The 55,440-nt window shown below is 41.4% G+C and carries 67 protein-coding genes and 2 pseudogenes (2 of these 69 only partly in view); 56 read left to right on the plus strand and 13 right to left on the minus strand.

All coding sequences use genetic code 11. The features are described from left to right. The 3 genes in view from kefB to slyD are tightly spaced (at most 56 nt apart) and all read left to right on the plus strand, a layout consistent with a single transcriptional unit that may run on beyond the window. Positions 1-1,638 carry the 3' portion of a glutathione-regulated potassium-efflux system protein KefB gene (gene kefB / locus ACU5DF_RS19980; protein WP_446713953.1) on the plus strand. The gene continues 153 nt to the left of window position 1, outside the view, so the window shows 1,638 of its 1,791 coding nt (coding positions 154-1,791); its start codon lies beyond the left edge, outside the window; the stop codon is at positions 1,636-1,638. 30 nt (positions 1,639-1,668) lie between these two features. Further along, positions 1,669-1,869, plus strand: a complete 201-nt coding sequence (locus ACU5DF_RS19985; RefSeq protein ID WP_174213438.1) for a YheV family putative zinc ribbon protein — start codon at positions 1,669-1,671, stop codon at positions 1,867-1,869. Between the two features lie 56 nt (positions 1,870-1,925). Beyond that, entirely contained in the window at positions 1,926-2,516 is a 591-nt protein-coding gene (slyD, locus tag ACU5DF_RS19990; protein WP_446713954.1) for a peptidylprolyl isomerase, read from the plus strand. Positions 2,517-2,816: 300 nt separating this feature from the next. Here the strand turns inward: slyD and ACU5DF_RS19995 are convergent, their stop codons facing one another. Then, a complete protein-coding gene (locus ACU5DF_RS19995) occupies positions 2,817-3,041 on the minus strand; it encodes a SlyX family protein (protein ID WP_446713955.1) in 225 nt (74 codons plus the stop codon). Next, positions 3,038-4,054, minus strand: coding sequence for a WD40 repeat domain-containing protein (locus tag ACU5DF_RS20000; RefSeq protein WP_446713956.1), 1,017 nt, complete (start codon positions 4,052-4,054; stop codon positions 3,038-3,040). Before ACU5DF_RS20000 ends, ACU5DF_RS19995 begins: the two co-directional genes overlap by 4 nt. A gap of 127 nt (positions 4,055-4,181) precedes the next feature. Between ACU5DF_RS20000 and fkpA the strand changes: the two genes are divergently transcribed. From fkpA to rplQ, 38 genes and pseudogenes are all read left to right on the plus strand, one after another. Beyond that, positions 4,182-4,976: an FKBP-type peptidyl-prolyl cis-trans isomerase gene (gene fkpA, locus ACU5DF_RS20005; RefSeq protein WP_446713957.1), complete on the plus strand. Its 795-nt coding sequence runs from the start codon at positions 4,182-4,184 to the stop codon at positions 4,974-4,976. A 167-nt stretch (positions 4,977-5,143) separates the two neighbouring features. Beyond that, on the plus strand, positions 5,144-5,848 hold the full coding sequence (locus ACU5DF_RS20010) for a helix-turn-helix transcriptional regulator (RefSeq protein ID WP_045103059.1): 705 nt from the start codon (positions 5,144-5,146) through the stop codon (positions 5,846-5,848). Next, the gene (tusD, locus tag ACU5DF_RS20015; RefSeq protein ID WP_045103058.1) at positions 5,845-6,237 is read left to right on the plus strand and encodes a sulfurtransferase complex subunit TusD; all 393 of its coding nucleotides are present in this window, start codon (positions 5,845-5,847) and stop codon (positions 6,235-6,237) included. Before ACU5DF_RS20010 ends, tusD begins: the two co-directional genes overlap by 4 nt. 31 nt (positions 6,238-6,268) lie before the next feature. Beyond that, positions 6,269-6,625 (plus strand): sulfurtransferase complex subunit TusC, encoded by a 357-nt coding sequence (gene tusC / locus ACU5DF_RS20020; protein WP_446713958.1) that lies wholly within the window; start codon positions 6,269-6,271, stop codon positions 6,623-6,625. Positions 6,626-6,628: 3 nt separating this feature from the next. Beyond that, the gene (locus ACU5DF_RS20025) at positions 6,629-6,805 is read left to right on the plus strand and encodes a hypothetical protein (RefSeq protein ID WP_446713959.1); all 177 of its coding nucleotides are present in this window, start codon (positions 6,629-6,631) and stop codon (positions 6,803-6,805) included. A 31-nt stretch (positions 6,806-6,836) separates the two neighbouring features. Continuing rightward, positions 6,837-6,917, plus strand: coding sequence for a hypothetical protein (locus ACU5DF_RS20030; protein ID WP_446714284.1), 81 nt, complete (start codon positions 6,837-6,839; stop codon positions 6,915-6,917). A gap of 165 nt (positions 6,918-7,082) precedes the next feature. Then, on the plus strand, positions 7,083-7,457 hold the full coding sequence (gene rpsL / locus ACU5DF_RS20035) for a 30S ribosomal protein S12 (protein WP_005417208.1): 375 nt from the start codon (positions 7,083-7,085) through the stop codon (positions 7,455-7,457). Positions 7,458-7,570: 113 nt separating this feature from the next. After that, positions 7,571-8,041 carry a 30S ribosomal protein S7 gene (gene rpsG / locus ACU5DF_RS20040; protein ID WP_045103056.1) on the plus strand — a complete coding sequence of 157 codons (471 nt, stop codon included), beginning with the start codon at positions 7,571-7,573 and terminating at the stop codon, positions 8,039-8,041. Positions 8,042-8,175: 134 nt separating this feature from the next. After that, the gene (gene fusA / locus ACU5DF_RS20045; protein ID WP_446713960.1) at positions 8,176-10,272 is read left to right on the plus strand and encodes an elongation factor G; all 2,097 of its coding nucleotides are present in this window, start codon (positions 8,176-8,178) and stop codon (positions 10,270-10,272) included. A gap of 108 nt (positions 10,273-10,380) precedes the next feature. Continuing rightward, complete coding sequence (gene tuf, locus ACU5DF_RS20050) at positions 10,381-11,565, plus strand: elongation factor Tu (protein ID WP_446713961.1); 1,185 nt, start codon at positions 10,381-10,383, stop codon at positions 11,563-11,565. A 626-nt stretch (positions 11,566-12,191) separates the two neighbouring features. Continuing rightward, positions 12,192-12,503 (plus strand): 30S ribosomal protein S10, encoded by a 312-nt coding sequence (gene rpsJ, locus ACU5DF_RS20055; RefSeq protein ID WP_005417222.1) that lies wholly within the window; start codon positions 12,192-12,194, stop codon positions 12,501-12,503. A gap of 12 nt (positions 12,504-12,515) precedes the next feature. After that, positions 12,516-13,145 carry a 50S ribosomal protein L3 gene (gene rplC, locus ACU5DF_RS20060; RefSeq protein ID WP_045103053.1) on the plus strand — a complete coding sequence of 210 codons (630 nt, stop codon included), beginning with the start codon at positions 12,516-12,518 and terminating at the stop codon, positions 13,143-13,145. Positions 13,146-13,162: 17 nt separating this feature from the next. Continuing rightward, on the plus strand, positions 13,163-13,765 hold the full coding sequence (rplD, locus tag ACU5DF_RS20065) for a 50S ribosomal protein L4 (protein WP_060993967.1): 603 nt from the start codon (positions 13,163-13,165) through the stop codon (positions 13,763-13,765). Then, positions 13,762-14,064 carry a 50S ribosomal protein L23 gene (gene rplW / locus ACU5DF_RS20070; protein ID WP_045103052.1) on the plus strand — a complete coding sequence of 101 codons (303 nt, stop codon included), beginning with the start codon at positions 13,762-13,764 and terminating at the stop codon, positions 14,062-14,064. The genes rplD and rplW overlap by 4 nt, the downstream gene beginning before the upstream one ends. 15 nt (positions 14,065-14,079) lie before the next feature. After that, positions 14,080-14,904, plus strand: coding sequence for a 50S ribosomal protein L2 (gene rplB, locus ACU5DF_RS20075; protein WP_045103051.1), 825 nt, complete (start codon positions 14,080-14,082; stop codon positions 14,902-14,904). A 19-nt stretch (positions 14,905-14,923) separates the two neighbouring features. Continuing rightward, on the plus strand, positions 14,924-15,202 hold the full coding sequence (rpsS, locus tag ACU5DF_RS20080; RefSeq protein ID WP_012549154.1) for a 30S ribosomal protein S19: 279 nt from the start codon (positions 14,924-14,926) through the stop codon (positions 15,200-15,202). Positions 15,203-15,212: 10 nt separating this feature from the next. Then, positions 15,213-15,545, plus strand: coding sequence for a 50S ribosomal protein L22 (gene rplV, locus ACU5DF_RS20085; RefSeq protein WP_045103050.1), 333 nt, complete (start codon positions 15,213-15,215; stop codon positions 15,543-15,545). A gap of 19 nt (positions 15,546-15,564) precedes the next feature. Next, positions 15,565-16,263 carry a 30S ribosomal protein S3 gene (rpsC, locus tag ACU5DF_RS20090; protein ID WP_045103049.1) on the plus strand — a complete coding sequence of 233 codons (699 nt, stop codon included), beginning with the start codon at positions 15,565-15,567 and terminating at the stop codon, positions 16,261-16,263. Between the two features lie 11 nt (positions 16,264-16,274). Next, positions 16,275-16,685, plus strand: a complete 411-nt coding sequence (rplP, locus tag ACU5DF_RS20095) for a 50S ribosomal protein L16 (protein WP_045103048.1) — start codon at positions 16,275-16,277, stop codon at positions 16,683-16,685. Next, complete coding sequence (gene rpmC / locus ACU5DF_RS20100) at positions 16,685-16,876, plus strand: 50S ribosomal protein L29 (protein WP_005417238.1); 192 nt, start codon at positions 16,685-16,687, stop codon at positions 16,874-16,876. Before rplP ends, rpmC begins: the two co-directional genes overlap by 1 nt. Next, positions 16,876-17,130: a 30S ribosomal protein S17 gene (rpsQ, locus tag ACU5DF_RS20105; RefSeq protein ID WP_045103047.1), complete on the plus strand. Its 255-nt coding sequence runs from the start codon at positions 16,876-16,878 to the stop codon at positions 17,128-17,130. The genes rpmC and rpsQ overlap by 1 nt, the downstream gene beginning before the upstream one ends. A gap of 170 nt (positions 17,131-17,300) precedes the next feature. After that, entirely contained in the window at positions 17,301-17,672 is a 372-nt protein-coding gene (rplN, locus tag ACU5DF_RS20110) for a 50S ribosomal protein L14 (RefSeq protein ID WP_045103046.1), read from the plus strand. Between the two features lie 11 nt (positions 17,673-17,683). Continuing rightward, complete coding sequence (gene rplX, locus ACU5DF_RS20115) at positions 17,684-18,001, plus strand: 50S ribosomal protein L24 (RefSeq protein WP_045103045.1); 318 nt, start codon at positions 17,684-17,686, stop codon at positions 17,999-18,001. A 27-nt stretch (positions 18,002-18,028) separates the two neighbouring features. Next, positions 18,029-18,568: a 50S ribosomal protein L5 gene (gene rplE, locus ACU5DF_RS20120; protein WP_045103044.1), complete on the plus strand. Its 540-nt coding sequence runs from the start codon at positions 18,029-18,031 to the stop codon at positions 18,566-18,568. A 17-nt stretch (positions 18,569-18,585) separates the two neighbouring features. Further along, positions 18,586-18,891, plus strand: coding sequence for a 30S ribosomal protein S14 (gene rpsN, locus ACU5DF_RS20125; RefSeq protein ID WP_045103043.1), 306 nt, complete (start codon positions 18,586-18,588; stop codon positions 18,889-18,891). A 29-nt stretch (positions 18,892-18,920) separates the two neighbouring features. Further along, positions 18,921-19,313 (plus strand): 30S ribosomal protein S8, encoded by a 393-nt coding sequence (gene rpsH / locus ACU5DF_RS20130; protein WP_045103042.1) that lies wholly within the window; start codon positions 18,921-18,923, stop codon positions 19,311-19,313. A gap of 12 nt (positions 19,314-19,325) precedes the next feature. Continuing rightward, positions 19,326-19,859 (plus strand): 50S ribosomal protein L6, encoded by a 534-nt coding sequence (rplF, locus tag ACU5DF_RS20135; RefSeq protein ID WP_446713962.1) that lies wholly within the window; start codon positions 19,326-19,328, stop codon positions 19,857-19,859. A 9-nt stretch (positions 19,860-19,868) separates the two neighbouring features. After that, a complete protein-coding gene (rplR, locus tag ACU5DF_RS20140) occupies positions 19,869-20,222 on the plus strand; it encodes a 50S ribosomal protein L18 (RefSeq protein WP_045103040.1) in 354 nt (117 codons plus the stop codon). 14 nt (positions 20,223-20,236) lie between these two features. After that, a complete protein-coding gene (rpsE, locus tag ACU5DF_RS20145) occupies positions 20,237-20,737 on the plus strand; it encodes a 30S ribosomal protein S5 (protein WP_045103039.1) in 501 nt (166 codons plus the stop codon). A 5-nt stretch (positions 20,738-20,742) separates the two neighbouring features. Further along, a pseudogene (gene rpmD / locus ACU5DF_RS20150) lies at positions 20,743-20,924 on the plus strand (50S ribosomal protein L30). Positions 20,925-20,930: 6 nt separating this feature from the next. Then, positions 20,931-21,365: a 50S ribosomal protein L15 gene (gene rplO / locus ACU5DF_RS20155; RefSeq protein ID WP_045103037.1), complete on the plus strand. Its 435-nt coding sequence runs from the start codon at positions 20,931-20,933 to the stop codon at positions 21,363-21,365. A 20-nt stretch (positions 21,366-21,385) separates the two neighbouring features. Further along, the gene (secY, locus tag ACU5DF_RS20160) at positions 21,386-22,717 is read left to right on the plus strand and encodes a preprotein translocase subunit SecY (RefSeq protein ID WP_045103036.1); all 1,332 of its coding nucleotides are present in this window, start codon (positions 21,386-21,388) and stop codon (positions 22,715-22,717) included. 27 nt (positions 22,718-22,744) lie between these two features. Continuing rightward, positions 22,745-22,858 (plus strand): 50S ribosomal protein L36, encoded by a 114-nt coding sequence (rpmJ, locus tag ACU5DF_RS20165; RefSeq protein ID WP_044583162.1) that lies wholly within the window; start codon positions 22,745-22,747, stop codon positions 22,856-22,858. 149 nt (positions 22,859-23,007) lie between these two features. After that, on the plus strand, positions 23,008-23,364 hold the full coding sequence (gene rpsM / locus ACU5DF_RS20170; protein WP_012549170.1) for a 30S ribosomal protein S13: 357 nt from the start codon (positions 23,008-23,010) through the stop codon (positions 23,362-23,364). Positions 23,365-23,385: 21 nt separating this feature from the next. Then, positions 23,386-23,775, plus strand: a complete 390-nt coding sequence (rpsK, locus tag ACU5DF_RS20175; protein ID WP_005303517.1) for a 30S ribosomal protein S11 — start codon at positions 23,386-23,388, stop codon at positions 23,773-23,775. A gap of 31 nt (positions 23,776-23,806) precedes the next feature. Further along, positions 23,807-24,427, plus strand: coding sequence for a 30S ribosomal protein S4 (gene rpsD, locus ACU5DF_RS20180; RefSeq protein ID WP_045103035.1), 621 nt, complete (start codon positions 23,807-23,809; stop codon positions 24,425-24,427). Between the two features lie 23 nt (positions 24,428-24,450). Continuing rightward, positions 24,451-25,440: a DNA-directed RNA polymerase subunit alpha gene (locus tag ACU5DF_RS20185; RefSeq protein WP_045103034.1), complete on the plus strand. Its 990-nt coding sequence runs from the start codon at positions 24,451-24,453 to the stop codon at positions 25,438-25,440. Between the two features lie 36 nt (positions 25,441-25,476). Then, the gene (gene rplQ / locus ACU5DF_RS20190) at positions 25,477-25,857 is read left to right on the plus strand and encodes a 50S ribosomal protein L17 (protein ID WP_012549173.1); all 381 of its coding nucleotides are present in this window, start codon (positions 25,477-25,479) and stop codon (positions 25,855-25,857) included. 70 nt (positions 25,858-25,927) lie between these two features. Here the strand turns inward: rplQ and fbp are convergent, their stop codons facing one another. Next, positions 25,928-26,938, minus strand: a complete 1,011-nt coding sequence (gene fbp, locus ACU5DF_RS20195; protein ID WP_446713963.1) for a class 1 fructose-bisphosphatase — start codon at positions 26,936-26,938, stop codon at positions 25,928-25,930. A 183-nt stretch (positions 26,939-27,121) separates the two neighbouring features. Here fbp and mpl point away from each other — a divergent pair, with 183 nt between their 5' ends. From mpl to ACU5DF_RS20230, 7 genes and pseudogenes are all read left to right on the plus strand, one after another. Beyond that, the gene (gene mpl, locus ACU5DF_RS20200; RefSeq protein ID WP_446713964.1) at positions 27,122-28,474 is read left to right on the plus strand and encodes a UDP-N-acetylmuramate:L-alanyl-gamma-D-glutamyl-meso-diaminopimelate ligase; all 1,353 of its coding nucleotides are present in this window, start codon (positions 27,122-27,124) and stop codon (positions 28,472-28,474) included. After that, positions 28,475-29,095 carry a flavin prenyltransferase UbiX gene (locus ACU5DF_RS20205; protein WP_446713965.1) on the plus strand — a complete coding sequence of 207 codons (621 nt, stop codon included), beginning with the start codon at positions 28,475-28,477 and terminating at the stop codon, positions 29,093-29,095. It abuts the gene before it with no gap. 254 nt (positions 29,096-29,349) lie between these two features. After that, positions 29,350-30,374: pseudogene (gene thiB / locus ACU5DF_RS20210) on the plus strand (thiamine ABC transporter substrate binding subunit). A 43-nt stretch (positions 30,375-30,417) separates the two neighbouring features. Then, a complete protein-coding gene (gene thiP / locus ACU5DF_RS20215) occupies positions 30,418-32,031 on the plus strand; it encodes a thiamine/thiamine pyrophosphate ABC transporter permease ThiP (protein WP_446713966.1) in 1,614 nt (537 codons plus the stop codon). Next, positions 32,031-32,735 carry a thiamine ABC transporter ATP-binding protein gene (thiQ, locus tag ACU5DF_RS20220; protein WP_446713967.1) on the plus strand — a complete coding sequence of 235 codons (705 nt, stop codon included), beginning with the start codon at positions 32,031-32,033 and terminating at the stop codon, positions 32,733-32,735. The genes thiP and thiQ overlap by 1 nt, the downstream gene beginning before the upstream one ends. 192 nt (positions 32,736-32,927) lie before the next feature. Further along, positions 32,928-35,837: an RNA polymerase-associated protein RapA gene (gene rapA / locus ACU5DF_RS20225; RefSeq protein WP_446713968.1), complete on the plus strand. Its 2,910-nt coding sequence runs from the start codon at positions 32,928-32,930 to the stop codon at positions 35,835-35,837. Between the two features lie 2 nt (positions 35,838-35,839). Then, the gene (locus ACU5DF_RS20230; RefSeq protein ID WP_446713969.1) at positions 35,840-36,574 is read left to right on the plus strand and encodes a pseudouridine synthase; all 735 of its coding nucleotides are present in this window, start codon (positions 35,840-35,842) and stop codon (positions 36,572-36,574) included. 81 nt (positions 36,575-36,655) lie between these two features. Here the strand turns inward: ACU5DF_RS20230 and ACU5DF_RS20235 are convergent, their stop codons facing one another. From ACU5DF_RS20235 to argR, 4 genes are all read right to left on the minus strand, one after another. Continuing rightward, positions 36,656-37,093 carry a universal stress protein gene (locus ACU5DF_RS20235; protein WP_122032880.1) on the minus strand — a complete coding sequence of 146 codons (438 nt, stop codon included), beginning with the start codon at positions 37,091-37,093 and terminating at the stop codon, positions 36,656-36,658. A gap of 54 nt (positions 37,094-37,147) precedes the next feature. Next, the gene (locus ACU5DF_RS20240) at positions 37,148-39,727 is read right to left on the minus strand and encodes a TRAP transporter permease (RefSeq protein WP_446713970.1); all 2,580 of its coding nucleotides are present in this window, start codon (positions 39,725-39,727) and stop codon (positions 37,148-37,150) included. A gap of 231 nt (positions 39,728-39,958) precedes the next feature. Next, on the minus strand, positions 39,959-40,933 hold the full coding sequence (locus ACU5DF_RS20245) for a TAXI family TRAP transporter solute-binding subunit (protein ID WP_446713971.1): 975 nt from the start codon (positions 40,931-40,933) through the stop codon (positions 39,959-39,961). Between the two features lie 357 nt (positions 40,934-41,290). Continuing rightward, a complete protein-coding gene (gene argR / locus ACU5DF_RS20250; protein ID WP_446713972.1) occupies positions 41,291-41,761 on the minus strand; it encodes a transcriptional regulator ArgR in 471 nt (156 codons plus the stop codon). 324 nt (positions 41,762-42,085) lie between these two features. Between argR and mdh the strand changes: the two genes are divergently transcribed. Continuing rightward, positions 42,086-43,021, plus strand: coding sequence for a malate dehydrogenase (gene mdh, locus ACU5DF_RS20255; RefSeq protein WP_045103021.1), 936 nt, complete (start codon positions 42,086-42,088; stop codon positions 43,019-43,021). 244 nt (positions 43,022-43,265) lie between these two features. Here the strand turns inward: mdh and ispB are convergent, their stop codons facing one another. Then, positions 43,266-44,237 (minus strand): octaprenyl diphosphate synthase, encoded by a 972-nt coding sequence (ispB, locus tag ACU5DF_RS20260; RefSeq protein ID WP_122032884.1) that lies wholly within the window; start codon positions 44,235-44,237, stop codon positions 43,266-43,268. A 276-nt stretch (positions 44,238-44,513) separates the two neighbouring features. Between ispB and rplU the strand changes: the two genes are divergently transcribed. The 6 genes from rplU (at position 44,514) to folA (ending at position 48,376) form a co-directional block, all read left to right on the plus strand. Then, positions 44,514-44,825 (plus strand): 50S ribosomal protein L21, encoded by a 312-nt coding sequence (gene rplU, locus ACU5DF_RS20265; protein ID WP_045103019.1) that lies wholly within the window; start codon positions 44,514-44,516, stop codon positions 44,823-44,825. A gap of 17 nt (positions 44,826-44,842) precedes the next feature. Beyond that, positions 44,843-45,100 (plus strand): 50S ribosomal protein L27, encoded by a 258-nt coding sequence (rpmA, locus tag ACU5DF_RS20270; protein WP_012549189.1) that lies wholly within the window; start codon positions 44,843-44,845, stop codon positions 45,098-45,100. 208 nt (positions 45,101-45,308) lie between these two features. Then, positions 45,309-46,481 carry an Obg family GTPase CgtA gene (gene cgtA / locus ACU5DF_RS20275; protein ID WP_446713973.1) on the plus strand — a complete coding sequence of 391 codons (1,173 nt, stop codon included), beginning with the start codon at positions 45,309-45,311 and terminating at the stop codon, positions 46,479-46,481. Positions 46,482-46,612: 131 nt separating this feature from the next. Then, the gene (locus tag ACU5DF_RS20280) at positions 46,613-47,380 is read left to right on the plus strand and encodes a threonine/serine exporter family protein (protein WP_446713974.1); all 768 of its coding nucleotides are present in this window, start codon (positions 46,613-46,615) and stop codon (positions 47,378-47,380) included. Beyond that, the gene (locus tag ACU5DF_RS20285) at positions 47,380-47,871 is read left to right on the plus strand and encodes a threonine/serine exporter family protein (RefSeq protein ID WP_446713975.1); all 492 of its coding nucleotides are present in this window, start codon (positions 47,380-47,382) and stop codon (positions 47,869-47,871) included. The genes ACU5DF_RS20280 and ACU5DF_RS20285 overlap by 1 nt, the downstream gene beginning before the upstream one ends. 25 nt (positions 47,872-47,896) lie before the next feature. Continuing rightward, entirely contained in the window at positions 47,897-48,376 is a 480-nt protein-coding gene (gene folA, locus ACU5DF_RS20290) for a type 3 dihydrofolate reductase (protein ID WP_446713976.1), read from the plus strand. Positions 48,377-48,475: 99 nt separating this feature from the next. Here the strand turns inward: folA and apaH are convergent, their stop codons facing one another. The 5 genes from apaH to lptD form a co-directional block, all read right to left on the minus strand. After that, complete coding sequence (gene apaH, locus ACU5DF_RS20295) at positions 48,476-49,297, minus strand: bis(5'-nucleosyl)-tetraphosphatase (symmetrical) ApaH (RefSeq protein ID WP_446713977.1); 822 nt, start codon at positions 49,295-49,297, stop codon at positions 48,476-48,478. 92 nt (positions 49,298-49,389) lie between these two features. Further along, on the minus strand, positions 49,390-50,223 hold the full coding sequence (gene rsmA / locus ACU5DF_RS20300) for a 16S rRNA (adenine(1518)-N(6)/adenine(1519)-N(6))-dimethyltransferase RsmA (protein ID WP_045103013.1): 834 nt from the start codon (positions 50,221-50,223) through the stop codon (positions 49,390-49,392). Beyond that, complete coding sequence (gene pdxA / locus ACU5DF_RS20305) at positions 50,220-51,209, minus strand: 4-hydroxythreonine-4-phosphate dehydrogenase PdxA (protein ID WP_045103012.1); 990 nt, start codon at positions 51,207-51,209, stop codon at positions 50,220-50,222. The genes rsmA and pdxA overlap by 4 nt, the downstream gene beginning before the upstream one ends. Continuing rightward, complete coding sequence (surA, locus tag ACU5DF_RS20310; RefSeq protein WP_045103011.1) at positions 51,202-52,515, minus strand: peptidylprolyl isomerase SurA; 1,314 nt, start codon at positions 52,513-52,515, stop codon at positions 51,202-51,204. Before surA ends, pdxA begins: the two co-directional genes overlap by 8 nt. A gap of 65 nt (positions 52,516-52,580) precedes the next feature. Then, positions 52,581-54,944, minus strand: a complete 2,364-nt coding sequence (gene lptD, locus ACU5DF_RS20315; RefSeq protein WP_446713978.1) for an LPS assembly protein LptD — start codon at positions 54,942-54,944, stop codon at positions 52,581-52,583. A 207-nt stretch (positions 54,945-55,151) separates the two neighbouring features. Between lptD and djlA the strand changes: the two genes are divergently transcribed. Next, positions 55,152-55,440, plus strand: the 5' end (the start) of a protein-coding gene (gene djlA, locus ACU5DF_RS20320; protein WP_045103009.1) for a co-chaperone DjlA. It continues 557 nt past the right edge of the window; the window shows 289 of its 846 coding nt (coding positions 1-289); the start codon lies at positions 55,152-55,154; its stop codon lies off the right edge, out of view.

Raw genomic sequence — 55,440 nt, forward strand, 5'->3', positions numbered from 1 at the left:
GTGGATGCGATTTTACACTTTTCAGAGTTTGGTGTGGTGCTACTGCTGTTTCTGATTGGATTAGAATTGAACCCCAATAAGTTATGGAAGATGCGAAAACCGATCATAGGATTAGGTGGCAGCCAAGTAGTGGTGACTTCTTGTGTGATTACCGCAGCCATGATGCTTTATGGTTTAACGTGGCAAGTGAGTGTTGTTATAGGTATGGGCTTAGCCTTGTCATCTACCGCGATTGCATTGCGAGTAATTGAAGAGCGTAAGTTATCAGAGTCGGAGAGTGGTCAATCTGGTTTTGCTGTACTGTTATTTCAAGATATAGCTGTTATTCCTATGCTCGCGATATTACCTATTTTAGCCGGTGGTGCAAGTGGTCATTGGCTTGATGGTTTATGGGTATTAGCCGGAGTAATTAGCATCTTTACTCTTGCTCATTTTTTATTAAGGCCGTTGTTTAATTATGTAGTAAAGAGTGGTGCTAGAGAGTTATTTACAGTTGCGGCACTTCTTTTAGTTATCGGTGTTTCTGCCGCAATGAAAGAGTTGGGGCTATCAATGGCTCTAGGGGCTTTTCTTGCGGGAGTGCTATTGGCTGAGAGTGAATTTCGTCACGAGTTAGAAGTGGCGATTGAACCATTCAAAGGCTTACTACTTGGTTTATTCTTTATTGCGGTAGGGATGTCGGTTAATTTAGGCTTATTACTACAATATCCATTAGAAATATTGTTTGCTGTGATCTTATTAGTAACATCTAAAGGATTATTGCTCTATGGCTTAGCTCGGTTATTTGGTACTCAAGCGAAAGCACGCAGTCAAATGGCGATGATTTTAAGTCAAGGTGGTGAATTTGCATTTGTGTTATTTACCGCGGCACAAATGGAAGGGTTATTAAGTAAAGAATTAACGGCATTTTTATTAGTTGTGGTGAGTATATCAATGATGACAACACCGCTTTTATTGATTATTCAAGATAAGTGGTTTGCCAGAACGTTAAACCATGAAGAAGAAATGATACCATCAGATTTTACTCACGCGACACAGCCTAAGGTAATTATTGCGGGTTTTGGTCGGTTTGGTCAAATTGTTGGGCGTCTTCTTTTTGCAAGTAAGATTAAATTGACGATTTTAGAAGAGAACCCGAGTCAAATACGCTTGTTAAGAAAGTTTGGTTACAAAGTATATTACGGAGATGCAACGCAAGTTGAGTTATTAAGAGCAGCTGGTGCAGAGAAAGCTGAAGCTATAGTGATATGTAAGACAGACCCGCAAAAAGTGATGGATATTGTCGCTTTGTGTAAACAAAATTTCCCACATTTGAAAATCTTAGCAAGGGCGAGAAGTCGAGTAGAGGCGTATGAGTTATTAAATGAAGGGGTAGATCATTTTTCTCGAGAAACTTTTTATGGTGCCCTTGATTTAGGTCGACAAACCCTCACATCTTTGGGTATGCACCCTTATCAAGCTAAGCGTGCAGAATCGCATTTTAAAAAGTTAGATGTTGCTATGCTCAAAGAATTGCTACCATTGCATTCAGACGACAAAACTCTGGCTTCTAAGGCGAAGGCGGCTCGAATAGAATTAGAAGAGATTTTTGGTTTGGAAATGGAAAATGAACGTTCCAATCAGAACCATTGGGATTGACGTCAGACAGAGTTAATTAGCACAAGGATAATAACCGTGAAAAAACGATTTATTGCAGGTGCGGTTTGCCCATCGTGTAGCACGACGGATACGCTACGTTGGTGGGAAGAAAGTAATATTGAACATGTCGAATGTGTGGAGTGTGGTCATACAGACCGTAAAACACCAAAATCGATAGAAAAAACCAAACATGCGCAAGATGATGTTATTGGCGTTTTTAAGCCTGAATAGTATTATGTCGCAACACTGAATACCATCCACTAGTGCCAAGTGCATCCGGAGTTAAAATGAAAATTGAAAAGAACGTTGTTGTAAGTCTTGCATACCAAGTGAAAACTGAAGAAGGCGTAGTTGTTGATCAATCAACAGTAGAAGCTCCTCTTGATTACCTACACGGCCACAACAATTTAATTGTTGGTCTAGAAAAAGCACTTGAAGGTAAAGTTGAAGGCGATAAATTCAGCATCACTGTTACTCCTGAAGAAGCATACGGTGAGCACATGGATGAGATGGTTCAACGTGTTCCAGCAAACGTTTTCCAAGGTGTTGAGCAAATCGAAGTTGGCATGCGTTTCCTTGCAGATACAGATCAGGGTCCAATTCCTGTAGAAGTAACGGAAGTTGACGGTGACGAAGTTGTTGTTGATGGTAACCACATGCTTGCTGGCCAAACGTTAGGTTTTGACGTTGAAGTTGTAGCATTACGTGAAGCAACTGAAGAAGAAGCAGCGCACGGTCATATTCACCAAGAAGGTGGCTGTGGTCACGATCATGGACACGACCATGATCACGAAGGCGGTTGTTGTGGTGGTGAAGGCCATTCTCACGAGCACAAAGAAGATCACGAATGTTGTGGTAGCGGTAACTGTTCTAAGTAATCTTTTAAGAGCAGGAACGAGAGGCGAGGACGCTTCGCTCGAGGAGCGAGGAAGAGCTTGAGTTCTATGATAAATTTGAAACCGCAGGTGTGGAAGCATCTGCGGTTTTTTTTGCTAGAAACTATACGCTGCGCTAACTAGATACTATAAAAGCGAGTATGGTAGGTGTTTTGAGTTCTAGGTTTTAGGGCGCTGCGCTTGCAGGTTTCAGGTGTGCTCGCTTTTGATTTTCCTGAAACCTTCGTTTTTTGCTTTTATAGGAGCGAAGCGATCTAGTTAGCGTAGCGTATAGCCTAGCTTCTAGTAATGCGGTGGTGGTGTCTCTTCTGACGCATCAGCCATACTCGATGTATCCATAGTCTTCATCTTACCGACCATAAACTTCATTTGAACTTGCATATTAGTGATCAGTAATTGTTGCTGAGATAACGCATCATTTAGCTCTTCAACTGTTTGTTCTTGAAATGCCATTTGGCACTCTAAATCACTGATCTTATCTTCTAATTTTTTAATATCTGCTGTCATTCTTTTATCAACCAAGCTTGAGCTATTCCGGCTGAAGTAGCAGAAATGACTCGTTGTTTTTTATCAATGGCGACATCATACACTACCGCTGTTGGTGGACGAGCATCTTTTAATGGTTCGGCGCGCCATTGTTCTTGTTTCTTACCTGAGAGGGTATCCCACAGCATGATGGTACCAGCGGGTGAGCCTGTCATTAATAATTTACCATCATCGCTAAAGCGGGCACTAGAAAATACTTGTTGGCGAGCGAAGGTACTTAGCTTTGTCATCTTCTTCCCTGTTTTCAAATCCCAAATAAAGGCATCATTGCCTCCATCCGCAGTGAGTGCGTATTTACCATCCCGTTGAAGTGCGATTCGGTTAACGCGCTTTTCATGCTCGAATGTACGTAGAATTTGACCTGTTCGAGTATCCCAGAGGTAAGCGAAGTGATCATTACCACCAGAAAGTGCAAATTTACCATTGGCAGATAAGGCGACTGAATTCACTTTTTCTCGATGAGCAAGAAACTCTAATCTGCGCCCTGTTGCTAAATTAATGTAAATAGCTTTACCGTTAGATAAACCAAGCAACACTTGTTGCCCATTACTTGAAATATCGACATCACGAATAATGCCATCAGAGATAGACCATAACCCTTCTGATATTCCCATACCTAAATCCCAAATAGCAAAATTGGTTTGAGTTGCGGTAATGGCAAAACGAGAATTATCGGCGATCGTAATGTGTGAAACGGTAGAGTTATTTTGGTCTTGAGCTCCAAAATAGGTCAGTTCTTTATTCTCGACCAAATCCCAAAAATGCAGTCCGCTTTTAATTTCGCTGTCAGTATTGGCTGCATTAGATCCTTCTTTGACAAAGAAGAGCCCAAAGCGGGCATCACGACTTAAGGCAAAACTAGTTGTGCCTTGTGTGGCCATTTCCCAACGTTGAACGTCAGAATTGTTAAAGAAACAGCCGGATAATGTCAACGTAATGACAAAAATTGCAATGTATTGAGAGATTAGGCGCATCAAATTGAACTACTCGTTTGTAATGTGTCTATAAGTACTAGTATATTGTGATGAATGTAATTTGCATCATTATCTAAAAAATTGAATAAGAAATTGAGGCAAAGCCTCAAATAATCGGAGTTTTGAAATGAAATCTATTTTTAAAGTGTCGCTACTTGCTGCGACTGTTGCGTTCGTTGTTGGTTGTCAAAAAGAAGAAGCACCTAAAACAGAAGCAACTACGTTACCTGCAACAGTTGAAGCATCGGTAGAAGGCGCAACCGCATCAACGTTTGCATCTGAAGATGAAAAAGCAGGCTATGCAATTGGTGCATCACTAGCTAAATACTTAAACTCTAATTTAGAGAAACAAACAGAACTTGGTTTAGACCTTAAGAAAGCAGATGTACTTGCAGGTGTTACTGACGTATTCAACGGTAAAGAACGTTTAACTGACGAAGAAATCCAAGGTGCTCTACAAGCGCTAGATCAACGCGTTGCTGAAATCGCACAACAAAAAGCAGCCGCTGAATCTGAAGCAAACATTAAAGCCGGTGCTGATTACCGTGCAGAGTTTGAAAAACAAGACGGCGTAATGAAGACTGAATCAGGCCTTCTATACCAAGTTGAAACGCCTGCAGAAGGTCCTAAACCAAAAGCAACGGATACCGTAGTTGTTCATTACTCTGGTACATTAATCGATGGTACTAAGTTCGATAGCTCTTACGATCGTAACCAACCTGCGACATTCCCACTGAATGCAGTAATTCCTGGTTGGACTGAAGGTGTTCAGCTTATGAATGTTGGCTCTAAATATAAGTTCGTTATTCCTGCTGAGTTAGGTTACGGCGCTCAAGGTAATCAAGCGATCCCTGCAAACTCAACATTGGTATTTGATGTTGAATTGCTAGAAATTAAAGATGCAGCAAAACCTGCAAAATAATTCTCTTGAAGATTAAATAATCTAAACTTTGTTTTAGATCACTGAATTAGCCCCGGCACTTGCTGGGGTTTTTTATTTTCATGCAAATATTCTGATAAACTTGATGTAATTATTTTAAGCGTAGGTCTTAACGCATGTGTTAAGCAGCAAATATTAAGTTGGTAATTATGAATATAGCAAAGACCACAGAAGAAGGTTTATCTGCGGTAGTGCCATTTACTGAATTTGATCATCATATTCTGCGTTCTTACGAAGCCGTCGTTGATGGTATTGCTAGTTTAATCGGTAGCTATTGTGAGATTGTTCTGCATTCATTAGAAGACATTAATAAGTCGGCTATCCGAATTGCCAATGGTGAGAATACAGGCCGTAAAGTTGGTTCACCTATTACTGACTTAGCATTACAAATGTTGAAAGATATCCAGCGTTCAAAGCGTAATTTCTCACGCTCATACTTCACTCGCGCGAAAGGTGGGGTATTGATGAAGTCGATTACGGTGGCGATCCGTAATGGTGATGAACGAATTATTGGCTTACTTTGTATTAACATCAATTTAGATGCGCCTTTCTCTCAAGTTCTGCATTCTTTCATGCCAAGTGAAGAAGCGAATGAAGCAGCGTCAAGTGTCAACTTTGCTAGTGATGTGGATGAACTTGTTGATCAGACGGTTAAGCGTACTATTGACGAGGTCAATGCAGATAAAGAAGTTGGCAATAACGCTAAGAATAAGCAGATCGTAATGGATTTATACGATAAAGGTATTTTTGATATTAAAGATGCGATTAACCGTGTTGCTGATCAGCTTAATATTTCAAAGCATACGGTTTATCTCTATATTCGTCAGAGAAAAATAGAGGATGGTGAGAAATGAGTTTGCGTTATGGGTTAGTCGTTAATGGCTCGGCGTATGGAACTCAAGCATCAAGGCAAGCTTTTCAATTTGCACAAGCATTGATTGAGCAGGGACACAATTTAGAAAAAGTATTCTTCTATCAAGATGGAGTGTTGAACGCCTCTTCATTGATCTTACCTGCTAATGATGAATTTGATATAACTAAAGCATGGCAAGCCTTGGCACAAGAACACAATGTAGAATTAGAAACTTGTGTTGCAGCGGCATTACGTCGTGGTGTCATCGGTCAAGAAGAAGCAGAGCAGCATAAGATAGAGCAACATAACTTAGCGCAAGGTTTTCAACAAGCTGGTTTAGGTGGTTTAACGACAGCGCTGCTGAAATTTGATCGTGTTATTCAGTTTTAATAGCTTGGATCTGAAAGAGAATAGGTAGGTCATGAATCGCATTGGATTTGTATTTCAAAGTTCACCACACTCAACCACTAAAGGTAGGGAAGGCTTAGATGCCATCCTAGCAGCGTCGGTATACAGTGAAGACATTGGTATTTTTTTTATTGGTGATGGTGTGCAGCAGTTACTTGAGGCTCAGCAACCGGAACAAATATTATCTCGCGATTATATTGCTGGATTTAAAATGTTGCCTTTATACGATCTTGAAGAGATCTTTGTGTGTCAGACGGCGCTATTAAATCGTGGATTAAAAGCTCATAATCTGAACATTGATGTTGAAGTCATCTCAAATCAACAAATTAATGAGAAGTTAGCACAATGCGCTCAAGTGATGGTGTTTTAAGTTATGCTGCATATTTTAACCAAAACAGACAATTTACACGCGCTTTATAAACAGGAGTTACCGGTAAATGTAGATAGTGATGTGTTTTTATTAACACAAGACTGTGTTTATGCCGGAATATTGGATCATAAAGATCATTTATTGATCCTTTCTCTTAAGCAGTGCTATTTTTTACAATGAAGATGTAGACGCAAGAGGTGTTAAGGGATTAATTGATAATAAAATTCAATTAGTTACTTATGTATCTTTTGTCTCTCTAACCCAAGAATATTCCCCCGTGGTGACTTGGTAATTGAGTGTTATGGCCAAGAAAGAGGGACTATTTTAAAATTGTTTATTAATAGTGCTGTATATTTCTTGACACATATCACGTTCAGCCTTAGAATTTCGCGTCCCTATTTCCATAGGGATATAGATTTTTCAAAAGTTTTCGAACCTCTAATCAGGAGCTATTTTAATGGCAACTATTAACCAGCTGGTACGCAAGCCACGTGCAAAGCAAGTTGTTAAAAGCAACGTGCCTGCGCTAGAAGCGTGTCCACAAAAACGTGGTGTATGTACTCGCGTATATACTACTACTCCAAAAAAACCGAACTCAGCATTACGTAAAGTATGTCGTGTTCGTCTAACTAACGGCTTTGAAGTTACTTCATACATCGGCGGCGAAGGTCACAACCTTCAGGAGCACTCAGTTGTTCTTATCCGTGGTGGTCGTGTTAAAGATTTACCAGGTGTGCGTTACCACACTGTTCGTGGTGCACTTGACTGTGCTGGCGTAAACGATCGTAAGAAAGGTCGTTCTAAGTATGGTGTGAAACGTCCTAAGTCTTAATGCCTTGTTTTTAAAACAAGCGCTTAAGTAAGGCCAAACACTAAATAATTTATTATTTTTGATAAAACTGAAAAGTTTTGGATAAAACCTGAAGAAGACAACGGAGAAATTCCATGCCACGTCGTCGCGTAATAGGCCAACGTAAGATCCTTCCAGATCCTAAGTTCAAATCTGAGCTGTTGGCAAAATTTGTAAACATCGTAATGGTTGACGGTAAGAAATCAACTGCTGAAAAAATCGTTTACGGTGCACTAGAAATCATGGCTGAGAAATCTGGTAAAGATCACTTAGCTGTATTCGAAGAAGCTCTTGAAAATGTTCGTCCATCGGTGGAAGTTAAATCTCGCCGTGTGGGTGGTTCAACTTACCAAGTTCCTGTAGAAGTACGTCCGGTTCGCCGTAACGCACTTGCTATGCGTTGGATGGTTGAAGCTGCGCGCAAGCGTGGTGAAAAATCTATGGCTCAACGTCTTGCTAATGAAATGGTAGACGCGTCTGAGAACAAAGGTACTGCGGTTAAGAAACGTGAAGACGTTCACCGTATGGCTGATGCTAACAAAGCATTCGCTCATTACCGCTGGTAATACCGAAGGTGCAGCAGTCCTTGCTGCACCTTACTTCTTTCTTTCCCATTTAGTAAAACACTTAGCCATTATCGCTATTTCAATGCGTGTGCGTTGGGAAATAGCAATAATCCCTAAGATAAGAGGATACAACCGTGGCTCGAAATACACCTATTGAGCGCTACCGTAATATCGGTATCTGTGCTCATGTAGATGCAGGTAAAACTACTACTACTGAGCGTATTCTGTTCTATACAGGTCTTTCTCATAAAATTGGCGAAGTTCATGATGGTGCTGCTACCATGGATTGGATGGAGCAAGAGCAAGAGCGTGGTATCACAATTACCTCTGCGGCTACTACGACTTTCTGGCGTGGTATGGATGCACAATTCCAAGATCACCGTATTAATATCATCGATACTCCTGGACACGTTGACTTCACCATTGAAGTAGAACGTTCTTTGCGCGTACTTGATGGTGCGGTTGTTGTGTTCTGTGGCTCATCGGGTGTTGAACCTCAATCTGAAACAGTATGGCGTCAAGCGAATAAATACGGAGTTCCTCGTATTGTTTTCGTTAATAAGATGGACCGTGCTGGTGCAGATTTCTTACGCGTTGTAGAGCAAATTAAAAATCGTCTTGGTGCAAACCCTGTTCCTATCCAATTAAATATTGGTGCAGAAGATAATTTCAGAGGTGTTGTTGACCTTATCAAGATGAAAACCATTAACTGGAACGAAACCGATCAAGGGATGACCTTCACATATGAAGACATTCCAGCTGATATGGTTGAGCTTGCAGATGAATGGCGTCAAAACCTAGTTGAAGAAGCCGCTGAAGCCTCTGAAGAACTGATGGAAAAATACCTTGAAGGTGAAGAACTATCAGAAGAAGAGATCAAAGGTGCATTACGTACTCGTACATTAAATAACGAGATCGTACTAGCAACTTGTGGTTCTGCCTTTAAAAACAAAGGCGTTCAAGCGGTACTTGATGCTGTTATTGAATTCTTACCTGCACCAATCGATGTTCCTGCAATTAAGGGCGTTGATGAAAATGATAATGAAGTTGAGCGTCACGCAGACGACAATGAACCATTTTCAGCGTTAGCATTCAAAATTGCAACAGACCCATTCGTAGGTACGTTGACTTTCATGCGTGTTTATTCTGGTGTTGTTAATACTGGCGACGGTGTTTATAACTCAGTTAAACAAAAGCGTGAACGTTTTGGTCGTATTGTTCAGCTTCATGCCAATAAGCGTGAAGAAGTGAAAGAGATACGCGCTGGTGATATCGCTGCGGCGATTGGCCTAAAAGACGTAACTACAGGTGACACACTGTGTGATCAAAACGCAAAAGTTATTCTTGAGCGTATGGAATTCCCTGAACCGGTTATTCAAATCGCAGTTGAACCAAGAACACTCGCTGACCAAGAAAAAATGGGTATCGCACTAGGTAAACTAGCGGCAGAAGATCCATCTTTCCGTGTAGAAACGGACAAAGAATCAGGACAAACACTGATTTCTGGCATGGGTGAACTACACTTAGATATTATCGTTGATCGTATGAAGCGTGAATTCAGCGTTGAATGTAACGTTGGTAAGCCTCAAGTGGCATACCGTGAAACTATTCGTGGTAGCGCGGAAGTGGAAGGTAAATTCATACGTCAATCTGGCGGTCGTGGTCAATACGGTCACGTATGGCTTAGAATCGAACCATCAGAACCTGATGAGGGTTTTGTTTTTGTTGATGAAATTGTAGGTGGTGCTGTTCCTCGTGAATACATCAGCTCAGTAGCAAAAGGTATCGAAGAGCAAATGAATAACGGCGTATTAGCAGGTTATCCTGTACTCGACGTTAAAGCTACGCTATTTGATGGCTCATACCACGATGTTGACTCCAATGAAATGGCGTTCAGGATCGCAGGTTCAATGGCGTTCAAGAATGGTGCACTAGAAGCGCAACCAGTTATTCTTGAGCCAATGATGAAAGTTGAAGTAACCACTCCAGAAGACTGGATGGGTGATGTTGTTGGTGACTTAAACCGTCGTCGTGGCATGATTGAAGGTATGGACGATGGCATTGCAGGATTGAAAGTAATCCGCGCTCAAGTCCCACTTTCTGAAATGTTTGGTTATGCAACATCTCTACGTTCTGCGACACAAGGTCGCGCGTCTTATTCTATGGAATTCTCCGAATATGGTGAAGTTTCTAAGAATGTTGCCGATAGAATCATCGCTGAACGCGGATAAAACACTCAATACCCTTGCGTCAAGAGCAATTGACGCATAAAATAGCAAATTCTGGCGCGCCTTGTCACTGTTCGATAAGGCGAATCATAACTAGGAAGGAACACGATCGTGTCTAAAGAAAAATTTGAACGTACGAAACCGCACGTAAACGTTGGTACAATTGGCCACGTTGACCACGGTAAAACAACTCTAACTGCTGCTATCTGTACTACTCTTTCAAAAGTATACGGTGGTGAAGCTAAAGATTTCGCATCAATCGATAACGCTCCAGAAGAGCGCGAGCGTGGTATCACAATCTCAACTTCTCACGTTGAGTACGATACACCTGAGCGTCACTATGCACACGTTGACTGTCCTGGACACGCCGATTATGTTAAAAACATGATCACTGGTGCTGCTCAAATGGATGGTGGTATCCTAGTTGTTGCTGCAACTGATGGTCCAATGCCACAAACACGTGAGCACATCCTACTTGGTCGTCAAGTTGGTATCCCTTACATCATCGTATTCATGAACAAATGTGACATGGTTGATGATGAAGAGCTTCTAGAGCTAGTAGAAATGGAAGTTCGTGAACTTCTTTCTGAATACGATTACCCAGGTGATGATTTACCAGTAATCCAAGGTTCAGCTCTTGGCGCTCTAAACGGCGAAAAACAATGGGAAGATAAAATCGTTGAGCTTGCAGAAGCACTAGATTCTTACATTCCTCTTCCAGAGCGTGCTGTAGACATGCCTTTCCTACTTCCTATTGAAGATGTATTCTCAATTCAAGGTCGTGGTACTGTTGTTACTGGTCGTATCGAACGTGGTATCCTACGTGTAGGTGACGAAGTAGAAATCATTGGTATCAAAGAAACTACAGTTTCTACATGTACTGGTGTTGAAATGTTCCGTAAACTGCTTGACGAAGGTCGTGCTGGTGAGAACGTTGGTGCACTTCTACGTGGTACTAAGCGTGATGACGTTGAACGTGGCCAAGTACTTGCTGCTAAAGGTTCAATCAACCCACACACTAAATTTGAGTCAGAAGTATACGTTCTTTCTAAAGATGAAGGCGGCCGTCATACTCCTTTCTTCAAAGGCTACCGTCCACAGTTCTACTTCCGTACAACGGATGTAACTGGCGATATCACACTTCCTGAAGGTGTTGAAATGGTAATGCCTGGTGACAACGTTCAAATGACGGTTGAGCTAATCGCTCCAATCGCAATGGACGAAGGTCTACGCTTCGCAATCCGTGAAGGTGGCCGTACAGTTGGTGCTGGTGTTGTTGCTAAAATCTTCGCTTAATAGCTAAAGATTTTGCGATAAATCGCATGACTAAAAAAAGGGAAGCTTAGGCTTCCCTTTTTGTTGCCTGTAAGAAAATGCTATATGCTTCGCTAACTAGAACGCTTCGCTATAGAAACTATAAGAGCAAATCAGGCGCCTAGCCCTACCAATAATAAGTATTTAATTATGTCGGTATTAATTTGATATGTTGAAAATGAAAATCTTATTAAGAGAGGGGAGTTCTATGTTTGATTTTTCTCTTATAGTTTCTAGTTAGCAAGGCATATCGTTTCTCGTTATATTTTTTTCGTTTGTTTTTCAAACAACGCTTGCATCTAAAAGTGTGATCTGTATAATGCAACGCACTGGCTTAAGTCAGTTTGTGAACCAATGAGCAGCGAGGAAAGTGCTGATTCCTACCGAGTAGGGTTAGTGCTTAGAATGAATACTCAGCTTATGTTCGCGGTTAACATTATTAGAATTATTCCAATGACTTGTCACTGGTTAAACTTCTAATATAAGTTAACTGACAATGTGTCCTAATTTTGGACCTATGGTTTCACATAAATCAATCGGCATTCTCTCGTTTTAACGGGATTGAGTGGCGATATTGTTTGTGTATTTTATTATTGGAGCTCTGTCTCATGCAGAACCAACGTATTCGTATCCGCCTAAAGGCTTTTGATTATAAATTAATCGATCAGTCTACAGCGGAGATCGTTGAAACAGCTAAGCGCACTGGCGCTCAGGTTCGTGGTCCTATTCCACTACCTACTCGTAAAGAGCGTTTTACTGTTCTTACTTCTCCTCACGTTAACAAAGACGCACGTGACCAGTACGAAATTCGTACTCACAAGCGTTTAATCGACATTGTTGAGCCAACAGATAAAACTGTTGACGCACTAATGCGTTTAGACCTTGCTGCTGGCGTTGATGTTCAAATTAGCCTAGGTTAAGGGGAGATTATTATGATTGGTCTAGTCGGTCGTAAAGTGGGCATGACCCGCATCTTTACCGAAGAAGGCGTTTCTATCCCAGTAACAGTAGTTGAAGTTGAAGTTAACCGTGTTTCTCAAGTGAAAACTGTAGAAACTGATGGCTACAACGCAATTCAAGTTACTTGTGGTTCTAAGAAAGCTAACCGCGTATCTAAACCTGAAGCTGGTCACTTTGCGAAAGCAGGTGTTGAAGCAGGTCGCGGTCTTTGGGAATTCCGTTTAGAAAGCGGTGAAGAATTCGCAGTTGGCGCTGAGCTAAGTGTTGAAATCTTTAACGAAATCAAAAAAGTAGACGTTACTGGTACATCTAAAGGTAAAGGCTTCCAAGGCGCAATTAAGCGTTGGAATTTCAGTACTCAAGATATGACTCACGGTAACTCTTTGTCTCACCGTGCTCCGGGTTCAATTGGCCAATGTCAAACTCCAGGTCGCGTATTTAAAGGCAAAAAAATGGCAGGTCACATGGGTGCTGAGCGTTGTACTACTCAAAACCTAGAGATCGTACGTGTTGACGCTGAGCGCAATCTGCTTCTTATTAAAGGTGCAGTACCAGGCTCAACAGGTGGCAACGTGATCGTTAAACCAGCTGTTAAAGCATAACGTCTTAGGAGTATGTAATGGAACTAATGGTTAAAGGTGCTGCGGCACTAACTGTTTCCGAAACTACTTTCGGACGTGAGTTTAACGAGGCTCTTGTACACCAAGTAGTTGTTGCTTATGCAGCAGGTGCTCGTCAAGGTACTCGCGCTCAAAAAACACGTTCAGAAGTATCTGGCGGTGGCGCTAAGCCATGGCGTCAAAAAGGTACAGGCCGAGCTCGTGCGGGTACGATTCGTAGCCCAATCTGGCGTTCAGGTGGTGTTACTTTTGCTGCGAAACCACAAGATCACAGCTTAAAAGTAAACAAAAAAATGTACCGCGGTGCTCTAAAGAGCATTCTTTCTGAGTTAGTTCGTCAAGATCGTTTGATCGTTGTTGATAACTTCTCTGTAGAAGCACCAAAGACTAAAGAGCTAGTTGCTAAGCTTAAAGAACTTGAGCTTAACGATGTTCTTATCGTAACTGGCGAAGTAGACGAGAATCTATTCTTAGCTGCTCGTAACCTATATAAAGTTGACGCACGTGATGTTGCTGGTATTGATCCAGTAAGTCTTGTTGCATTCAACAAGGTTCTAATGACTGCTGCTGCAGTTAAGCAAGTTGAGGAGATGCTGGCATGATCAGTGAAGAGCGTCTACTAAAAGTCCTACGTGGCCCACATATCTCTGAAAAAGCAACGATGGCTGCTGAAGGCAATAACACTATTGTTTTCAAAGTAGCAATCACTGCAACTAAGAAAGAGATTAAAGCAGCTGTAGAAAAGTTGTTTGAAGTTGAAGTTAAGTCTGTAAATACCCTTATCACTAAGGGCAAGACCAAACGTCAAGGTGCACGCCAAGGCCGTCGTTCAGACGTGAAAAAAGCGTACGTAATCTTGAAAGAAGGTCAAGACCTAGACTTCGTTGGCGGCGCGGAATAACAGGAGTAGTTAAAAATGGCTATTGTTAAATGTAAGCCGACTTCCCCTGGTCGTCGTCACGTTGTAAAAATCGTTAACGCTGACCTACATAAGGGTAAGCCATACGCACCTCTTTTAGAGAAAAACTCTAAATCTGGTGGTCGTAACAATAACGGTCGTATTACAGTACGTCACGTTGGTGGTGGTCATAAGCAACACTACCGTCTAATTGACTTTAAACGTACTAAAGATGGCATTCCAGCTATCGTTGAACGTTTAGAATACGATCCAAACCGTAGTGCAAATATTGCACTAGTTCTGTTCGCAGACGGTGAGCGTCGTTACATTATCGCACCTAAAGGCATTCAAGCTGGCGATACAGTATTATCAGGTGTTGATGCGCCAATCAAAGCAGGTAACTGCTTACCATTGCGCAACATCCCAGTAGGTTCTACTGTTCACTGTGTTGAATTAAAACCTGGTAAGGGCGCGCAAATTGCACGTTCTGCTGGTGCATACGCACAAATCATTGCTCGTGATGGCGCTTACGTGACATTACGTCTACGTTCTGGTGAAATGCGTAAAGTTCTTTCTGAAGGTCGTGCGACTATCGGTGAAGTTGGTAATTCTGAACACATGCTACGTGAGCTAGGCAAAGCCGGTGCTACACGCTGGCGCGGTGTTCGTCCAACTGTACGTGGTGTTGCAATGAACCCAGTTGATCACCCACATGGTGGTGGTGAAGGTCGTACATCAGGCGGTCGTCACCCAGTATCACCTTGGGGTATGCCAACTAAGGGCTTCAAGACTCGTAAGAATAAATCTACTGACAAGTACATTGTACGTCGTCGTAACAAATAATCTATAAAGAGGAATCGCCATGCCACGTTCTCTCAAGAAAGGTCCTTTTATTGACCTACACTTGCTGAAGAAGGTAGAGAAAGCGGTGGAAAGCGGAGACAAAAAGCCTATTAAGACTTGGTCCCGTCGTTCAATGATCATTCCAACTATGATCAACTTGACCATCGCTGTCCATAATGGTCGCCAGCATGTACCAGTTTTCGTTACAGAAGACATGATTGGTCACAAGCTGGGCGAATTTGCACCTACTCGTACTTATCGCGGCCATGCTGCAGATAAGAAAGCTAAAAAGCGTTAGGAGGTAGAATATGGAAGCTATTGCTAAACATCGTTTTGCCAGCATTTCTCCGCAGAAGGCTCGCTTAGTTGCGGACCAAATTCGTGGGAAATCAGTAGACCAAGCTCTTGAAATTCTTACTTTCAGCAACAAAAAAGCTGCAGTATTAATTAAGAAAGTTGTTGAGTCTGCTATCGCAAACGCTGAACACAACGAAGGTGCAGATATCGACGATCTAAATGTCGCTAAAATCTTCGTAGACGAAGGCCCTATCATGAAGCGTATTATGCCTCGTGCTAAAGGTCGTGCAGATCGCATCTTGAAGCGTTCAAGCCACATCACTATCGTTGTAGCTGATCGTTAAAGACTAGGAGATTAAGCAAATGGGTCAAAAAGTACATCCTAATGGTATTCGTCTTGGCATCGTTAAGCCTTGGAATGCTACATGGTTTGCTAGTAGCCAAGAGTTCGCTGACAACCTAGACGGCGACTTCAAGGTACGTCAGTATCTTACTAAAGAACTGAAAAAAGCATCTCTATCTCGCATCGTTATCGAGCGTCCTGCGAAGAGCATCCGTGTGACTATTCACACTGCTCGTCCAGGCGTAGTAATCGGTAAGAAAGGCGAAGACGTAGAAAAACTACGCGCAGGCGTAGCTAAAATCGCAGGTGTTCCAGCGCAAATCAACATTGCAGAAGTTCGCAAGCCAGAGCTAGACGCTCAACTTGTAGCTGATAGCATTGCTTCTCAACTAGAACGTCGTGTTATGTTCCGTCGCGCTATGAAGCGTGCGGTACAAAATGCAATGCGTCTAGGCGCGAAAGGCATCAAAGTACAAGTAGGCGGCCGTCTTGGCGGTGCTGAAATCGCACGTTCTGAATGGTATCGTGAAGGTCGTGTACCTCTACATACTTTACGTGCTGACATTGATTACGCAACTTCTTCGGCTCACACTCAATATGGTGTGATCGGCGTTAAAGTTTGGATCTTCAAAGGTGAAGTTCTAGGCGGTATGCCAGCTGCTAATGCAGTAGAGCCTAAGGCTGACAAGCCTAAGAAGCAGCGTAGAAGCCGTAAGTAAGGAGCTGACTGATGCTACAACCAAAACGTACTAAGTTCCGTAAGGTTATGACTGGTCGTAACCGTGGTCTTGCTAAAGGTACTGAAGTGAGCTTCGGCGAATTCGGTCTTAAAGCTGTAGGCCGTGGTCGTCTAACTGCTCGTCAAATTGAAGCGGCACGTCGTGCTATGACGCGTCACATTAAGCGTCAAGGTCAAATCTGGATCCGTGTGTTCCCAGACAAACCTATCACAGAAAAACCGCTTGAAGTTCGTCAAGGTAAGGGTAAAGGTAACGTTGAGTACTGGGTAGCCCAAATCCAACCTGGAAAGGTTATGTACGAAATGAACGGCGTACCTGAAGAGTTGGCACGTGAAGCGTTCCGCCTAGCGGCACGTAAACTGCCTATCAAAACTACTTTTGTAACTAAGCAGGTGATGTGATGAAAGCACAAGATCTACGCGAGAAAAACGTTGAAGAGCTAAATGAAGAGCTTTTGAATTTGCTACGTGAACAGTTCAACTTGCGTATGCAAGCTGCGACTGGTCAACTACAGCAAACTCATACTCTGAAAGCTGTACGTCGTGATATCGCACGTGTTAAAACTTTACTGAATGAGAAGGCTGGCGCATAATGAGCGAGAAAATTCGTACTATGCAAGGTCGTGTAATTAGCGACAAAATGGATAAGTCTATTGTTGTTGCTATTGAACGCATGGTGAAACACCCGATCTACGGTAAATACATCAAGCGTACGACTAAGCTTCACGCACATGATGAAAACAACGAGTGTGGCCTAGGCGACCTAGTTGCGATTCGTGAATGTCGCCCACTGTCTAAGACTAAGTCTTGGACTCTGGAAAACATTATTGAAAAAGCAAAAGCTTAATTTTTGCTGATTCGATAGCGATACATGTAAGCAGCTCCAATAATTTTTTTTGGAGCTGTTTATTTTTTGACTACCTTTATTAAAAGAATGGTGATACACTCCCCATCCTCTTTTGAAGAGGCAGTCCGACCCGTGATGGGTCTATTTAAATATTTAGCGGAGCACTAACAATGATCCAAATGCAAAGTACACTTGACGCTGCAGATAACTCTGGCGCGCGCAAGGTAATGTGTATTAAGGTCCTGGGTGGCTCTCACCGCCGTTATGCACATATCGGAGACGTCATTAAAGTTACTGTTAAGGAAGCAATTCCTCGCGGTAAAGTTAAAAAAGGTGATGTTCTGAAGGCGGTAGTAGTGCGCACCCGTAAAGGCGTTCGTCGCCCAGACGGTTCTATCATTCGCTTTGACCGTAACGCTTGCGTATTGTTGAATGACACTACTGAGCAACCAGTCGGTACACGTATCTTTGGTCCAGTGACTCGTGAACTTCGTAACCCGAAATTCATGAAAATTGTCTCACTAGCACCAGAAGTTCTGTAAGGAGCGGTCAGATGGCAGCTAAAATCCGTCGTAATGACGAAGTAATCGTTCTTGTCGGTAAAGATAAAGGCAAGAAAGGTAAAGTAACTAAGGTTCTTGAAACTGGTAAAGTTATTGTTGAAGGTATCAATCTTGTGAAAAAGCACCAAAAGCCAGTTCCGGCTCTTGGTCAGCAAGGTGGTATTGTTGAGAAAGAAGCAGCAATTGATGCTTCTAACATCGCAATCTTCAATGAAGCTACTGGTAAAGCGGACCGTATCGGTTTCCGTTTTGAAGAAGGCAAAAAAGTGCGTTTCTTCAAATCAAACGGCGAAACCATTTCTAACTAATAGATAGAAGCAATTTGGAGTTCTACTATGGCGAAACTGCATGATTACTACAAGTCGTCTGTAGTCGCTGAGCTTACCAAAGAGTTCAGCTACTCGAGCGTCATGCAAGTCCCTAGGGTTGAAAAAATTACCCTAAACATGGGTGTTGGTGAAGCAATCAACGATAAGAAGCTACTAGAAAACGCTGCTGCCGATATGGCAATTATCTCTGGCCAGAAGCCATTGATTACAAAAGCACGTAAATCTGTTGCTGGTTTCAAAATCCGTGAAGGCTACCCAATCGGTTGTAAAGTAACCCTGCGTGGCGAACGTATGTGGGAATTCTTAGAGCGTTTAATCTCTATTGCACTTCCACGAGTACGTGATTTCCGTGGTGTTAGCGCTAAGTCTTTTGACGGACGCGGTAACTACAGCATGGGCGTTCGCGAGCAAATCATCTTCCCTGAGATCGACTATGATAAAGTTGATCGTGTACGCGGTCTTGATATTACTATCACGACGTCAGCGAATACAGATGCGGAAGGGCGTGCTCTGCTGACTGCCTTTAACTTCCCATTCCGTAAGTAAGGTGAAGGGTTACTGTTATGGCTAAAAAATCTATGAAAGCACGTGAAGCTAAACGTGCAAAACTTGTTTCTCAGTTCGCTCAAAAGCGTGCTGCGTTAAAAGTTCTAATTAGCGATGTAAATGCTTCTGAAGAAGAGCGTTGGGATGCAGTTCTTAAATTGCAAGCTCTACCTCGTGATTCAAGTGCATCTCGTCAGCGTAATCGTTGCAACCAAACTGGTCGTCCACACGGTTACCTACGTAAATTCGGTTTAAGCCGTATTAAGGTTCGCGAAGCTTGCATGAAAGGCGAGATTCCGGGTCTTCGTAAGGCTAGCTGGTAATTGCCACTTAATCATTTGGAGTAAATCTTATGAGCATGCAAGATCCGATTTCGGATATGCTGACCCGCGTTCGCAACGGTCAATCAGCAAATAAAGTTGCTGTTAAAATGCCTTCTTCAAAGCTTAAAGTTGCAATTGCTGCACTTCTTAAAGCTGAAGGCTACATCGCTGAATTCGCTGTTGAAGGCGAAATCAAACCTGAGCTAGAAATCACTCTTAAGTATTTCCAAGCTAAACCAGTTATCGAGCAAATCCAACGAGTTTCTCGTCCAGGTCTTCGTGTATACAAGAAGAACGACGCGTTACCATCTGTTATGGGTGGTCTTGGTATTGCTGTTGTTTCTACATCAAAAGGCCTTATGTCTGACCGCGCTGCGCGTAAAGCTGGTCTTGGTGGCGAAATTATCTGCTACGTAGCTTAATAGGAGTAGGATATGTCTCGTGTTGCTAAAGCACCTGTGGTTCTTCCTGCTGGCGTAGAAGTTAAACTGAACGGCCAGGAAATCACTATTAAAGGTGGTAAAGGTGAACTAACTCGCGTACTAAACGACGCTGTAGTTGTTTCACAAGAAGATAACTCTATTGTATTTGGTCCACGCGAAGGCGTTGCCAATGCTTGGGCACAAGCTGGTACAGCTCGTGCACTAGTAAACAATATGGTTGTTGGTGTAAATGAAGGCTTTACTAAGAAGCTAACTCTTAAAGGTGTAGGTTACCGTGCTGCTATGAAAGGCAACGCTGTAGGCCTTACTCTTGGCTTCTCACATCCAGTAGAGCACGCTCTTCCGGAAGGTATTAAAGCTGAATGTCCAACTCAAACTGAGATCATCATTACTGGTTGCGATAAGCAAGTAGTAGGTCAAGTTGCTGCGGATATTCGTTCATACCGTAAACCTGAGCCTTATAAAGGCAAAGGTGTTCGTTACGCCGATGAAATCGTGCGTACTAAAGAAGCTAAGAAGAAGTAGGGTATCACTATGGATAAGAAAGCATCTCGCATCCGTCGTGCTACACGTGCACGTCGTAAGATCGCTGAACTGTGTGCAACTCGCCTTGTAGTGCACCGTACTCCGCGTCATACGTATGCTCAGGTAATCGCACCAAACGGCTCAGAGGTTATCGCTGCCGCTTCTACTGTAGAAAAGGCAATCCGTGAGCAAGTTGGAAATACTAGTAACAAAGCAGCTGCTGAAGCAATTGGTAAACTAATTGCAGAGCGCGCTATCGAAAAAGGCATTACTAATGTTGCTTTCGATCGTTCTGGTTTCCAATACCACGGTCGAGTAGCGGCGCTAGCAGATTCTGCTCGCGAAGCTGGTCTGAAATTCTAAGGTAGGGTTGGAAGATGGCTAAAGAACAACAACAAGCTACAGATTTGAACGAAAAGCTAATTGCTGTTAACCGTGTTTCTAAAACGGTTAAAGGTGGTCGAATCTTTAGTTTTACTGCACTAACAGTTGTTGGTGACGGTAATGGTCGTGTAGGTTTCGGTTACGGCAAAGCTCGTGAAGTACCTGCAGCGATTCAAAAATCAATGGAAAAAGCACGTCGTAACATGTTTACGATTGCACTTAACGAAGGTACTCTTCACCATTCTGTAAAAGGTCGCCACACTGGTTCTAAAGTGTACATGCAACCTGCTTCAGAAGGTACTGGTATCATCGCCGGTGGTGCTATGCGTGCAGTGTTAGAAGTTGTGGGTGTCCGCAACGTACTAGCTAAAGCTTATGGCTCTACTAACCCAATCAACGTTGTTCGTGCAACGATTGCGGGTCTAAGTAGCGTTAAGTCACCTGAAATGGTAGCTGCTAAGCGTGGTCTAACTGTTGAATCTATTTCGGAGTAAGTACCATGTCTAAAACTATCAAAGTAACTCAGACTAAAAGCTCTATCGGTCGCCTACCTAAGCACGCGTTTTGTGCCTTAAAGGTCTAGGTCTTCGTCGCATCAACCATACAGTAGAAATTGCTGATACTCCGTGTAACCGCGGTATGATCAACAAAGTTCGCTATATGGTTAATATTGAGGAGTAATCAGTAATGTTTTTGAATACTCTATCACCGGCTGCTGGTTCTAACGCTTCTAAGAAGCGCGTAGGTCGCGGTATCGGTTCAGGCCTAGGTAAAACTGGTGGCCGTGGTCACAAAGGCCAAAAATCACGTTCTGGCGGTAAAGTTCGCGTTGGTTTTGAAGGTGGTCAAATGCCTCTGAAACAACGTTTACCTAAATTTGGCTTTACTTCACGTAAGAGCCTAGTGACTGCAGAGGTTCGTTTAAGCGAACTTGCTAAAGTTGAAGGTAACGTTATCGATCTAAACAGCCTTAAAGCTGCTAACGTAATCACTAAGAACATTGTGTTCGCGAAAGTTGTACTTTCTGGTGAAATCGCTAGAGCTGTAACTGTTAAAGGTCTACGCGTAACGAAAGGCGCTAAAGCTGCGATTGAAGCTGCAGGCGGTAAGATCGAGGAATAATCCTCGAAGGATGAGGTACAATGGCAAAGAAACCAGGAAAAGAAGTAAATAGTGCTCAGAACGGCCTAGCTGAACTGAAATCGCGTCTGTTATTTGTTATAGGTGCGCTTTTAGTGTTCCGAGCAGGCTCATTTGTGCCAATTCCTGGGATTGACGCTGCTGTCCTTGCTGATCTTTTCGAACAGCAGCAGGGTACCATCATTGAACTGTTTAACATGTTCTCTGGTGGTGCACTGTCGCGTGCCTCAATTCTTGCTCTAGGTATTATGCCGTATATTTCGGCATCTATCGTTGTTCAACTGTTAACAGTTGTTCATCCACCTTTAGCTGAATTGAAAAAAGAAGGTGAGTCTGGTCGTCGTAAGATTAACCAGTACACACGTTATGGCACCTTGGTTCTGGCTACATTCCAAGCAATTGGTATTGCAACCGGTCTACCAAGCATGATTCCAGGGTTAGTTGCTAACCCTGACATGATGTTCTATCTGACAGCTACAGTAAGTTTAGTAACTGGTACCATGTTTTTAATGTGGTTAGGCGAACAAATTACTGAGCGTGGCATCGGTAACGGTATATCTTTGATTATTTTCACAGGTATCGTTGCAGGTTTACCACCAGCTATCGGTGAAACGATCCAGCAGGCGCGTCAAGGTGAACTGCACGTGCTTCTTCTATTACTAATTGCAGTGTTATCGTTTGCAGTTATTTACTTTGTAGTGTTCATGGAGCGTGGTCAACGTCGTATTGTCGTTAACTATGCAAAGCGTCAGCAAGGCCGTAAGGTATTTGCAGCTCAAAGTACTCACTTGCCACTTAAAATTAATATGGCTGGTGTAATTCCTGCAATATTTGCATCTAGTATTATACTATTCCCTGGGACATTGGCTCAGTGGTTTGGTGGTAATGGTGAAGGAACATTCGGTTGGTTAACTGATGTTTCCATGGCGTTAAGCCCTGGTCAGCCATTATATGTAATGCTATATGCAGCAGCAATTATCTTCTTCTGTTTCTTCTATACAGCGTTGGTGTTTAATCCACGTGAAACAGCTGATAACTTGAAGAAGTCTGGTGCATTCGTACCCGGAATCCGCCCAGGCGAACAGACGACGAAATATATTGATAAAGTTATGACTCGATTAACCCTAGCGGGTGCGATGTATATTACCTTTATCTGTCTGATCCCTGAGTTTATGATGATTGCATGGAACGTACGCTTCTATTTTGGCGGAACCTCCCTACTAATCGTAGTTGTAGTTATCATGGACTTTATGGCACAGGTTCAGACTCATCTGATGTCTCAGCAGTATGAGTCCGTTTTGAAAAAAGCTAATCTGAAAGGCTACGGCCGTTAATTTCAGACCCATTTACGGAGTTTAGCAATGAAAGTTCGTGCTTCCGTTAAGAAAATCTGCCGCAACTGTAAAGTTATTAAGCGCAACGGTGTTGTGCGTATAATTTGTGTTGAACCAAAGCATAAACAACGCCAAGGTTAATTAGCAGAAATTTTTACTTGATATATTAAGTTAGGCCGAGTATTATTCTCGGCCTACCTTTTGTGTGCAAAAGAAGTAGTTATAGTCGCAACGTATCCTCATCGGGCTTTGTTGCGGCTCTTCTTAAGAAAAAGTACTAGGAGTGAATAGTGGCCCGTATAGCAGGCATTAACATTCCTGATCATAAACACGCTGTAATTGCATTGACTGCAATCTACGGCATCGGTAAGACTCGCTCGCAAGCTATTTTAGCTGCAGTTGGTATTGCTGAAGATGTTAAGATCAGTGAACTGAATGATGAGCAGATTGATATTCTGCGTGATGGTGTTGCCAAATACACTGTCGAAGGCGACTTACGTCGTGAAGTATCGATGAACATTAAGCGTCTTATGGACCTTGGTTGTTATCGTGGTCTTCGTCACCGTCGCAGTCTACCATTACGTGGACAGCGTACTAAAACCAACGCACGTACCCGTAAAGGTCCGCGCAAGCCGATCAAAAAATAATCGGATAAGGTAGAGAGTACAATGGCAAAACAACCTACTCGCGCTCGTAAGCGCGTTCGCAAGCAAGTAGCGGATGGCGTAGCGCATATCCATGCTTCTTTCAACAACACAATCGTAACCATTACTGACCGTCAAGGTAATGCACTAGCTTGGGCTACTGCAGGTGGTTCTGGTTTCCGTGGTTCTCGTAAATCTACACCGTTTGCTGCGCAAGTTGCTGCTGAACGTTGTGGTGAAATGGCCAAAGAATATGGCGTTAAGAACCTTGAAGTTATGGTTAAGGGCCCTGGTCCTGGTCGTGAGTCAACTATCCGTGCGTTAAACGCTGCTGGATACCGCATCACAAATATTGTAGATGCTACTCCGATCCCTCATAACGGTTGTCGTCCACCTAAGAAACGTCGCGTTTAAGTTTCGTTTCTAGGAATATTGGAGAAAGAACATGGCAAGATATTTGGGTCCTAAGCTGAAGCTTAGCCGTCGCGAAGGCACTGATTTATTCCTTAAATCAGGCGTACGTGCGATCGATACCAAGTGTAAGATCGATAACGCTCCAGGTGTACACGGCGCTCGTCGCGGTCGTTTATCTGAGTATGGCGTTCAGCTTCGTGAGAAGCAAAAAGTTCGTCGTATGTATGGCGTACTAGAAAAACAATTCCGTAACTACTACAAAGATGCTGCTCGTATTAAAGGCAACACAGGTGAAAACCTACTTCAACTTCTTGAAGGTCGTCTAGATAACGTAGTTTACCGCATGGGCTTTGGCGCTACACGTGCTGAATCTCGTCAACTAGTTAGCCATAAGTCTATTCTAGTTAATGGTAAAGTAGTTAACGTTCCTTCTTTCAAAGTTGCGGCTAACGACGTTGTTTCAATTCGTGAAAAAGCTAAACAGCAATCACGTATTAAAGCTGCTCTAGAAGTTGCTGAACAACGCGAAAAACCAACTTGGATTGAAGTAGATGCTGGCAAAATGGAAGGTACGTTTAAGCGTCTTCCTGAACGTTCTGATTTGTCTGCCGACATCAACGAACACTTGATCGTCGAGCTTTACTCTAAGTAAAGCTTCAATATAGAGAGGACACAATGCAGGGTTCTGTAACAGAATTTCTAAAGCCGCGTCTAGTTGACATTGAACAAGTTAGCCAGACTCACGCAAAAGTAACTCTTGAGCCGTTAGAGCGTGGTTTTGGCCACACTCTAGGTAACGCTCTACGTCGTATTTTACTATCTTCAATGCCGGGTTGTGCCGTAACTGAAGTAGAAATCGAAGGCGTATTACATGAGTACAGCACCAAAGAAGGTGTTCAGGAAGATATCCTTGAAATCCTTCTAAACCTTAAAGGCCTTGCCGTTAAGGTTGAGGGTAAAGATGAAGTTATCATTACTCTTAACAAGTCTGGTGCAGGCCCTGTTGTTGCAGGTGACATCACCCATGATGGTGATGTTGAGATTGCGAACCCAGAGCATGTAATCTGCCACTTAACTGATGACAATGCTGAAATCAGCATGAGAATCAAGGTAGAGCGTGGTCGTGGCTATGTACCATCAACAGCGCGTATCCATACTGAAGAAGATGAGCGTCCAATCGGTCGTTTGCTTATCGATGCAACTTACAGCCCAGTAGATAAAATATCTTATGCGGTTGAAGCAGCACGTGTTGAGCAACGCACTGACTTAGACAAGCTTGTTATCGATATGGAAACAAACGGTACACTTGATCCTGAGGAAGCTATCCGTCGTGCAGCTACAATTTTAGCTGAACAACTGGATGCATTTGTAGATCTTCGTGATGTACGAGTTCCTGAAGAGAAAGAAGAAAAGCCAGAGTTCGATCCGATCCTACTGCGTCCTGTAGACGATCTTGAACTAACGGTTCGCTCTGCTAACTGTTTGAAAGCAGAAGCGATTCACTACATTGGTGATCTGGTGCAGCGCACTGAGGTTGAGCTACTTAAAACGCCAAACCTTGGTAAGAAATCTTTAACTGAAATTAAAGATGTTCTAGCTTCACGTGGTCTTTCTTTAGGCATGCGCCTAGAGAACTGGCCACCAGCGTCTATCGCTGAAGATTAATCAGTTCACTAATTATCTAGTTAGAAGGATTAGGTCATGCGCCATCGTAAGAGTGGTCGTCAACTCAACCGCAACAGCAGCCACCGTAAAGCTATGTTTAGCAATATGGCTTGCTCTTTGGTTCGTCACGAGATTATCAAGACGACTGTACCAAAAGCAAAAGAGCTTCGCCGTGTAGTTGAGCCTTTGATTACATTAGCTAAGACAGACAGTGTTGCTAACCGTCGTCTAGCATTTGCTCGCACTCGTGATAACGAAGTTGTAGCAAAACTATTTACTGAGTTAGGTCCACGCTTTGCACAACGTGCTGGTGGTTATACTCGTATTCTGAAGTGCGGTTTCCGTACAGGTGATAAAGCGCCAATGGCTTACATTGAGCTTGTAGATCGCCCAGAAGTAGAAGCTGCAGCTGAGTAATCAGTAGTAGTTTCATAAAAAAAACCGAGTCTTAGGACTCGGTTTTTTTATATCCTGAATTTGAGAAAATTTATTTCTGCCACTCATCAAGAAAATCCTGAACCTTATCAACCATATTGGTAGAGCCAACAAAAAATGGCACTCGTTGATGTAATTCGGTTGGTTTAAGATCTAGAATTCGCGTTTCTCCATCTGTCGCCTTACCTCCCGCCTCTTCAATCAACATTGCCATCGGGTTACATTCATAAAGTAATCGTAATTTACCGTTTGGATAAGCTTGTGTGCTTGGGTATAGATAAATACCACCTTTCAATAAATTTCTATGAAAGTCAGCGACCAACGAACCAATATAGCGTGATGTATAAGGACGATTGCCTTCAGGGCTAATTTCTTGGCAGTATTTTAGATATTGTTTAATACCTTCAGGGAAACGAATATAATTCCCTTCGTTGATTGAATAAATATTACCATCCTGTGGGATTTTCATATCTTCATGAGATAAGCAGAATACCCCTAATGATGGGTCATAAGTAAAACCATGAACTCCATTACCAGTACTGTAAACAAGCATGGTCGATGAACCATAAATAATATAACCAGCGGCAACTTGTTGGCTGCCTGGCTGAAGAAAATCTTCTTCGGTAGGGGGTGTTCCAATTGGTGAAATACGGCGATATATAGAGAAAATAGTACCGACAGAAACGTTAACATCAATATTTGATGAGCCATCTAATGGGTCCATTAAGACTACGTATTTAGCGTCTTTATTTAATGCTTTGTTAAAGGCAACTGCTTCGTCTTCTTCTTCACTTGCGACACCACAAACCTGTCCACGATTCTCTAATGCAGCTTTGAACTTATCATTGGCATACAGATCCAATTTCTGTTGTTGCTCACCTTGGATATTTTCTTCACCAGAAGCACCAGTGATATCAACAAGTCCTGCTTTATTTATTTCGCGGTTTACAATTTTAGCTGCCAACTTAATTGAACCAATAAGTGAGGAAAGCTCTCCGCTTGCGTGAGGAAAGTCATGCTGCTTAGCAACAATAAACTCACCTAGGGTTCTTATTTCAGACATAGTTATTCCTTTATTTTTTGTTAATAGATATCAACGATAAGTAGGGTTAGGTACTGATTTATTTTTATAATAGTTGTGTTACTGTTTGCTGTAATTCATTCTATAGCATAGAACTTTTTAAGAGTATTGAAGTAACTTTGAATTGAGGTTACTCACTAATTAAATAATAAGACGGTTGTAATTATGCATATTCATATCCTTGGTATCTGTGGCACCTTCATGGGAGGCGCTGCTACATTAGCTCGTCAGCTTGGGCATAAAGTCACAGGATGCGATGCTAACGTTTATCCACCAATGAGTACGTTATTAGAATCTCAAGGTATTGAGATCATCCAAGGCTTTGACCCAAGCCAACTAGAACCTGCGCCAGACCTTGTTGTGATTGGTAATGCAATGAGCCGCGGTAACCCGTGTGTTGAATATGTATTGGATAAAAATCTGAAATACACTTCAGGACCACAATGGCTTCAAGAGTTCTTATTACAAGATCGCTGGGTGATGGCGGTTGCAGGAACTCACGGTAAAACGACAACAGCGAGTATGCTTACATGGGTGCTTGAAGAGTGTGGTTATAAACCGGGATTTTTAGTCGGTGGCGTACTTGGTAACTTTGGTGAATCCGCTCGTTTAGGTGAAAGCATGTTTTTTGTCGTAGAAGCGGATGAATATGACAGTGCTTTTTTTGATAAGCGTTCTAAGTTTGTGCATTATCGTCCTAGAACTCTTGTTCTGAATAACCTTGAATTTGATCATGCTGATATTTTTGATGATCTTGCTGCAATTCAACGTCAGTTCCATCATTTAATTAGAACGGTTCCTAGTACTGGGCGTATTTTTGCTCCAAAACAAGATAAGCCATTAGAGCAAGTATTAGAGCAAGGTTGCTGGAGTGAGCTTGAATTTACCGGTGAAGATGGACAATGGAAAGCCAATAAGCTTAAGAAAGATGGCAGTGTATTTGATATTTACTTTGAAGATGAGAAAGTTGGTCGGGTTGATTGGAACCTAGTCGGCGATCATAATGTCAGTAACGCATTGATGGTTGTAGCATCAGCTCGTCATGTGGGCGTGACTCCTGATTTAGCTTGTGAAGCATTAGGTAAGTTTATTAATACTAAACGTCGCCTTGAACTTAAAGGTGAAGTGAATGGAGTCACTGTCTATGATGATTTTGCTCATCACCCAACAGCGATTGATCTAACTTTAGGTGGTTTACGTAATAAATTGGGCGATAAGAAAATTATTGCGGTACTAGAGCCTCGTTCAAGCACCATGAAATTAGGTGTCCATAAAGACACCTTGGCAGCATCTCTGCATGCAGCCGATTCAGTTTATCTTTTTCAACCAGATAATATCGCTTGGTCGGTAGATGATGTAGCAAAGCAATGCTCTCAACCTGCCTATACGCATAATGATATTGATGCCTTTGTTGATATGATTGTGGCCGAAGCACAACCAGGCGATCAGATATTAGTCATGAGCAATGGTGGTTTTGAAGGTATTCACGGTAAATTACTTGATAAGTTGAGCCAATAAATGAAACCTCAAAAAAAAGCAATTACATTAGCAATGACAGGGGCTTCTGGTGCCCCTTATGGCTTGCGCTTATTAGAATGCCTATTGGCCGCGGATTATCATGTTTACTTTCTTATCTCTTCGGCAGCTCGTGTGGTGATGGCAACAGAGCATGATCTGAAGTTGCCAAGTGGCCCTGATGCGATGAAAATGGCACTGGTTGAGAATCTTGGTTGTAATGCTGATAATTTAACGGTTTGTGGTAAAGAGGATTGGTTCTCGCCGGTCGCTTCTGGATCCGCCGCACCAAAGCAAATGGTGGTGTGTCCATGCTCTGCAGGTAGTGTTGCCTCTATTGCTCATGGTATTTCGGATAACTTGATAGAGCGCGCTGCTGATGTTGTATTAAAAGAGCGTGGTCAATTGATAATGGTAGTTAGAGAGACTCCGTTCTCAACATTGCATTTAGAAAACATGCTTAAGCTCTCTCAAATTGGTGCGACGATTATGCCTGCCGCGCCTGGTTTTTATCATCAACCAAAGTCGATTGAGGATTTAATTGATTTTATGGTCGCTCGAATATTAGATCATTTAGGAGTGGAGCAAGGGTTAGTACCGCGCTGGGGTTACGATCACCGCTGATATAATCAATATGCTTAGAGAAAACCACTGGCTCATTGCTTGATTCACACATACAATATGGCCTCTCATCGGGGAGCAACCGATATCAACTAGTTATCTAGATTGGTATTCGCTGAGATTAGCAAGCATTGGATAATGCTCGCTTAAACCCGTACTACCTGACTCAGATAATGCTGGCGTAGGGATTGAGATGACATCCTCTTAGAGAATATCACCTTAATTCTGTGCCGCTCAAAAGGATGTAAGCGCACATAATGAACACTCTTTCTATTTCCTCTCCATTTAAACTATTACCGACAGCGTTAGCAATTGTCGCGGCGTCTTCTTTTTCTGTTTCTGCTGCAGATACAGAGACTCTAACCGTTTACACCTATGATTCTTTTGCGGCTGATTGGGGTCCAGGACCAACCATTGAAGCGGCTTTTGAAGCTCAATGTGGCTGTGATTTAAAATTAGTTGCTCTTGATGACGGTGTTTCTATTTTGAATCGACTTCGTTTAGAAGGGAGAAATGCCAAAGCAGATGTGGTGTTAGGGTTAGATAATAACTTAATGGCAGAAGCGAAGGCGACAGGTTTATTGGCTCAGCATCAAGTGAATACCGACTCTGTCACTTTACCGGGTGGTTGGAATGACACAACATTTGTTCCTTATGATTTCGGCTACTTTGCGTTTGTTTATAATAAAGAAAAAGTGGCAAATCCACCTCAAAAAGCCTAAAAGAATTAGTAGAACAGCGCGATGATCTAAAGGTGATCTATCAAGATCCAAGAACATCAACACCTGGGCAAGGACTATTACTTTGGATGAAGTCAGTCTATGGTGTTGAAGCACCGCAAGCATGGAAACAACTGGCTAAGAAAACAGTTACAGTAACCAAAGGTTGGTCTGAAGCTTACAGTATGTTCTTAGAAGGTGAGTCTGATTTAGTCTTATCTTATACCACTTCACCTGCATATCATTTGATTGCTGAAAAAGACGATAGATTTGCAGCAGCTAATTTTTCTGAAGGTCACTACACTCAAGTAGAAGTCGCAGCGAAAGTAAAAAACACTCAACATAATAAACTTGCTGATGAGTTCCTTACCTTTATTTTAACTGATAAGTTTCAATCAGCGATGCCAACGGGTAATTGGATGTACCCTGTGACTAATGTCGCTTTACCTGAGGGTTTTGATAGCTTAACAGTACCGAGTAAAGCTCTGTCATTTGATTCACAAGCGATTTCACAACAACGTAAATCATGGATCCGTGAGTGGCAACACGCCCTGACATTCTAATTTGAAATAAGGGGCACCGTTGTGCTCCTTTCTTTTGGCAATTATGAAAAATACCTCTTCTTATCATTCAGTTCCTTTATTGGGATATTTAATCGCGATTGTCATTATTGGCTTTGTTGGCGGAGCTATCAGTGCTCTGCTTTTAGAATCGCCAAGTTTGGATTTAAGTTTAGTTTGGTCAGATCCTTATTATCGCTATATTACTAAGTTCAGTTTATACCAAGCATTCCTTTCTACTTTATTTAGTATCAGTCTTGCGATCCCTACAGCATATGCCTTATCACGACGTCAATTTAAAGGTAGAGGCTTACTATTAAAGCTTTGTGCTACGACACTTGTGCTTCCTGCATTAGTGGGTGTTTTTGGCTTACTTTCTATCTATGGCAATAGCGGTTTAATCGCCGATCTATGTCAATGGTTTGGTTATTCTTTACCATTTTCAATTTATGGTCTAAATGGCATTTTACTCGCGCACGTTTTTTTTAATTACCCTTTCGCGACTCGGTTGTTTCTACAAAGTTTGGATTCTATTCCGACAGAGCAACATCAACTTTCAGCTCATTTAGGGTTAACGGGTTGGAGTAAATATCGATTGGTGGCATGGCCGAGAATAAAGCAGCAATTACCTCATGTGGCAGGCCTCGTATTCATGCTCTGCTTTACTAGTTTTGCAACGGTAATGGCATTAGGGGGCGGCCCAAAATCAACCACGATTGAATTGGCAATATATCAGGCGATCAAGTTTGATTTTGATTTGCAGGCGGGTGCTATTTTAGCTTTATGGCAGATGTTGCTATGTGGCGTACTTTCTTTATCTATTCAACGTTTTTCTAAATCGGTTGCTGTTGACTCGGCATCCATTTCTCAAGCGGTGCTGTATCAAGATTCAACCCAAGAAAAGTGGTGGGACAGAGGTTGGATTATATTACTGATACTCTTTTTATTACCGCCGTTACTGATGGTGGTGCTTAGTGGATTAAATTCTGAATTGATGACGGTGTTTAGTTCATCTGATTTTTGGTTAGCGTTAGCAAACTCATTAATAGTGGCTTTAGGGGCTGCCGTATTAGCTATGATATTTGGGGTTATCTTATTGCATACTACGCGTGCGTTAAGATTAAAGCAGAAGCGATTATGGGCAGACAAATTAGATCTGATAGGAACTATGATCTTAGTGACTCCGGGTTTGGTGATCAGTACTGGATTGTTTTTATTGCTCAGAAATATGACCGATGTGTTTTCTATTGCGATTTGGATAGTGGTCGTGGTGAATGCGCTTATGGCTCTGCCGTATGTAATAAAAACACTCGCACAACCTCTACTGCATATTGCGCAGCAATACCAATTGTTATCAGCAAGCTTAGGCCTTTATGGCTTTACTCGTTTTCGATTGATTGAATGGCGGGCATTAAGAAAACCCATGGCTCATGCATTTGCGATTGCCTTTATTATGTCGATTGGTGATTTAAGTGCGATTGCCTTGTTTGGCAGCCAAGAGTTTCGAACTTTGCCTTTGTATCTGTTTCAATTATTAGGTAGCTATCAAATGGAAGCCGCCGCAGTGGTATCCCTGAGTTTATTGCTATTAAGTGTAGGTGTATTTAGCGTGGTGGAGTGGTTATTCTTTTCTAAGCACAATCATAAAGGTGAATCGTAATGCTGAGTTTTTCGAATGTAAAATATCGTTATCATTCAGAATTATTTGAATTTGATTTAGATGTAAAAAAAGGTGATGTCGTCGCAATTCTTGGTCCTAGTGGGGCAGGAAAGAGCACCTTGTTGAGTTTATTGGCAGGGTTTATTAATCCAGAATCGGGTGATATTACGCTTAACGATATTTCGTTATTGCCACAAGACCCGCATCAGCGCCCGTTGTCGATGTTATTTCAAGAGCATAACTTATTTGCGCACCTCTCTATTACCGATAATATTGGTTTAGGGATTAAAGCGAATTTGCGATTAAGTGAGACCGAGAAAGGGCAAGTTATTCATGCTGCTCAACAAGTCGGAGTCGATGAATTATTACATCGCTTACCTGAACAGTTATCTGGTGGGCAAAAACAACGGGTAGCATTAGCTCGATGTTTAGTACAAAAAAAACCAGTATTGCTATTAGATGAACCTTTTTCTGCACTGGATCCTATGTTGCGTGAAGAGATGATTACTTTAATCAATCAACTCATTAAATCTCAGAATCTTACGGTGATGATGGTGACTCATAGTTTGCAGGATGCAAAAGCACTAGCCTCTCATTACGCTTTTGTGTGTGAGCATAAAATATTGAGTTCTGGAAAAGTATCTGAACTTACAACGCAAGATAACCCTTCGCAATTAGAGCGATATTTGCAAGCGGTAAAGTAAACTTTTCCCTCTCAAATTGGGTATAATCTACTACACTCAGTTTTATGATAAATAGGCGTGACCTAACTGCTGTCATACAGTAAGATTGGCGCCCTTTTGAACCTCGCCGTTTAAGGCTATCTATTCTCGGTTCATTATGAAACTCTCACTCTATATAAAATAAATAAACTAATTTTGAGGTGTATTACTACTATGTCATTTGCTTTGGGCCAACGTTGGATCAGTGATACAGAAAGTGATTTGGGTTTAGGAACAGTTGTTGCTGTTGATGATAGAACCGTATCCGTACTTTTTGCCGCATCAGAAGAAAATCGTTTATACGCAAGACACGATGCACCCGTTACCCGAGTGATGTTCAATAAGGGAGATACAATTGAAAGCCATGAAGGCTGGTCACTTGAAGTAGAAGAAGTTATTGAAGATGGTGGACTATTAACTTACATCGGTACGCGAATAGATACAGATGAAGTGAACGTTGTCCTTCGTGAAACGTTACTAAGCCATCAAATCCGCTTTAATAAGCCTCAAGATAAATTATTTGCAGGTCAAATTGATCGTATGGATCGCTTTGCATTGCGCTTTCGTGCACTCAAAAACCAGTATGAGCAACACAAAAATCCAATGCGTGGTTTGTGTGGTATGCGTGCAGGTTTAATTCCTCACCAACTATTTATCGCCCAAGAAGTCGGTCGTCGCTATGCCCCTCGCGTTTTATTAGCCGATGAAGTTGGTCTAGGTAAGACAATTGAAGCCGGTATGATTATTCATCAGCAAGTGCTTTCTGGCCGTGCTGAACGTGTGCTTATTGTGGTTCCTGAAACCCTGCAACATCAATGGTTAGTTGAAATGATGCGTCGCTTCAATTTGCATTTCTCTATCTTTGATGAAGAGCGTTGCATTGAATCTTACGCTGATTCAGAAAATCCATTTGATACGGCACAGCTTGTTTTATGTTCATTAGATTTTATTCGTAAGAGTAAGCGTCGTTTTGAGCAAGTGGTTGAAGCTGATTGGGATCTTCTTGTTGTCGATGAAGCGCATCACCTTGAGTGGAATCAAACAAAACCAAGTCGTGAATATCAAGTAATTGAAGCGATTGCAGAGGATACCGCTGGTGTTTTACTGCTAACAGCAACGCCTGAGCAATTAGGTCACGAAAGTCACTTTGCTCGTTTACGTTTGCTAGACCCAGATCGTTTCTACGATTACGATGCGTTTGTTGAAGAAGAGCGTCAATATCAGCCTGTTGCTGATGCCGTAACCGCATTAATGAGTGGTGATAAGCTATCAAATGAGGCGAAAAATCGCATTGCAGATCTGCTTTCTGAGCAAGATGCAGAGCCTCTATTTAGAATTATTGAATCTTCTACTTCAGAAGAAGAACAAGCACAGGCACGCCAAGAGTTAGTCGATAACTTAATGGACCGTCATGGTACTGGTCGTGTGTTATTCCGTAATACACGCGCAGCGATCAAAGGATTTCCACAAAGAAACCTTAATCTGATGCCAATGCCTCTACCATCGCAGTATGCAACCTCAATGCGCGTTGCGACTATGATGGGTGGCCGTATGAGCGATGAAGCTCGTGCAATGAAAATGCTTTATCCTGAAGAGATCTTCCAAGAGTTTGAAGGTGATAGTGCTACATGGTGGCAGTTTGATCCGCGTGTAAATTGGTTGCTTGAGTTACTAAAAGAAAACCGTAACGAAAAAGTATTAATTATTGCTTCTCGTGCTTCAACAGCATTGCAACTAGAGCAAGCATTACGTGAGCGTGAAGGTATTCGTGGGACAGTTTTCCATGAAGGCATGTCTATTATTGAACGAGATAAAGCCGCTGCTTATTTTGCACAAGAAGAAGGTGGCGCTCAGGTTCTTATCTGTTCAGAGATCGGTTCTGAAGGTCGTAACTTCCAGTTTGCTAATCAATTGGTCATGTTTGATTTACCGTTTAACCCTGATCTACTTGAGCAACGTATTGGTCGTTTGGACCGTATTGGTCAAAAACGTGATATTGAGATCCATGTGCCGTATTTACAAGGTACGTCTCAAGAATTATTAGCTCGTTGGTTTGATGAAGGCCTTAATGCTTTTGGTGAAACTTGTCCTACTGGTCGTGCTGTGTATGAAAAATTCTCTGATGCGATTATTGCAATTTTAGCGACAGGCAAATCGGATGGGCTAGAACCTCTTATTGAAGAATCAGCCGCATTAAATAAAGAATTAAAAGCGCAGTTAGAGCAAGGTCGAGACCGCTTATTGGAAGTGCATTCTAATGGTGGTGAAAAAGCAAAAGCACTTGCTGAGAAGATTGCCGCAACGGATGGTGATACGAACTTAGTTAATTTTGCATTAAACCTATTTGATACTATTGGCTTGAATCAGGATGACAAAGGCGAAAATGCCATTGTTGTTACTCCAGCAGAAAATATGTTGGTATCTAGCTACCCAGGTCTGCCTTATGAAGGTTGTACGATTACCTTTGATCGTGAAACTGCGCTTTCTCGTGAAGATATGAACTTGATCAGCTGGGAACACCCAATGATCCAAGGTGGTATTGATTTAGTTCTGACTGAAGGTGTGGGTGCAACAGCGGTTTCTTTATTAAAGAATAAAGCGTTGCCTGCAGGGACGTTATTGCTTGAGTTAGTTTATGTGGTGGATGCGCAAGCGCCTAAGCAAAGCGGTATTGGTCGCTTCTTACCGAAAACGCCAATTCGTCTAATGATGGATAGTAAAGGCAATGATCTATCGGCTCAGGTTGAGTTTGAAAGCTTTAACCGTCAACTAAGTCCTGTTAACCGTCATATGGCGAGTAAGCTTGTTAACTCAGTACAAAAAGAAATTCATGCGTTGATTGATACTGCTGAAGTCAGTATTGAAGATCGTATTGAAGCGGTTCGTGTTGATGCGAATACTGAGATGAAAGCAGCATTAAATGCAGAGCTAGAGCGTTTACAAGCATTGAAGGCGGTAAACCCAAATATCCGTGATGAAGAGTTAACTCAGATTGAAACCCAAATGAGTGAACTTTCAGGATACATAGGTAAAGCGCAAGTTCAGCTTGATTCACTGCGTTTGATCGTTGTGAGCCATAATTAATCATGGCAATGCTTGAATACAATCCACCAATGGAACCGCTTGATATTGTCTATCAAGATGAAGCGATTCTTGCGGTGAATAAACCTGCGGGATTACTTTCTAATCCCGGCAGGGCTCCAGAGCACTATGACAGTGTATGGTCCCGTGTTATCGCTGAGTTTCCAGAAGCTCAGCTTGTACACCGCCTTGATATGTCGACTTCTGGGCTAATGATTTTTGCTTTATATAAAGAAGCTGAAAGGCACATTAAAAAGCAATTTCAGTATCGCTTAACTCATAAAGTGTATTACGCACGAGTATGGGGAAAAGTCGAAAAAACAGAAGGGCATATCGATTTGCCGTTAATTTGTGATTGGCCAAATCGTCCTCGCCAAATGGTGTGTTACGAGCATGGAAAGCCATCACAAACGGGGTATCAAGTGATACAGGTTGAAGATAAGACAACATTAGTGCGCTTATTGCCGATCACGGGTCGCTCTCATCAACTGCGTGTACATATGATGGAAGAAGGGCATGAGATTATCGGAGATGAGTTTTATGCGTGTGAAGAGGCTCTGGCGTTTTCTGAGCGTTTGCAACTGCATTCTGCTGAACTGAGTTTTTATCATCCAGAAACCGATAAGTTCATCAGTTTATTTGCACCTTGTGAGTTTTATCCTGAGGCAAAATCAGGCGTATTAGATGCAATGAATATTGTACAGGTGAGACCTGATTATAAGACCTTACCTAAGCAGTAGCTTGAGTTTATATAAATAACAGAAAGGAGCCGAACGGCTCCTTTTTTATTGAGAGTAATAGTAGAAAATAATGATGGGAAGTTAGCCTTGTGGCTTAACTACCATTACGTTAATAGGTGAGTTTTCTACCACTTTACTTGCTACAGAGCCCAGCATTACTTTATCTATTTTTGAACGCTTATGGCTTGGCATAACGATTAAATCAGCACCAAGACGTTCTGCGTAATCTAAGATAGTGACGTAAGGTTTGCCTTCCGATACATGAACTTTGTATACCACTTCTTCATCAACAAATTTAGCGGCAAATTCGTTTAATTGAATAGAGACATCTTCTTTCATCTTCTTCGCGGCATCTTTAGGAAAGTAAGTAGAGACCATCGACATATGAATACCTGGTAAGACATTCAATAAATGCAGTTCTGCATTGGATTGTTTTGCATGCCAAACTGCTAACTCAACCGCTTTATCAGCAAAGCCTTTTTCATTTAAATCTACTGGAACCAATATTTGTTTATACATGATTTTTATTACCTAATTAGGGGAGGGTTGCTCCCCTAGATTCCATTCATTAATTTATGCCACCAAGTTTTCCTTTTTCGCTCGGCGACGCTGATTAAAGCCTAGTGCAAACAGTAGAAGTAGTGTTGGTACAAATACCCACTCTTTTAGAGGGCGTTCTGCATCAAGCACAACATTCTTTATTTCCCAGTCAAAATCAATTCCAGAAGCTTCGGCTGGACTGCCAAATTCAACCATATCTACAATCATCTTGTTATCTACTTTAGATAGCATTAGACCCATAGAGCTTACACGTTCATCACCAGTGACAGCTCGGTCTTCAAAAGGTAAGCGAACCGTTTTGCTAATGACGTCGCCCTCTAGATCTTGTCCTGTCACTTCTAATGTCAGTGATTGTCCCACATTTAGTCCTTCAGCAATTTGAGCGATCTCAATACCTTGATAATAATCTTTAGCAGGATAGATTTGATCCCACCAGAAACCAGGGCGGAATAGTGAGAAGGTGATCAATAATAGTAGTATGACTTCCCACCATTTTGTTTTCGTAAACCACCAGCCTTGTGTTGCGGCTGAGAAGGTCAACATAGCAATGATAGAGGAGATAATGGTTAGCGCTAAGTGCCACCAAGAATCAATCCCCATTAACAATAACTGAGTATTGAAAACAAACATGAAAGGTAAAATAGCGGTACGAATATCATAGGTAAAACCTTGAATACCAGTACGGATTGGGTCTGATTTTGCAATTGCGGCAGCAGCAAAAGCCGCAAGACCTACAGGTGGTGTATCATCGGCAAGAATACCAAAGTAGAACACAAATAAGTGAACGGCAATTAACGGGATAATCAGGCCGTGCGCGGCACCTAAGGTTACAATAACGGGAGCCATCAAGGTTGAAACAACAATATAGTTAGCCGTTGTTGGTAAACCCATACCTAAGATTAAGCTGATTACCGCAGTAAACAACAGCATAAGAATAATGCTACCACCAGAGATAAACTCTACAAAATCAGTCATTACTAGTCCGATACCAGTTAAGGTTACGACACCAACAACAATACCAGCCGCTGCAGTCGCAACACCAATACCAATCATGTTTCGAGCACCTGATACTAGGCTTTCTAGTAAATCACCAAATCCTTGTTTTATTTGTTCAACAGCATTGCCTTCTTTGGTAAAGAAACCAATTAATGGGCGCTGAGTCAGTAGAATGAAAATCATAAATACTGATGCCCAGAATGCAGATAAGCCTGGAGAGAAGCGTTCTACTGTTAAACACCATACCAATACGACGATAGGCAGTAAGAAGTGCAGACCAGACTTAATCGTTGGGCCTGGATCGGGAACTTCAGTCAGCTCTTCATCAATCGCCATCATGGCATGTTCCTGATATTTTGCTGAAATGCTAACTAAGCCTACATAAGCAAGTAATAGAGCAATGGTTACAATTGGCGTTGCGGCATCACCGAAGACATCTTTCGTCCAGCCAATACCGTAGTAAACCGCAGCACTCATAACACAAAGACCTAAAATAGTTCCAGTGAAAGAAAGTAAGCTGTGAAGTAACTTTGGTGTATGACGGCGAGGAAGACCTGTCATTCCCGCTTTACATGCTTCTAGGTGCACAATGTAAAGTAGAGCGATATAAGAGATTAGAGCAGGTAATAACGCGGCTTTAATAACTTCAACATAAGAGATACCAACGTATTCAACCATTAAGAATGCCGCAGCACCCATAATTGGTGGAGTAAGTTGACCATTGGTAGATGCAGCAACTTCGACTGCTCCCGCTTTTTCACCAGAGAAGCCAACACGCTTCATTAGTGGAATAGTAAAGGTACCGGTTGTTACTACGTTAGCGATAGAAGAGCCAGAGACTAGGCCTGATAAACCTGAAGCAACTACCGCCGCTTTTGCTGGGCCACCTTTCATATGACCAAGTAAAGAGAAGGCCACTTTAATAAAGTAAGCACCTGCACCTGCTTTTTCTAGCATGGCACCAAAAAGTACAAACAAGAATACAAATGAAGTCGAAACGCCTAGAGCAACACCAAAAACACCTTCAGTTGTTAACCATAGATGTGACATTGCTTTGTTTAGACTTGCGCCCTTGTGTGCAATTACATCTGGCATATGAGGGCCAGCAAAGGTGTAAAGCAAAAATACAGCAGCAACCACCATCAGTGGTGGACCTAAAGCGCGACGTGTTGCTTCAAGCAATAGCACCATACCTACGACTGAGGCAATAATATCTGGAGTTGTCGGAGCGCCAGAACGATCCGCAAGTTGTGCATAGAAAATATATATATAAGCGGCTGAAAAACTGCCTGCAAATGCAAGAGCCCAATCAACGGCTGGTATACGATCTCTCGGTGACTTTTTAAGAGCGGGATAAGCGGTGAAAGCTAAGAAAATAGCAAACGCTAAATGTATTGAACGTGCTTCAGTATCATTGAGTATGCCAAAATCAAAAATGAACGGTAAAGGGGAAGCATACCAAAGTTGGAACAGAGACCAACATAGTGGAACAAACCATAGAATACGGCCAGATAATCCTTGCGGTGAACGCGCACCAGTATCAGATTGGGCCACCATTTCTTGCACATCTTGTGACGTATTTGACGACTGCGTCATGTACTTTTCCTTAGTGATGGTCGAACCTAACACTCAATCATTAAGTATTAGATTACTGAATATAAGCCAATATATAGGCTAGAAAGAACCGATCTTCAAATCCGTTTTATTATTGATTGTTATCCGTTGCATGGAAAGATCAGGGATATTAGGAAGAACCGAAGAGACCAGTTGGCCTCTTCGGTTTATAACAACACTATTTGTAAAGGATAGTGTTACTTAGAAGAAATGCTATTTTAGTAGACCAACTTCTTTGTAGTATTTCACAGCACCTGGGTGTAGTGGGATAGAAAGACCTTCTTTTACCATGTCTTCTTTTTTCAGTGTTGCAAATGCTGGGTGCAGACGTTTGAACGTATTAAAGTTCTCAAACACTGCTTTTGCTACGCTGTAAGCGACTTCATCAGAAACATCAGAAGTTGTAACCATTGTTGCCGCAACACCAAAGCTATTTACATCACCTTCAGTGCCGCGGTACATACCTGCAGGTACTGTCGTATTGGCATAATAAGGGTTATCAGCAACGATCTTATCAATCTTAGGACCCGTAGCAGAGACTAACTTAGCATCACAAGAGGTTGTTGCTTCTTTGATTGAACCATTTGGGTGACCAACCATGTAGATGAATGCATCAATTTTGTTATCACAAAGAGCTTGTGAACGCTCAGAACCTTTTAGTTCAGAAGCCAGTTTAAAGCTATCGTTAGTCCAACCCATAGCATCCATAACAACACTCATGGTTGCACGGTCACCAGAACCTGGATTACCAATGTTTACACGTTTTCCTTCTAAATCAGCAACGTTGTTAATGCCTGAATCTGTACGAGCGATAATGTTAAAAGGTTCTGTATGAAGAGAGAACATTGCACGTAGTTTTTTGTAAGGGCCTTGAGCTTCAAATTTACTTGTGCCGTTATAGCCATGGTACTGCCAATCTGATTGAACGATACCAAAGTCAAGCTCGCCTGCACGGATAGTGTTTACGTTGTAGATTGAACCGCCTGTTGATTCAACAGAACAGCGAACATTATGCTCTTTACGATCTTTGTTCACTAATTTACAGATAGCACCACCAGTTGGGTAATAAACACCAGTTACTGAACCTGTACCAATCGTAATAAATTCTTGAGCGCTGACAGAACCCATGCTTGCACCGATCATTGCTGTTGCGATAGCGCTTGCTTTAATTACTTTTCCTAATGCCATGTTATTCCCTTCCTTTATTGTATGATGTTTACTTTATGCCTTGTAAGTCACAAGGTGATATAAGCAAAATCAGTATTTATTCACTTTTTAATATCAGTGTTTCGTTTCCTGTTACAGAAATGGCGTGCGAATGATAGCAAACTAATGCGTTACTTTTAAAATAGTGTTAAATAAAAACTATCAAAAGTGTGAAATAACTAACTAATGACAAGAATAATAATAGGAACCACTCCCGTACGATAACAATAAAGTAACATTTATTGTGAAGAATAGGGCAGAATAGTTAATGATGAGCATTCTATTATGAGATAAAACGCTCAAATATAGCGAGGTTGCTGATGGGGAATTTAGAAGGCGTTAAACAGAATATTCGAATAAGTCACATACTGAATCAAATAAATCAGCAATATCAACCTTCCTTGTTGGAGTAATAAAAATGGTATCGTCTCCAGCAACAACGCCTAAAATCCCTTCAGGTTTACCTAAAGAATCTAATAAGCGCGCAATAAGTTGAGCAGCCCCGGGGCCGGTGTGAATAACAACAAGTGCGCTGTTATAGTCAATATCCATTACGAGTTCACGTAAAGAGCTTGAAACTGTTGGTACACCAAGTTCAATGGGTAAACAATAAACCATTTCCATTTTGGCATTGCGAGTACGAACTGCTCCAAATTTTGTGAGCATACGCGAGACTTTTGATTGGTTGATGTTATCGAAACCAACGATACGGAGTGCATCGACAATCTCACCTTGTGAACCAAATCGTTCCGCTTTAAGAATAGATTTAAATTCTTTAATTAGTAGTTCTTGCTTTTCATTATTTCGCATACTATTTTGATTCTTTTTGCAATAATTCCTACTATTCTCGCATAATTATTTATTTATAACCAAGTCAAAATGGTATTTATGTGAATAATCACCAGGAGATTACTTTCCTCTCTTCCTTGTCTTTTTTCTGTTTTAGTTCATGTTTATTTGTGTGTTTTAAGGTAAATGTTTGAATGAATTTGTAGCACGCATAGGATGTCATTGCGTAAGGTCGCAAAGCGAAGCTAATAGGATTGAATTTCATTTGAGCTTGCTATAACGTCACTTTAGTTTGAAAGTAAATTAATAATAAAAATATACCTCTACTACTCAAGGAGAACGAATATGAAAGTTGCTGTTATTGGCGCCGCAGGAGGCATCGGGCAAGCGTTAGCATTACTTCTTAAGAACCGCTTACCAGCGGGATCAGATCTTGCTCTTTATGATATCGCACCAGTAACACCAGGTGTTGCTGCGGATCTTAGTCACATCCCAACACCTGTTTCCATCAAAGGTTATTGCGGTGAAGATCCAACACCCGCTCTTGATAATGCAGATGTTGTTTTAATTTCTGCAGGTGTTGCTCGTAAACCTGGAATGGATCGTTCAGATCTTTTCAATATTAACGCCGGTATTGTTAAGTCGTTAGCTGAAAAAATTGCAGTAACCTGTCCAAATGCATGTATCGGTATTATTACAAACCCGGTAAATACAACCGTTGCGATTGCTGCGGAAGTGCTAAAGAAAGCGGGTGTGTACGATAAAAACAAATTATTTGGCGTGACTACGCTAGATGTGATCCGTTCAGAAACATTTGTTGCTGAGTTAAAAGATAAAGATCCAGGCGAGATCCGCGTACCAGTTATTGGTGGTCACTCAGGCGTAACTATTCTTCCTCTTCTTTCTCAAGTTGAAGGTGTTGAGTTTACTGCAGAAGAAGTTGCGGCATTAACTCCTCGCATTCAAAATGCAGGGACGGAAGTTGTTGAAGCAAAAGCCGGTGGTGGTTCTGCGACACTTTCAATGGGTCAAGCGGCATGCCGTTTTGGTCTATCACTAGTGAAAGCATTAAGTGGTGAGAAAGGTGTTGTTGAATGCGCTTATGTTGAAGGTAATGGTGAGCACGCTCGCTTCTTCGCTCAGCCAATTCTTCTTGGTAAGAATGGCGTTGAAGAAATTCAATCTTATGGTGAACTGAGTGCATTTGAACAAGAAGCATTAGATAGCATGCTAGATACACTGAAAGCTGATATTAAAATTGGTGAAGAGTTCGTTAAGTAATACCAATTCCATTAATTATCTGATCATTATTACTGGTTAAATCACTAATAGCTGCGTTAAAAATTATTATTGTAGAATAACTACTTAGAATAATTTTCGTCTTACTCTTAAGTGATTCTCCTACGTAATAAATAGGTCATCTAATTAGTTACATTGGTATAATGAATAATTGTCGATTTATGAAAAGAGAAAAGGGCAGATAGTGAATATCTGCCCTTTTTATTCTTATTTTTAAGTGTAAATGTTACTTACTGCGTTTAACTGCTAAGTGAGCCAGTGCTTTTAACGCTTCTTTATAATCTGATTCAGGCAGTATATTTAGTTCCGCAATCGCTTTATCTGCTTCTTCATCTGCTTTTAACTTAGTGTACTCTAATGAACCCACTTCTTTCATACAGGCTAAGATAGGCTCTAGTTTATCGAGTCCATTTCCTTGCTCAATAGCTTCACGGATCATCGCTGCTTGCTCAGCATTGCCGTGATTCATTGCATGCAGTAAAGGAAGGGTTGGCTTACCTTCTGCGAGATCATCGCCAACATTTTTTCCCATGTCTTCCCCATCTGAAGTGTAATCCATCACATCATCGATCAACTGGAAAGCCGTGCCGAGGTATTTACCGTAATTTTGTAGAGCGGTTTCGATCTCTTGTGGTGCGTCATTTAAGATCGCCCCGATCTGGGTTGCGGCTTCAAATAAGCGAGCTGTTTTGGAATAGATCACCTGCATGTAGCTTTCTTCAGTCGTATTAGGATCATTACAGTTCATTAATTGAAGCACTTCACCTTCGGCGATCACGTTAACAGACTCACTCATTAGGCTCAGGATCTTAATTGATCCTAAACTTGTCATCATCTGAAAAGAGCGAGTGTAGATAAAATCACCAACGAGTACACTTGCGGCATTGCCGAATTCAGCATTTGCGGTTGCTTTGCCACGACGCATATCTGATTCATCAACAACATCATCATGAAGCAAAGTTGCGGTATGAATAAATTCAATGAAAGCCGCTGCCATAGTGTGATCTTTGCCTTCATACCCAAGCGCTTTTGCAGATAAAATTGCTAAGACTGGACGTAGGCGTTTACCGCCTCCGCTTACAATATAAAAACCGAGTTGGTTGATAAGCGCAACATCTGAATTGAGTTGAGCTAAGATGGTCTCATTTACGATTGCCATGTCATCAGCCGTGAGGGCTTGGATAGCTTTAAAATCCATTATTCTTCCAGCAGGGTTAGGGCCTAAAATAGGCTTAATTGTAATAAGTCGTTAATTAAATAATACACTAAATAGAGGGTGGCAATACAGTCGAAAATTCCTCTCTTTTGGGCGATTCATTATTTCGTTTATCTTTTCATCATTTTTCTTCATTTTTGGGTTGTCAGATTGAAATCATTCGCGTAGAATCCACGCCCTATTGATGACAAGTTTAACGCACACCAAAATTGTTGAGTAAACAAAATAAATGGTAGTGCGAAAGTAGCGGAGTAAAATATGTACGCTGTTTTCCAATCTGGTGGTAAACAACACCGTGTAAGTGAAGGTCAAACTCTTCGCTTGGAAAAATTAGACGTTGAGACTGGCGCAACAGTTGATTTCGACAACGTTCTTATGATTGCTGATGGTGAAGAAATCACTGTTGGTGCACCTCTAGTAGCTGGCGGTAAAGTGACTGCGGAAGTAGTTCAGCACGGTCGTGGCGATAAAATTAAAATCGTTAAGTTCCGTCGTCGTAAGCATTCTCGTAAGCAGCAGGGCCATCGTCAATGGTTCACTGAAGTCAGAATCACTGGCATCAGCGCTTAATTTAAGGAGAATAACAAATGGCACATAAAAAAGCTGGCGGTTCTACTCGTAACGGCCGCGATTCAGAAAGTAAACGTCTTGGTGTTAAGCGTTTCGGTGGCGAATCTGTTCTTGCAGGTAACATCATCGTACGTCAACGTGGTACTAAATTCCACGCTGGTACTAACGTAGGCATCGGTAAAGACCATACTCTTTTCGCTCTATCTGAAGGTAAAGTGAAGTTTGAAGTTAAAGGTCCTAAAAACCGTAAATTCGTTTCTATCGACGCTGAATAATCGTTTTAGAAATTAATTCTAAAAGCCCTGCCTTATGGCGGGGCTTTTTATTTATAGATAGTCACCAGTTAAATGTTTTATCAGTTTAAAATCAGTAAATGAATTTAGGTGCTAAAATAATTAATTAGTGACTATATCGATATATTACGTAGCGTAAAGATCATAGAAGATCCACTCTCGAGTACCACGCTACATCTCGGAGAAGAAAATGAAATTCGTTGATGAAGCGACAATTAAAGTAGATGCCGGCGACGGCGGTAATGGCACAGTTAGTTTTTGGCGTGAAAAATTCATTGCAAAAGGCGGCCCTGATGGCGGCGATGGCGGCGACGGTGGTGATGTTTACCTAGAAGCTGATGAAAACCTAAATACCCTAATCGATTACCGTTTTAACCGTTTCTATGATGCAGAACGTGGTACAAATGGTAGCGGTGGTAACTGTACTGGTAAACGTGGTGCTGATATTACACTTAAAGTGCCTGTAGGTACTCGTGCAATCGATATCGATACTGGTGAGAAAGTTGCAGAGCTAATGGCTCATGGCATGAAAATCATGGTAGCTAAAGGTGGTTGGCATGGTTTAGGTAACACGCGTTTCAAATCATCTGTAAACCGTGCTCCTCGTCAAAAGACATTAGGAACAAAAGGTGAGGTTCGTGAACTTCGTCTAGAGCTTCTTTTACTTGCTGATGTAGGTATGCTTGGTCTGCCTAATGCAGGTAAATCTACTTTCATTCGTGCAGTATCGGCAGCAAAACCAAAAGTAGCGGATTACCCATTTACTACGCTTATTCCTAGCCTAGGTGTAGTTCGTGCTCGCGGTAACAAGAGTTTCGTTGTTGCAGATATTCCAGGTCTAATTGAAGGTGCAGCTGATGGTGCTGGCTTAGGTGTTCGTTTCTTGAAGCACCTTGAGCGCTGTCGTGTACTACTTCACGTAATTGATATTCTTCCTATCGATGGCAGTGATCCGGTGCAAAATGCACTAACTATCATTGATGAGTTAGAGCAGTACAGTGAAAAAGTAGCGGGTAAGCCTCGTTGGTTATTATTTAACAAAACCGATCTTCTATTAGAAGAAGAAGCTAACGAGAAGATCAACGAGATCCTAGAAGCGCTTGCTTGGGATGGTCGTCACTTTAAAATTGCAGCAGTAAGTCGTACTGGTACTCAAGAAGTATGTGATGAACTGTCTGACTTTATGGATACTCTACCGAAAGAGATTCGGACTGATGAAGAAAAAGCAGCAGATAAAGTCGACTTCATGTGGGACGATTACCATAAAGATGCAATCTCTGGTCAAAATATAGTTACAGAAGATGACGACGATGATTGGGATGATGAAGAAGATGATGGTCACGTTATTTACGTTCGTGATTAGTCGCTCTTAGCTTAATTAAGATAATTACTATAAAAAACCGCACTTGTTGCGGTTTTTTTTATTTAAGTCATTAAACAAAAAAATGAAAGGATTAGAATAAGCGTTTATTTTATTAATGATTGCGAATAGTAATGGACGAAAAGCAAAGGGAAATATCACGCTTGGTAGCAAAGGCTGGCCAAATGTTATTGCAGCATGGTGCAGAGAGTAGCTTGGTCGCAGATGTAAGTCGACGCTTAGGAATTGCAGTTGGAGCGGATGATGTAGAGATTTCATTATCGGCAAGTTCATTAGTCATTACAACAATGATGAACGAACACTGTATGACGACAGCTCGAAGAGCGCCTGATCGCGGGATTAATATGCGAGCAGTTACAGAGATCCAACGGATCTGTATTATGTCTGAAAAAGGTTTGTTAGATTGCCATGAAGCTGCTATTAAATTAGATGCGATCAGTCCAGAAAGATATAACCGTTGGCTTGTGGTTGTTATGATCGGATTGTCTTGTGCTAGTTTTAGCCGTTTAGCTGGTGGTGACTGGCCTGTATTTATGATGACGTTTCTTGCGTCCTCTTTAGGAATGATTGTTCGACAAGAAATCGGGCATCGACATTTTAATCCTCTACTTAACTTTGGCATTACTGCTTTTGTTACTACCCTCATCTCTTCCCAAGCTGTTATTTATCATATTGGTAATACTCCCTTTCTTGCAATGGCTTCTTCTGTTTTGATGCTAGTTCCCGGTTTTCCATTAATTAATGCGGTCGCTGATATGGTGAAAGGTTATGTCAATATGGGGATTGCACGTTGGACATTTGCTACCTTACTAACGTTATCAACAAGTATAGGTATTGTTGGTGCCATGAATTTGGTTGGTGTCTGGGGATGGATTAACTAATGGATAGCGTAACAATGAGTTCTATTTTTGATTTATTTCTAGCGTTATTAAACGACATGTTTTTTGCAATGATCCCTGCTGTAGGTTTTGCTCTGGTTTTCAATGTTCCAGTGAAAGCATTAAAGTATTGTGCCGTTGGCGGTGCTATAGGGCATGGAACTCGATTTTTGTTGATGCATTATGGCGTTCCATTAGAGTGGGCTACGCTTTGTGCTGCAACGATAGTTGGGATAATTGGAGTGCATTGGTCACATCGATTTTTGGCTCATCCAAAAGTGTTTACTGTCGCCGCATTAATTCCAATGATCCCTGGAGTCTTTGCTTTTAAAGCGATGATCGCAGTCGTCGAAATTAACCACCTTGGTTATTCTCCAGAGTTATGGGCATTGATGATCGATAATCTAATTAAAACGTTATTTACGATTGCGGCATTAGCTATTGGTCTTGCTATGCCTGGTTTACTGTTTTACCGTAGAAAGTCGATTGTTTAGGTGTTTAGTAATATAAGGAATAACTGTGAAAATTAGCATGATTGCCGCAATGGCAAAGAACCGAATTATTGGTATTGAGAATCAAATGCCATGGCACTTACCCGCTGATTTTGTATGGTTTAAGAAATGCACTATGGGCAAGCCAATCGTGATGGGGCGTAAAACCTATGAATCGATTGGTCGTCCTTTACCGGGTCGTTTAAATATTGTATTAAGTCGTGATACGAGCTTGAAGATTGAAGGTGTTACTTGTGTGACTTCAATTGATGAAGCTAAACAAGTCGCTGGTGATATTGAAGAGCTAATGATCATTGGTGGTGGTTCTATCTACCAAGCATGCCTCTCTGATGCTGATAAATTGTATCTTACGTTTATCGATGCTGATATTGATGGTGACACTCAATTCCCAGATTGGGGTGAGGGATGGAAGCAGACTCATTCTGAAACGTATTCGAAAGATGAAAAGAATAAGTACGATATGGAGTTTGTGGTTTTAGAACGATAGAGACTATACGCTGCGCTAACTAGAAACTATAAGAGCGATCTACATTCAGGTCTTGCTCTTATAGAAGCGAAGCGGTCTAGTTAGCGAAGCGTATCGTTTCTAGCTCAACGCTTTTTGAGTAAAATACTTCCCATCATCAACACGATACATCGTCATATACTCCCCCCAGACACAACCTGTATCCAACGCTATCACATCATTCCCTTCATAACCCATCAATGCAGCCCAGTGGCCAAATATGACTTTATGAGTCAGAGGAAGACGAGAGCTTAACTCAAACCACGGTACTAATTTATCTTTATCTTCTGATGATAAGTCTTGTGGAGGTTGTTTACAGTCCATATCTAAACTTGCGTCGTGGAAACAGAAACGCATGCGTGTGAAAGCATTGATAATATAGCGATAGCGCTCAATACCAGTAAGATCTTCTCGCCATAAATCGGGTTGGTTTTCGTACATGTTCTCTAATAACCAAGTCCATTTATCCGATTGTAAAACCGCTTCAACTTCACGAGCGCATTTAATCGCGGTATTAATGTCCCATTGAGGAGAAATACCTGCATGAGTCATAACAACTTTATGTTCAGTGTGAATTGCCAGTAATGGCTGTTGGCGTAGCCAAATTAATAACTCTTTGCTATCTGGAGCCGAGAAAATAGGGGCTGTTTTATCTTTTTCTTTTACACGAGAAATGCCTTGAGAGACGGCAAGTAAATGCAGATCATGATTGCCAAGAATAGTAACTGCTGCTGTCCCTAATGATTTCACAAAGCGAAGGGTTTCTAATGATTTTGGACCGCGAGCAACGAGATCTCCCGTTAACCATAGTTGGTCTTTTTCTTTATCAAAGCTAACTTGGTTTAACAATAATAATAGTTCGTCTAGGCATCCTTGAATATCACCTACAAAATAGGTCGCCATGTCTCTTTCCTCTAATCATTAAAGCGTAGATAGAAAAAAGGTGACAATGAAGTCACCTTTTAATTTAATTACTGTTAATTATGCGCATTAACTTAAGCTGATTCTTTTGATTCAGCTTGGAAGTTGTCATTTAACCAGTTTGCCATTCTAACGAATTGCTCTAGCGTTAAGTTCTCAGGGCGAAGAGAAGGATTAATATCTAATGCTTCTAATTGCTCTTTAGTTAATAGCGCTTTGAAACAGTTACGCACTGTTTTACGACGTTGGTTAAAACCTTCGCGACACACTCGATCAAGCCACTTTAAGTTTTTTGCTGGGTGCGGAAGTACCTCATAAGGAACTAGACGAACAACGGCAGAATCTACCTTCGGTGGCGGAACAAATGCTGTTGGTGGCACTTCAAGTACTGGCATTACTTTACAAAAATATTGAGCCATTACTGTTAAGCGACCATAAGCTTTAGTACCAGGACCTGCAGCTAAACGGTTTACCACTTCTTTTTGTAGCATAAAGTGCATGTCTTGAATGTCTTTATGAAACTCAAAAAGGTGGAACATCAACGGTGTTGAGATGTTGTATGGCAAGTTACCAAAAATACGTAATTTATTACCTTCTTGGATAAGTTGCGTGAAGTCGAAGCGCATTGCATCGCCTTCATGAATCGTTAATTTGCTACCCAGTTCAGGGTGAGTGCGCAAACGAGCGGCTAAGTCACGGTCAAGCTCGATAACCGTAAACTTATCAACTTCACGACCAACAGGTTCTGTGATAGCGCCAAGACCTGGACCAATTTCTACTAGGTTTTGACCTGATAGAGGGTTAATTGCAGATACGATTCCATCGATCACATAAGGGTCATTTAAGAAGTTTTGACCAAAGCGTTTTTTCGCTTTATGGCCTAGATGGACATCATTTCTTGTACTCATTTATTTTCTACCAGTTCAATTGCATGGGTTAGTGCGGTAATAAAGCTTCCTGCATCTGCTTTTCCAGTACCTGCTAATTCCAATGCAGTACCATGGTCTACGGAGGTTCGGATAAACGGTAAACCTAACGTGATGTTTACTGATTTTCCAAAGCCTTTGAATTTTAGCACAGGAAGGCCTTGATCGTGATACATCGCAAGTACCGCGTCCGCTTCTTGTAAATATTTATCCTGAAATAACGTGTCTGCAGGTAATGGCCCAACGAGGTTCATTCCTTCTTCTTCACGTAATTCATTTAATGCTGGCGCTATGATATCAATTTCTTCGCGACCAAGACAGCCATCTTCACCAGCGTGTGGATTTAATCCACAGACAAAAATGGATGGATTTGGGATCCCAAACTTGGTAATCAAATCTTGATGTAAGATACGAGTTACTTGTTTTAGACGATCAGCGGTAATCGCTTTTGCCACATACGCCAGTGGTATGTGAGTAGTTACTAACGCAACACGTAAGCCTTCTGTCGCTAGCATCATAACAACTTGTTGTGTATTTGATTGCTCTGCAAAAAACTCAGTATGGCCACTAAAAGCTACACCTGCACGGTTAATGACACCTTTATGTACCGGTCCAGTAACAACAGCATCAAATTCGCCATCCATATTGCCTTGTGCGGCACGGCGCAAAGTATCAAGAACATAATGACCATTTGCTTCATTCAGTTCGCCAGCAACGACTTCTGTACCTAGCTCTATATTATCAACAATTAAGGTACCAGCTTTATGTATTTTCGCTGGGGCATTAATGTCGTAGTTTTCAATTGAGATATTAAGACCAAGTAATTCTGCTCTTTGTTCTAATGCTGAACGGTTACCACAGATTACCAGTTGATGTGGCCAATCTTGCTGTGCAATTGAAAGAACAAGATCTTGTCCAATACCTGCTGGTTCGCCTGGTGTTATTGCTATGCGTTTAATCTTATTCATTGTCTTCTTCACCGTCGTCATCTTGTAGAATTTCAACATAAGCACTTGCTCTAATTTCTTGTAGCCATGCACCAGCTTCTTCATTGAATTTACGATTTAAAAGGATACGGTATGCTTTATTCTTCATTGCAGCATCTGTGCGGTCTACTTGACGACGCTCTAATACTTCAACGACGTGCCAACCATGGACGGTTTTAAATGGCTTGCTAATTTGTCCTGTTGGTAGAGTTTCTACTTGATGCTTAAATTCAGGAACATATAAATCTGGAGTTTGAAAACCTAGTTCACCATTAGCTGCGGCAGAGCCTGGATCTTGACTATAGCGTTGAGCCATATCAGCAAAGGTTTCTTTTTCTGCATTAATATCTGCGACAATATTGTTTAGTTGGCGTTGAGCACCTTCATCACTCATTATTACAGATGTTTTTATTAGAATATGTCGAGCATTAACTTCTGTTACTGCAATTGTTTCAAGGCCTTTTACGTCATCAATTTTAAGAATATGGAAACCAACACCAGAGCGAAATGGACCTATGATGCTGCTCTTCCCCTGTCCGGTTATTTGGTCTGCAAAGATGGTTGGCATTTCTTCTTTACGCATCCAACCCCAGTCACCACCTTGCAATGCTTTTGGTCCTTTAGAATAAGTATAAGCCATTGTTGCAAAGTCAGCACCTTGCTGTAGGCGTTCAGTTAATTCTTTAGCCTGTTGTTCTAACGCTTCTTTATCGGCTTGAGTTGCACCATCTTCGGTACGTAATTGAATGTGACTAATTTTGTATTGAACGGTTGCTTGAGTCTCTTCTGAAAGTAATAAAGCTAGACTTTCAACTTCTTGAGGAAGAATGTTAATACGACGACGAACTTGAGCATTTCGAGCTTCACTTGCTGCTATTTCTTTACGGATCTGTTCACGAAAACTAGCATAGGATAATCCTTGTTCAGCTGTTTTCTGTTGTAACTGAGCTAGCGTTATATTATTTTCTTTTGCGATATTTTTTAATGCATCTTCAAGGCGAGTGTCATCAATTCTTATCCCCATTTTTTCTGCTTGTTGGCTTTGAATGGTATCAACAATTAGTTTTTCAAGCACTTGTTCACGCAACACGCCCTCATCAGGTAGAGGTTGTCCTTTTTCTTTTGCATTAATTTTTACTGTTTTTACTGAAGTGTCGATATCACTTTGTAAGACAACGCCTTCATCGACAATAGCAATTACACGATCTAACTCGATAGGAGCTGCTTGTACGTTCATTGTTAGCATTAATAATAGAGTGCTAACTAATGGAAATTTCCAGTTTTTCATAGTGTCATCCAAGAGTAAGGAAAATGAAGCACCTGAGTGTGGTGCTTCATGTATATCCATATAAATTAATTATTCAAATAAAATGGGCGGCCATAATCTAAGGCATTGGTTGTTGAGCCAGAGGAAATACCTGTATTTGTCCCTAAGCCACGAATTGCGATAGAGAGCATGAGGTTGTCTTCATATTTCGGCTCATAAGATCCAATTGGAAGTGCGCTATCACTGTTTGGTGCAATTAATTGATCGCTGTACGTTAATCCAAATGACCAACAATCACTTAAATAGGTTACACCGACTAAAGCTTCAATCATTTGATCTTCTTTTGTATCATGGAAATATTGCCCTTGCAGAGCCCAGTTATCCCCTAAATTATATTGGCTTAATAAACCCGCTTGGTAGATACCATGTTGAGTAATAATGTTTAATTCATCTTGGAAACTGACATTACTCTCAATGTAGTTTTTACTAACGTAGCGATAATTTGCTTGAATATAACCACGAGGGAAACGGTATTCTAGGGTGCTGTTGGCGATTTGCAATTCGTCAACATTAGAATCAAATTGTAGGCCACCATGATAGAAGAGGTAGTCATCGTAGTTAAAGTCACTTTCTATTGCCCAAGCTGATGAGTTTTTATTGTCATCGCTGTTATTGGTTGTTCCTGTTCCTGCTAAGTAAAGAATTTGACCAAAAGAGATGTTCATGCGCTCTTTATAGGCATCATCATAGAAACGAGAAGTTGCACCCACACTAAATTGGTTCGCTTGAGCAATATAGTCGACACCACTGTATTGACGGTCTCTAAATAAGCCATAGTAATCCAATTGCAGTTTACTACTGTCATAACCACCATCCCCTTTACCACCATAGATCTCACTTTGATCTATTTCTGGTACATAAAGGTATTGGATTTTTGGCTCTAATGTTTGTAAGTACTCACCTAATAATTTATGGGTACTGTCTAAATAAATGGCACCATTAATACGAACTTCAGGAATAGTTCGAGATGTTTCTTCTTCTAAATCAGATAGTGAAGCGTCTTTTTTTGCGTCAAAATCTTGAGAATAATAAGTGTAAAGTAAGCTGGCTTCTGGTGTTAATGACCACCATGTTGAGCTTAATGGTAAGCTTAATTTAGGCTCTAAATGTACACGGTTTGCTGATGGCTTAGTTGGGTCATCAGTAGCAAATTTACTAATATGACTATGTAGAGTGAAGTCTAATTCTTTATAAAATTGAGGTGAGTAATAGTTGAACTCAATTTGCGGTAATAAACGATATGGATTGCTGTCTTCGACTAATACTTGGAAGTCACGCACACGCATGGTCATATCCCAATCTTGAGTTCGATAAGAAACTTCACCAGATTGTTTTAGTTGCCCTTCATCACGAGTACCAATATTAGAATTTAAATCTTGGAAGTAGGTAATATCACTGACTTGAGCGTATTCAATATCAAATTTCCAATGTTTCTGATAAATACCAGCATGTTCCCAACTAACGCCCCAACGTTTGCCTTTTTCTTTAAATTTGGCATCTTCATTCAGGTATTCAGCTTCAACTTCACCTTGACCAACATCGAGTAAATAACGGAATTCGACGTCGAGTTGAGTCCCACGTTTTTCCATATAATTAAGCGTTGTTGTCGCATCATAATTGGGTGCGATATTCCAGTAAATTGGCACTGATAACTCAAAACCATTTTTACTGTCTAAGCTAACGCTTGGGATTAAAACACCTGTCTTACGAGTGGCGTTGACGGGTACGGTAAGATAAGGAAGATAAAAAATGGGAACATCGAGAACTTCGAAACGTGCATTATAGAAGGTAGCCCACTCATCAGATTGTGCTAATTCGATATTACTGGCTTTAAAGCGCCAACTGTTATCTTCTTTTGGACAGGTAGTAAAAGAAGCATCTTCTAATTGATAGATCTCTTGGCCAGTCTTTAAAATCCGACTTGCTTCTCCGCGAATAGGCTGGCATGACATAGAATATGAGGTGTTAATCATAGTGATGTCTTCGCTATCTAAGTCTGTGGTGATCTTATCTGACTTTGATCGCATTTCCATGCTGGAGTAATCTACATCACCCTCTGCAATAATAATATTTTCATTTTGATGCAGAGTAATGCTGTCGGCTTTTATTTCTTGACGACCTTTAATGATATGTACATTGCCTTTATACACAGCTTTAGAGTTATTACTGGCTTCAACACGGTTGGCTTGAATGAGAACACTTTGTTTTTTTTCTTCTTCTTTTGATAAAGGTTCAGGTACTTCACAAGTATTAACCTGGCTCATCTTAAGAGGGAAGCTAATAGTAGAATCGGAGGGTGCTGATTGACCATCGTCATTTGCAATAGCAGGAGAGCCGTAAATAAGGCATCCAGCAAATGAAGCAAGTAGGCTGCGAGAAGTAAAAGGCATCGAGTTAGACGTTCCTGTTTGTTATATTAATCCACTGATATACTCAAAGATACTAGATAGAGTCACTTCTTTTATAATAAAGCAAAAGTTATGCCCAAACCACCATAAGATATCGCTATCATCGATTAATGGTTGTAAAGTAATAGGCTGTATTTGCTCATTGTGTGACAGAGTAAAAATAAAATAATTCATTAATTGGAATATAAAATGCAAATATTTGGAAAAATATTAGGTGGCTTTTTTGGCTTCCTATTTGGCGGTTTTTTTGGTGCGGCATTAGGGCTCTTTATTGGCCACCAATTTGATAAAGCAAAACGTATAGCAAATAGTGGCTTTACCTTTCAAACAGGAGGGGCTTCACAAACAAAGAGACAGTCTGAATTCTTCCATGCAGCTTATGCGGTTATGGGGCATGTTGCGAAAGCAAAAGGGCAAGTTACACGTCAAGAGATCCAATTAGCATCAATGATGATGGATCGGATGAACTTAACGGATG

This window comes from Aliivibrio wodanis (genome assembly GCF_052920805.1).

Bases quoted from the DNA above. Each gene is read 5' to 3' on its own strand.
- slyD (WP_446713954.1), top strand. From the start codon at position 1,926: ATGAAAATTGAAAAGAACGTTGTTGTAAGTCTTGCATACCAAGTGAAA.
- ACU5DF_RS19995 (WP_446713955.1), bottom strand. From the start codon at position 3,041: ATGACAGCAGATATTAAAAAATTAGAAGATAAGATCAGTGATTTAGAG.
- ACU5DF_RS20000 (WP_446713956.1), bottom strand. From the start codon at position 4,054: ATGCGCCTAATCTCTCAATACATTGCAATTTTTGTCATTACGTTGACA.
- fkpA (WP_446713957.1), top strand. From the start codon at position 4,182: ATGAAATCTATTTTTAAAGTGTCGCTACTTGCTGCGACTGTTGCGTTC.
- ACU5DF_RS20010 (WP_045103059.1), top strand. From the start codon at position 5,144: ATGAATATAGCAAAGACCACAGAAGAAGGTTTATCTGCGGTAGTGCCA.
- tusD (WP_045103058.1), top strand. From the start codon at position 5,845: ATGAGTTTGCGTTATGGGTTAGTCGTTAATGGCTCGGCGTATGGAACT.
- tusC (WP_446713958.1), top strand. From the start codon at position 6,269: ATGAATCGCATTGGATTTGTATTTCAAAGTTCACCACACTCAACCACT.
- ACU5DF_RS20025 (WP_446713959.1), top strand. From the start codon at position 6,629: ATGCTGCATATTTTAACCAAAACAGACAATTTACACGCGCTTTATAAA.
- rpsL (WP_005417208.1), top strand. From the start codon at position 7,083: ATGGCAACTATTAACCAGCTGGTACGCAAGCCACGTGCAAAGCAAGTT.
- rpsG (WP_045103056.1), top strand. From the start codon at position 7,571: ATGCCACGTCGTCGCGTAATAGGCCAACGTAAGATCCTTCCAGATCCT.
- rpsJ (WP_005417222.1), top strand. From the start codon at position 12,192: ATGCAGAACCAACGTATTCGTATCCGCCTAAAGGCTTTTGATTATAAA.
- rplC (WP_045103053.1), top strand. From the start codon at position 12,516: ATGATTGGTCTAGTCGGTCGTAAAGTGGGCATGACCCGCATCTTTACC.
- rplD (WP_060993967.1), top strand. From the start codon at position 13,163: ATGGAACTAATGGTTAAAGGTGCTGCGGCACTAACTGTTTCCGAAACT.
- rplW (WP_045103052.1), top strand. From the start codon at position 13,762: ATGATCAGTGAAGAGCGTCTACTAAAAGTCCTACGTGGCCCACATATC.
- rplB (WP_045103051.1), top strand. From the start codon at position 14,080: ATGGCTATTGTTAAATGTAAGCCGACTTCCCCTGGTCGTCGTCACGTT.
- rpsS (WP_012549154.1), top strand. From the start codon at position 14,924: ATGCCACGTTCTCTCAAGAAAGGTCCTTTTATTGACCTACACTTGCTG.
- rplV (WP_045103050.1), top strand. From the start codon at position 15,213: ATGGAAGCTATTGCTAAACATCGTTTTGCCAGCATTTCTCCGCAGAAG.
- rpsC (WP_045103049.1), top strand. From the start codon at position 15,565: ATGGGTCAAAAAGTACATCCTAATGGTATTCGTCTTGGCATCGTTAAG.
- rplP (WP_045103048.1), top strand. From the start codon at position 16,275: ATGCTACAACCAAAACGTACTAAGTTCCGTAAGGTTATGACTGGTCGT.
- rpmC (WP_005417238.1), top strand. From the start codon at position 16,685: ATGAAAGCACAAGATCTACGCGAGAAAAACGTTGAAGAGCTAAATGAA.
- rpsQ (WP_045103047.1), top strand. From the start codon at position 16,876: ATGAGCGAGAAAATTCGTACTATGCAAGGTCGTGTAATTAGCGACAAA.
- rplN (WP_045103046.1), top strand. From the start codon at position 17,301: ATGATCCAAATGCAAAGTACACTTGACGCTGCAGATAACTCTGGCGCG.
- rplX (WP_045103045.1), top strand. From the start codon at position 17,684: ATGGCAGCTAAAATCCGTCGTAATGACGAAGTAATCGTTCTTGTCGGT.
- rplE (WP_045103044.1), top strand. From the start codon at position 18,029: ATGGCGAAACTGCATGATTACTACAAGTCGTCTGTAGTCGCTGAGCTT.
- rpsN (WP_045103043.1), top strand. From the start codon at position 18,586: ATGGCTAAAAAATCTATGAAAGCACGTGAAGCTAAACGTGCAAAACTT.
- rpsH (WP_045103042.1), top strand. From the start codon at position 18,921: ATGAGCATGCAAGATCCGATTTCGGATATGCTGACCCGCGTTCGCAAC.
- rplF (WP_446713962.1), top strand. From the start codon at position 19,326: ATGTCTCGTGTTGCTAAAGCACCTGTGGTTCTTCCTGCTGGCGTAGAA.
- rplR (WP_045103040.1), top strand. From the start codon at position 19,869: ATGGATAAGAAAGCATCTCGCATCCGTCGTGCTACACGTGCACGTCGT.
- rpsE (WP_045103039.1), top strand. From the start codon at position 20,237: ATGGCTAAAGAACAACAACAAGCTACAGATTTGAACGAAAAGCTAATT.
- rplO (WP_045103037.1), top strand. From the start codon at position 20,931: ATGTTTTTGAATACTCTATCACCGGCTGCTGGTTCTAACGCTTCTAAG.
- secY (WP_045103036.1), top strand. From the start codon at position 21,386: ATGGCAAAGAAACCAGGAAAAGAAGTAAATAGTGCTCAGAACGGCCTA.
- rpmJ (WP_044583162.1), top strand. From the start codon at position 22,745: ATGAAAGTTCGTGCTTCCGTTAAGAAAATCTGCCGCAACTGTAAAGTT.
- rpsK (WP_005303517.1), top strand. From the start codon at position 23,386: ATGGCAAAACAACCTACTCGCGCTCGTAAGCGCGTTCGCAAGCAAGTA.
- rpsD (WP_045103035.1), top strand. From the start codon at position 23,807: ATGGCAAGATATTTGGGTCCTAAGCTGAAGCTTAGCCGTCGCGAAGGC.
- ACU5DF_RS20185 (WP_045103034.1), top strand. From the start codon at position 24,451: ATGCAGGGTTCTGTAACAGAATTTCTAAAGCCGCGTCTAGTTGACATT.
- rplQ (WP_012549173.1), top strand. From the start codon at position 25,477: ATGCGCCATCGTAAGAGTGGTCGTCAACTCAACCGCAACAGCAGCCAC.
- fbp (WP_446713963.1), bottom strand. From the start codon at position 26,938: ATGTCTGAAATAAGAACCCTAGGTGAGTTTATTGTTGCTAAGCAGCAT.
- mpl (WP_446713964.1), top strand. From the start codon at position 27,122: ATGCATATTCATATCCTTGGTATCTGTGGCACCTTCATGGGAGGCGCT.
- ACU5DF_RS20205 (WP_446713965.1), top strand. From the start codon at position 28,475: ATGAAACCTCAAAAAAAAGCAATTACATTAGCAATGACAGGGGCTTCT.
- thiP (WP_446713966.1), top strand. From the start codon at position 30,418: ATGAAAAATACCTCTTCTTATCATTCAGTTCCTTTATTGGGATATTTA.
- thiQ (WP_446713967.1), top strand. From the start codon at position 32,031: ATGCTGAGTTTTTCGAATGTAAAATATCGTTATCATTCAGAATTATTT.
- rapA (WP_446713968.1), top strand. From the start codon at position 32,928: ATGTCATTTGCTTTGGGCCAACGTTGGATCAGTGATACAGAAAGTGAT.
- ACU5DF_RS20230 (WP_446713969.1), top strand. From the start codon at position 35,840: ATGGCAATGCTTGAATACAATCCACCAATGGAACCGCTTGATATTGTC.
- ACU5DF_RS20235 (WP_122032880.1), bottom strand. From the start codon at position 37,093: ATGTATAAACAAATATTGGTTCCAGTAGATTTAAATGAAAAAGGCTTT.
- ACU5DF_RS20240 (WP_446713970.1), bottom strand. From the start codon at position 39,727: ATGACGCAGTCGTCAAATACGTCACAAGATGTGCAAGAAATGGTGGCC.
- ACU5DF_RS20245 (WP_446713971.1), bottom strand. From the start codon at position 40,933: ATGGCATTAGGAAAAGTAATTAAAGCAAGCGCTATCGCAACAGCAATG.
- argR (WP_446713972.1), bottom strand. From the start codon at position 41,761: ATGCGAAATAATGAAAAGCAAGAACTACTAATTAAAGAATTTAAATCT.
- mdh (WP_045103021.1), top strand. From the start codon at position 42,086: ATGAAAGTTGCTGTTATTGGCGCCGCAGGAGGCATCGGGCAAGCGTTA.
- ispB (WP_122032884.1), bottom strand. From the start codon at position 44,237: ATGGATTTTAAAGCTATCCAAGCCCTCACGGCTGATGACATGGCAATC.
- rplU (WP_045103019.1), top strand. From the start codon at position 44,514: ATGTACGCTGTTTTCCAATCTGGTGGTAAACAACACCGTGTAAGTGAA.
- rpmA (WP_012549189.1), top strand. From the start codon at position 44,843: ATGGCACATAAAAAAGCTGGCGGTTCTACTCGTAACGGCCGCGATTCA.
- cgtA (WP_446713973.1), top strand. From the start codon at position 45,309: ATGAAATTCGTTGATGAAGCGACAATTAAAGTAGATGCCGGCGACGGC.
- ACU5DF_RS20280 (WP_446713974.1), top strand. From the start codon at position 46,613: ATGGACGAAAAGCAAAGGGAAATATCACGCTTGGTAGCAAAGGCTGGC.
- ACU5DF_RS20285 (WP_446713975.1), top strand. From the start codon at position 47,380: ATGGATAGCGTAACAATGAGTTCTATTTTTGATTTATTTCTAGCGTTA.
- apaH (WP_446713977.1), bottom strand. From the start codon at position 49,297: ATGGCGACCTATTTTGTAGGTGATATTCAAGGATGCCTAGACGAACTA.
- rsmA (WP_045103013.1), bottom strand. From the start codon at position 50,223: ATGAGTACAAGAAATGATGTCCATCTAGGCCATAAAGCGAAAAAACGC.
- pdxA (WP_045103012.1), bottom strand. From the start codon at position 51,209: ATGAATAAGATTAAACGCATAGCAATAACACCAGGCGAACCAGCAGGT.
- surA (WP_045103011.1), bottom strand. From the start codon at position 52,515: ATGAAAAACTGGAAATTTCCATTAGTTAGCACTCTATTATTAATGCTA.
- lptD (WP_446713978.1), bottom strand. From the start codon at position 54,944: ATGCCTTTTACTTCTCGCAGCCTACTTGCTTCATTTGCTGGATGCCTT.